The organism is Sphingobacterium puteale (assembly GCF_003627955.1).
Classification (GTDB): Bacteria; Bacteroidota; Bacteroidia; order Sphingobacteriales; family Sphingobacteriaceae; genus Sphingobacterium; species Sphingobacterium puteale.
This window is the reverse complement of record NZ_RBWS01000009.1, coordinates 1-57,671: the sequence shown is the minus strand read 5'-3', so window position 1 is coordinate 57,671 and position 57,671 is coordinate 1. Positions and strand designations below refer to the sequence as shown.

The following is a 57,671-nucleotide window of genomic DNA, read 5'->3' as shown; positions in this document are numbered from 1 at the left end:
TCATGATTCAATAAATATTAATGCCATTTTTTCCGAAACAACCCATAAAACCCGAATGGCATTTCAATTGTTATAAATGAATCACAGCAACAAAACTTTAATTAAGCGATACAGTATGAACTTTAACAATTACACAATCAAAGCCCAAGAGGCTATACAGAAAGCTTCGGAGATTGCCGCTGGAAATCAGCAACAGGCCATCGAGACAGCGCATATACTAAAAGCATTACTGACGGTGGACGAAAATGTTGTCAGCCACCTCTTAAAGAAATTGAACGTCAATGTCACTTACCTTGGCACCGAGCTTGACAAACAAATCGAAAGTTTCCCAAAGGTAAGCGGAAGCAATATCTATCTGAGCAGTGATGCTAACAATGCGCTACAAAAAGCGCAGGGATACCTGAAAGAATTCAACGATGAATTTGTCTCTGTTGAGCATTTGCTATTGGGCATATTGGCCACTTCGGACAAAACATCCACCCTATTGAAATCCCAGGGGGTGACCGAAAAAGATTTAAAGACAGCCATTAAAGGGCTACGTGGCAACAGCCGCGTGACCGATCAAAATGCGGAAGCTACCTATAATGCATTGGGTAAATACGCCCGTAATCTAAACGAATATGCTGAATCCGGTAAGCTTGACCCGGTCATCGGCCGGGATGAAGAAATCAGACGTGTGATGCAGATTCTTTCACGGCGTACCAAAAACAACCCCATACTCGTTGGCGAACCCGGAGTCGGTAAAACAGCTATCGCTGAAGGAATTGCCTACCGGATTATCAAAGGCGACGCACCGGAAAACCTCAAATCCAAAATTGTCTTTTCTTTGGATATGGGCGCCCTTGTGGCCGGAGCCAAATACAAAGGTGAATTTGAGGAACGTCTAAAAGCCGTTGTCAAGGAAGTTACCGATTCCAATGGGGAAATCATTCTATTCATAGATGAAATCCATACCTTGGTGGGTGCCGGTGGTGGTGAAGGTGCAATGGATGCTGCAAACATTTTGAAACCGGCCTTGGCCAGAGGTGAGCTACGTGCTATTGGAGCCACTACACTCAATGAATATCAGAAATACTTTGAAAAGGATAAAGCTTTGGAACGCAGATTCCAAAAAGTCATGGTGGAAGAACCGGATACCCAGGATGCCATATCCATTCTTCGAGGATTAAAAGAGCGTTATGAAACACACCATAAGGTGCGTATCCTTGATGAATCCATTATTGCTGCAGTGGAACTGTCACAACGCTATATTTCAGACCGCTTTTTACCGGACAAAGCAATTGATCTGATTGACGAAGCAGCTTCTAAATTGCGTCTGGAGATGGATTCTGTACCCGAAGCGGTCGATGAGCTGGAACGTCGTATCATGCAGCTGGAGATTGAACGCGAAGCATTGAAACGTGAAAATGACGACAAGAAAGTTCAGGAACTTTCAGAAAGCATTGCCAACCTATCCGCTGAACGCGATACGCTACGGGCTTCTTGGCAAGAGGAGAAAAGCTTGGTCGATAATGTAAACCAGGAAATTGAAAACATCGAAAACTATAAGCTTGAAGCTGAACAGGCTGAACGTTCCGGTGATTACGGCAAAGTTGCTGAACTGCGTTACGGACGAATCAAAGAAGCACAGGAAAAAGTAGAGAAACTGAAAGCTGAACTGGCTGAGAAACAGGAAAGCAAACGCATGCTCAAGGAAGAGGTGACATCGGAAGATATTGCTGATGTTGTTGCCAAATGGACAGGCATCCCCGTCAGCAAAATGATTCAGTCTGAACGTGAAAAACTCCTGAATCTGGAAGAAGAGCTCCACAAACGGGTAGCGGGGCAAAACGAAGCCATCGAAGCCATTTCAGATGCGATACGTCGCTCAAGAGCTGGACTGAACGATGCGAAGCGTCCGATAGGTTCTTTCATTTTCCTAGGTACAACAGGGGTCGGAAAAACCGAACTTGCTAAGGCGCTGGCCGAATTTCTCTTCGATGACGAACAGTCCATGGTGCGTATCGACATGTCCGAATATCAGGAACGACATGCCGTATCCCGTTTGATCGGTGCGCCTCCGGGATATGTAGGTTATGATGAAGGCGGTCAGCTCACAGAGGCTGTACGGAGACACCCTTACTCAGTCGTATTGCTGGATGAGATCGAAAAAGCACATCCAGATGTATTTAATATCTTATTGCAGGTACTGGATGATGGTCATCTGACGGACAACAAAGGCCGGACGGTCAACTTTAAAAACACGATCATTATCATGACCTCCAATACGGGTTCACACATTATCCAGGATAATTTTAGTCATTTGAATGATGACAATAAAGAGGAAATCATTGCAAAAACACGTACCGAGGTATTTGACCTGCTTAAACAGTCGATCCGTCCGGAGTTTCTGAACCGTATTGACGAGGTAATCATGTTCACTCCATTGAACAGAGATGAAATCGCTGATATTGTGAGACTTCAATTTGCGCATGTCCAAAAACAACTGGCCGAACAGAATATCTTTATCACGGCGTCTGACGAAGCGATGGACTGGTTGGCACAACTCGGTTACGATCCGATCTATGGTGCCAGACCGTTGAAACGCGTCATTCAGAAACGTATTCTGAATGAACTTTCCAAAGAAATCTTATCCGGCAAAGTCAGCCGCGATTCCATCATACGATTGGATGTGTTCGACGGAAAATTTGTTTTTATCAATAAACAGCAAGATTAACACCTGTTGTTCCGTAAGTAAAAGCCTCACTGACAAAGTGGGGCTTTTACTTTATGGAATAATGATCGTTTAATTCGAAACCCCTACTGCTTTGAGCAATTTTTTCACATCGTCTTCACCATCAAGATGCTGCAGCAATGTTCTGTTTTTTGCATCATAAATATAAAGGGAAGGGTAATTACTCGGGTTAAATTTTTCAATAAACTGCGTTCCGCCATCATACAAAAACTTCACGTTAGCCGCCCCCTTCAGTGCTTTGGCATGCATATTAATAAATCCATCCACATAGACCTTATCATTCATCGAAATAAAGTAAAAACTGGCGTTTTTGAGCTTCTGTAAATTCTGTGCGATGCCCGCCCCCATTTTCTGACAATGGCCACAGCCCGGATCATAAAAATCAAGGACGATATAGCCTGTTTTAGGTAACTTGTCCGAACTAAACCTACCCGTCTGATACACCTCTTCGAATGTAAATGCGGGTATCGTTTTTGGCGCCTGGGCAAACACAGGCTGAAATAGGAAAAATCCACAGGCAAGAAATAGGGAACAGAGTAACTTCATGTTAGAGAATTTTAAACAGACAATGAATATTCAATTAAATTTTAATCAATTATACTTAAAAACGCGGTTCTATTCGTCAATATTTTAGTTTTTTTACAAAAAATGCGTAAGTTTGGACTAATTTTTAAATCGATCAAATCTATTAATACTCATTAATCGTGAAAAAACGAATTGCCATTTTTGCTTCAGGTTCAGGATCCAATGCTCAAAAAATAATGGAACATTTCAAATACTCAGATGAAGCTGAGGTTGCGCTGATCCTATCCAACAGTCCTGATGCTTATGTTATTCAGCGTGCTGACAATTTTGAAATTCCAGCACATATATTCGATCGCAATGAATTTTACAACACAGACAATATCGTTAACATTCTTAAAAATTTAAATATCGATCTGATCGTTTTGGCCGGCTTCCTATGGCTTGTTCCAAACAATCTTTTAAAAGCCTATCCAAATCAGATCATTAACATCCATCCCGCTCTCCTGCCTAAATATGGCGGTAAGGGCATGTACGGAGACCATGTGCATAAGGCTGTTTTAGCCAACAAAGAAGAAGAACACGGTATCACGATTCACTTTGCCAATGAGCACTTTGATGAAGGTGAAATTATTTATCAAGCAAAATTTAAGGTAGATCCCAATGATACCCTGGATATCATTAAGTTTAAAGGTCAACAATTGGAACATCAACATTTTCCGAAAGTGATTGAGAATCTAATCAAAAAAATGTAAAAACATTGCTTTTTATTTAGAACTATTTTAAACAAATAGTAACTTTGTGCCATGAACGAAGTTATTGAATCCTTAATGGAACCGTGTGAGGGTGAGGGCAAAGCAAGCCCATTTCAATTCAGAAGAGTTGCAATGAATCCTTTTTCTGATTTTTCCTGCATCTGTTTCAAAAAATGCTGCAAAAAATACAAAGAAGGAAAACGTTGCAAAAAATGTCCCGGCCGAAAAAAATAACCTGTTTAGATCCAGCCCATTATTCCTCCAGATAGTTGAGATCCTTATCAAAGCTCTCCTCAAGCTGAGTGAGGGAATATATAGCAATACCTGAAAGCAGCAATACCATCGTAATTGCCGCAGGTACAATACCAAAAGAATTTACTAACAGCCCATATAACATGGTCGATGGGATCAAGGCACCTCTGACAAAATTAGGAGCTGTCGTGGCGACCGTCGCCCGCAGATTTGTACCGAATTGCTCTGCCGAGATCGTCACAAAGGTTGCCCAATACCCTACCCCAAGCCCCATAATAAACGCCAAAATCAAAAACTTATGGGCGTTAATTCCAGTACTTAGCAGATACCATAATGAGCTTGCAACAATAATCAATTGACAGATAAAAACAACTTTCTTCCGTGATTTTAAAACCTGTGCAAATACTCCTGCCAAAACATCTCCTAAAGAAATTCCGATATAGGCAAACATCACCCCTTTGCCGGCGCTTAAAGTCTCAGATGCACCCAACGCCTTTCCGATTTCCGGAGCCTGCGTCACCAACACCCCAACCACAAACCAGATTGGCAGACCGATGCAAAGACAATTAACATAACGTTTCAATCGGCTCTTATCTGTAAAAAGCATCCTAAAATCACCTTTAGGCACATCCTTTTTATCCTGTTCTTGAAATAAGCCCGATTCAAAGGAACCGACACGTAATAACAGTAATAATAGGCCCATTCCACCACCAACAAAATAAGCGGTGCGCCAATTGAATTCCTCGGAAACAAAGTAAGCAAGAATGGCACCCATTACCCCAATACTGGCCACCAACATTGTTCCATAACCGCGTTTCGACTTATGCATACTTTCCGAGACCAAGGTAATCCCCGCCCCCAGTTCACCGGCCAGTCCGATCCCGGCGATAAACCGGATAATGCCATATTGCATGACATCGTACACAAAACCATTGGCAATATTCGCTAATGAATACAGTAGAATAGAACCGAACAAGACCTTTAAACGCCCGAATTTATCTCCGATAATCCCCCAGATAACTCCACCCAAGAGCAAACCGCCCATTTGCATGTTAAGTACAAATTCGCCTTTTACTCGCATCTCCGCTACTGGAACCCCAATATCCGTAAAGGATTGAATGCGGACAATGGAAAAAATAATGAGATCGTATATATCGACAAAATATCCCAGCGAAGCTATTGTCACCAACAACCATACTTTCTTGCTTTCAGCCTGTTTATCTTTTAATGTTGACATTCTAGGTTTTTTGATGCCGTAAAAATACCATAGTGAACGAAGAAAACCAAGATTTCAGAAAATAATCCGCTACATTGTTTTATTTTTGCAAGATGAGATACAGTCCGCGTGCATTAACATGGCTCTTGCGCTTTTACCCTCCTTTTTTATTCCAGGGAATCTGGGTAAAAAAGATCAGTCCCGGCTTCAAAGGAGCCGAGGTAAAAATTTACAAGACACCATTCAATATCAATACCAATAGAACCTTGTTTGGCGGAACCATCTTTGCTGCTGCGGATCCTATATTTCCGATCCTGATTGATCAGTATCTTCAAAAAACTGGCTTCAAAAAAACGATTGCCTGGCTCAAATCATCAAAAATAGATTTTAAAAAACCGGGCAAGACCAGCGTAGGCTATTCGGTGCAGCTTTCGGACGAACTGCTGGCGGAATGTACGCAAACTATACGTACAAAAGGTAAAATCATAAAAAACCTGAGTTTGGAAATCAAAGATAAAAATAATGAGTTATGCGCTGTAGTCCATTGTGAAACCTACATTCGTGACTTGAATTTTACATTCCCGGATAGAAATCAAAAGCTCGGGCAATAAGAAATTGATATCTTTGTCCCATTACCAAAAAAATAGAAACATGAACAAAATCGCTTTCATGGCTATCGCATCCTTGGCAATAACGGCATGTGGAACCACTGGCACAAATAATGTAAAGGCTTTACAGGATTCAACAATTAAAATCCATGATGAAATCATGCCTCAGATTGCCCATTTTGACCGCGATGCAGTCAAAATTGACTCCATCTTAAACAACTTAAAGACGCTTAAAGCAGCTAAAGCAGATTTGGATACTACAGCTACAAGGAAAGATCTCGGCATATTAAAAGCGAATTTGGAAAGTGCGACCGACCATATGATGGACTGGATGAAAGATTATAACCCAGATAGCACCGACGTTAAATATTTTGAGGTCGAACTGCAAAAGGTCTCAGATATGAAGAAAATATTTGACGAAGTTTCCAAGGAAAGTCAGGAAAAATTAAAAAATTTCTAAAGCAGCTGCTCTGTGCGTCAACAGCTTGTAGCTGGAGAAAATCCCCAAGTGGGTGAATTGATAATAAAAGAATAAAAACAGATGAAATCTATAATTAAACTTTGTTGTGCCACAGGCCTATTGCTTGGTTTATTTTCCTGCAAAAACACGAGTCAGTCGAGTTTACCCATTTACGGCGAACGTGAAGCCGTCGAGAAAACCGTTGACGGAAAGCAAGTCGTAGATACTGTCTATCATACCATCCCGGCGTTTAAATTTTTAAATCAAGATAGTGTGATGATCTCAGACCGGAATTTTGAGGGCAAAGTATACATTGCCAACTTCTTTTTCACCCATTGTCCGAGTATATGCCCAACAATGAACCGTAATCTATTGAAGATCTACACGCAATATAAAGACAACGATGCCGTCCGCTTTTTGTCCCATAGCATAGATTTCAAATATGATCAACCCTATGTACTAAAAGATTACGCAAATAAGCTTGGTGTGAGCAATGACCACTGGCAATTTGTTTCAGGCACAAAAGCTGACATATATGGCATCGCCAACCAATACCTTGTGTATACGGCAGAAGATAAAAATGCCCCCGGGGGTTACGACCACCAAGGCTACCTGGTCTTAATTGACAAGGATAAACGCATCCGTGGTGCTTATGACGGGACAAATGACGAGCAGGTAAAAAAGCTGATGGATGACCTACCAAAGTTGTTGAACGAAGCTAAAAACTAATATGCGCGCGCTTTTTACGACCTGTTTTATCATTGGCGCTCTCCTATTGGTGCTCATCGGCTGTCAGAATGAAGTTGACATCAGAACAGCACAGTATAGCGTCAATGGTCAAAAAGTGTATATTACACATTGTCAGAATTGCCATGGCGAAAAGGGCGAAGGATTAGGAAACCTGTATCCCCCACTGACCGATGTCAAATTTCTGGAAAAAAATCGGCAAAAACTTGCCTGCATGATCAAGTACGGGGCTACCGGAGAATTGGAAGTCGCAGGAAAGAAATTCAATGCTACCATGCCGGCCTCAAATCTTTCGGCGATTGATATCGCCTACGTACTGACCTACATCAACACAAAAATCAATAAAGGCAAGGATATCTTTCCCTTGGCGGAAGTAGAAAAACAGTTAAAAAACTGCCAATAAAAAAGGAACTTTAAAAGTTCCTTTTTTTATGTCCTGCCTGCAGAATATACCTCAAGTTAAGCGACTAAAAAATAATTGCCCGAAGCCAAAACAATTTAAATCTTTTTTCCTTATTGTATTATTGATCCAAATTGTTTAGCTTTTATTGATTTATAACAATAATCTGACATTTTGCATTCAAATTAATTGTTAATTTTGCACCCGAATGAACGTTCGATTGATGCATACAAATGAAAAAATAGCAGCAGTCTTTGCTGCCACACTTAAACTGATCCATACCAACGGCTTCCATGGGACGCCCATGAGTAAAATTGCACAGGAGTCGGAAGTAGCGATAGGTACAATCTATCACTATTTTCCTTCTAAAGATGATCTGATCTTTGCGCTTTTCAAACATTGTCGGTCGTTACTGAATAATTACATTTTTGATGGCATCAAAGAGGACTTTGACTACAAAGCGTCATTTTTTCATGTGTGGCGCAATTTTGTCAAGTTCTATTTAGAAAATGCCCAGATCTTTAGCTTTTTTGAACAGTTTTTTTCTTCACCATATTATGAAAAGAATAAAGCTGAAATACAAGAACCTGTAGGTGGCCAAAATAAAGTCCTGGATTTTTTGCAGGAAGGCATTGATAAAAAGATTCTAAAACAAGTAAATGTCCACCTGTTGGTGGCTAGTTATATCGGGGTAGCTTTGTCTACGGTACACAGCATTAAATTCAAAGATCTCCCTTTCTCCGAACAAAATCTGAAGGAGCTGATGGAAATTATCTGGGATGGTGCTGTCAATAGAAATAATAATAATTAATTAGATATATGAAGTTCAATAAAATCGTTTATTCCTTAGCGACCCTGTCGCTTCTGAGTAATACAGGATTTGCACAACAGCAATCTGAAAACTTGCCGCCAAATGCGACGCTTCAGCAGCTGATAGATTATGCTTTGCGGAATAAGATTTCGGTCAAACAAGCAGAACTCGATGAGTCCATAGGTGAAAAAGATATAGATATTTCGCTTTCTGGCTGGTATCCGCAACTTGGTCTGACGGGCAATTTCAATCACAATGTGAAATTACCAACCATGTTTTTCAATGGTGCTAATATTCCAATGGGGACTAAAAATAGTAGCGCTTTAACGTTGCAGGCAGACCAACAGATTTTAAATCCTGCATTAATGCAAGCGAAAAAAGGTGCTGAACTGCTCCGTCTGAGTAACAAACAGAACACGGAGAGTCAAAAAATTGACGCAGTCGTCGATGTGAGCAAAGCTTACTATGATATTCTGACTTCTGAAGAACAGATTAAAATCGTACAGGAAAATATTGCGCGTCTGCAAAAGCAATACAATGATGCCCATTCGCGCTATGATGTCGGTGTAGTCGATAAGACCGACTACAAACGTGCTCAGATTGCCCTCGCAAATGCCAGAGCAGATGAAAAACGTACCGTTGAGCTCCGTAAGTATAAATATGACTATCTAAAACAGCTGCTTGCCTTGGATAAAGGGCAAAACCTGACACTTTCTTTCAATAATACGAATATGGAAGGACAGGTTTTATTGGATACGACTGCAGGCATCAATGTTACAAATCGTATTGAATTCCAACAATTGCAAACTTCCAAAAAAATTCAGGAATTAAATACCCAATATTATAAGTGGACGTATCTTCCCAACATCAGTGTTTTTTATAACTATGCATTTAATTATAGAAATAACAGCTTTGGCAAATTGTACAATGATAATATCCCGAGTTCTGTTGCAGGTCTGAACTTATCGTTACCTATTTTTCAAGGGTTCAAACGCAAGCACCAAATTAACAAGTCGAAATTGCAGGAAGAACGTATCGATTGGGACATCAAGAATTTGGAAAATACGGTCAATACACAATATTCGATGGCCAGAGCAACTTATAACGCTAATCTAAATGACTGGAAAACAGCGCAGGAAAATGTTGTCCTTTCCAAAGAAGTTTATGAAACCATCAAACTGCAGTATGATGAAGGTATTAAAACATACTTGGATCTCATGACTGCGGAGACAGATCTTAAAACAACACAATTAAACTATTTGAATGCCCTTTATGCGCTATTGTCAAGTAAACTGGATGTTCAAAAAGCAATTGGAGCGATCCAAACTAATTAATCAATTCAAACGGAAACTAATACAAATCATGAATAAAAGACAATTATTATTCGCTTTCTTCCTTGGGACGGCTTTAGTATGGACCTCTTGTGGAAATAAAGATGCAAAAAAGCAAGGTGCAGCACAGGCTCAGGCTGAGAAGGTTGTTCCTGTTACCTTTGGCGCAGCATCACATGAGATTGTTACGGGAACAATAAGTTATCCCGCAACAGTCAAACCGTTGAACGAAGCAGACCTATTTGCCGAAGTAAGCGGTTATATTACCAAAATATATGTTTCGGATGGTGCTGTGGTCTCTAAAGGACAAGCTTTGTATGAAATTGACGGAACACGTTATAATGCTGCTGTACAACAGGCCAAAGCAAGCCTGCAAGTAGCACAGACCGACCTTGACCGTCAAAAAAGAGATTTGGCACGTTACCAGACATTGGCTGACAAAGATGCGATCGCCAAACAAGTATTTGACAATGCAGTATCCGCTGTCGCTTCATCACAGGCGCAGGTAGAATCTGCCCGTGCAGCGTTGGTTACGGCGAGTACAAACTTGTCACGTTCTACGATACGCGCACCATTTTCAGGAACTGTAGGTATATCGCAAGTACGGTTAGGTGCTTTGGTCAACCCAGGAACTACCCTATTGAACACTTTATCTTCAACAAGTCCTATTGCCATTGAGTTTCAGGTCAATGAAAAAGATATCAGCAAATTTGTTCAAATGCAGAGCAGCCGCTCTTCATCGGACCTTTCACTTCTATTGCCAGACGGAAGCACGTATGAAGGAAAAGGCAATATAACAACAATTGACCGCGCTGTTGATCCAGCAACAGGAACAATTAAAGTCCGGGCTACCTTCCCCAACAATTCCAATGTGTTAAGAGCTGGTATGAACATTACGATGAATGTTTCTACGACTTCGGCAAACGAAGAAATCGTTGTGCCTTACAAGGCAGTTTTTGAGCAATTGGGGGTATTCAATTTATATGCCGTTAATGATAGCAGTAAAGCAGAAATCCGTCAGGTAAAATTAGGCATTAAAGCCGGTGACAAAGTCGTCATTAAAGAAGGTGTCAAAGATGGTGAAAAAATCATTGTTGATGGTGCCATGAACGTCCAAAATGGTGTTAAAGTTGTCGACGCTGCCATTGCCGCCCAACAAGCTGCAAAAGGCGCTCCACAAGGAAAATAACAACATTAATTTTTAAGAGAATCTAAAAAATATAGAATGATTTCAGAAGTATTTATTAAGAGGCCAGTTACCGCAATCGTTATTTCGATATTGATTTCAATTATCGGGATTATTGCTGTTTCTACGTTGCCAATTAGCCAGTATCCTTCTATTGCACCTCCAACTGTAACGGTAACAGCCAATTACACAGGAGCAGATGCACAGACGGTTGAACAGACCGTGACGACTCTGATCGAGAGTCAGATCAATGGTACCCCTGGTATGATTTATATGTCGTCAAATAGTACTTCAAATGGTCAAGCAACAATTACTGTCACATTTGAAGTAGGTACTGATATTGATATTGCAACCCTAGACGTACAAAACCGTGTCGGGATAGCCGAACCCGCCCTTCCAGAAGCTGTTAGACGTCTGGGAATCACAACCCGTAAAGCCAATAACGATATCTTGATGTTGGTAGCTTTGACGTCGCCCAAAGGAACTAGGGATGAAAATTTCCTGGCCAATTACAACAACTTGTATGTCAAAGATGCGTTACTACGTGTCAAAGGTGTCGGTGATGTAACGGCCTTCGGTCAACCCTTCTCCATGCGTGTATGGTTAGATGCTAACAAGCTAGCCAATTTGAGCATGACTCCTGCAGACGTCTCTACTGCGATTGCTGAGCAAAATTCCCGTATACCGGGTGGTAGCGTCGGTGGACGCCCACAAGAGTCTTCAACTGTATTTGAATATCCCGTTATTACGGATAGTGACCTATCAAACCCAGAGGACTTTGAAAATATCGTCGTTAAGACCAACAAAGATGGGTCTATCGTACTTTTAAAGGACGTTGCGCGTGTTGAATTAGGCCAATTCAGTTATGGTACATCATCTACTGTAAATGGCATGACCTCATCTGCGATGATGATCAACCAAACGCCAGGTGGAAATGCCGTAGAATCTGCAGAAGGTATTGTTGCAGCTTTGGAAAAACTAAAACAATCTTTCCCAACCGACGTCGATTACACCATTAGTTATGAGACCGTTTCTGTGGTAAATGCATCTATTTCCTCGGTTATCCATACCTTGGTTGAAGCATTGATCCTGGTAACTGTTGTGGTTTTCTTCTTCCTACAAAGCTGGAGAGCAACTTTGATCCCTGTTCTGGCGATTCCTGTATCGATTATTGGTACATTCATCTTCTTCCTGATGTTTGGTTTCTCTGTGAACAACTTGACCATGCTTGCCTTTGTACTGGCCATCGGTATTGTGGTGGATGATGCCATCGTTGTAGTGGAAGCCGTGCAGCACTATATCGACCATTATAAGCTGGACGCAAAAGAAGCAACACGCCGTGCCATGGGTGATATTACGGCACCGGTTATCGCAATTGCCTTAATCTTGGCGGCAGTATTCGTTCCTGTAGGTTTTATCCCGGGGATGGTCGGTAAATTGTATCAACAATTTGCGATCACCATTGCGGTATCGGTTATGTTATCCGCATTCATTGCCCTTTCGTTGACACCAGCTTTATGTTCGATTCTATTGAAACCAACAGCTGTTCATGAGGGTGCTAAAGGTTTGAACAAGTTCTTCTACAAATTCAACGTATGGTTTGAAAAAGTAACGATCAGCTATTCAAGAGGTGTGAAACAATCCATAAAAAAAGCACCACTTGTATTGATTATCCTTTTATGTATTTTCATCGGTACCGGCTGGATGTTTACAACCAAGCCAACAGGATTTATTCCTTCCGAGGATGGTGGCGCCTTTTTTGCAGGTATTACGCTGCCGGAAGGTTCTTCTGCCGCACGTACAAACGAGGTACTTAAAGAGATTGAGGCCGATCTACATAAGACTTTTCCTGAAATTAAATATGTGACCGCGATCTCTGGTATCAATATCCTAAACCGTGCCTTCAAATCCAATGGTGCGACAGTTTTCGTTTCGCTCAAACCTTGGGAAACACGGACACGTACGGCCAGCGATATTGCCGGTATGATCATGGGTAAATACATGGGTTATACCAAAGCAAGGGTGTTAGCGGTAACACCACCAGCTATTCCGGGCTTAGGTACATCCGGAGGTTTCTCCTTGCAGGTACAAGATTTACAAACTGTAAATATCAAGGATTTCGAAGCTACAGTGGGTAAATTCCTCATGGCTGCCAACCAACGTCCAGAAATTGGAATGGCTTATACGATGTTTAATACCAATTCTCCAAACTACAAATTGGAAGTCAATCGTGAACAGGCAAAACGTATGGGAGTTCCGATATCAAGTATTTATTCGACAATATCGTCCTATTTGGGTAGTAGCTATGTTAATGACTTTACCAAGTATGGCCGTAGCTATCGTGTCGTTACACAAGCCGATATCCCTTATCGTATGAATATCGAAGACATCAACAAACTGTATGTCAACAATACAATGGGCAACCCGGTACCAATGGGTACGCTCGTTAAATATGAGCTAATAACGATGCCGTCGATCATCAACCACTACAATATCTTTAGAAGTATCGAGATCAATGGTAGCTCGGCTCCGGGATACTCTTCCGGGGATGCATTGAAAGCCTTACAGGAAGTTGCGGCACAGACTTTACCGGAAGGGTTTGATTACCAATTCTCCGGACTTTCACTACAGGAAATGCAGTCAGGATCAAAAACCATTCAGATCTTCGCTTTATGTATCCTGTTTGTATTCTTGCTGTTGGCGGCCCTGTACGAAAGCTGGTCAGTACCATTCTCTATCCTTCTATCGGTTCCTTTAGGGGTATTTGGAGCGATTTTGACCCTAACGTTGATACCATCTTTAGATAATAATATTTATGCGCAGATCGGTTTGGTAACCATTATCGGTCTGGCGGCCAAAAACGCGATCCTGATCGTGGAATTTGCCAAAGAACGGGTTGACATCGGAATGAATCTCTATGAGGCAACATTGGATGCTGTAAAATTGCGTTTACGTCCGATCATCATGACTTCTTTCGCCTTCATCCTGGGTATTATTCCATTGATGTTGTCCCACGGTGCCGGTGCCATCTCCCGCCAAACAATCGGCTGGACGGTATTCGGTGGTATGACCGCAGCAACACTTTTGGCAATCTTTATCGTTCCCGTCCTGTTCGTTGTGATTACACGAATGGCTTACGGTAAGAAAAAATTAGCTGAATTAGAAGCTAATTTCGATGAAGAAAAAGCAAAGAACTTAAGTGCACATTAAGCAAACAATGGTTTGCGGCATGCGGTACTAATTGAAATAGTATGCTTAAGCGGCCTTTCTTTCCGACGAAAGAAAGGCCGTTTGTTTTTTGCGCTTCCAATTATAATTTTTAATTTTACCGCACACGAACAAAAGCATATGTCACCTGAATCACAACGCAAATTTGAACAATTAAATCTTCTTGCCGAATCCTATGATGCCCTACTATTTGATGTCGATGGCACATTGGCGGACAACATGGATGCCCATAAACAAGCTTATAAGGCTGCCGCCAAACAATATGGCGTTGAGCTTGATGTCAATCTCATTGATGAAACTGCCGGCTGGCCTACGGTAGCCGTTGCTGCGGAAATCAGCAAACGGTACGGTGTCGACTTTGACCACGAGGAATTTTCCACACTTAAGTCTACGATATTTAGAGATGAATATGTTTTTAAAACAAAACCCGTTGATTATGTCGTTGAACATTTAAAGTACCAAAAGGGTAAAAAACATATTGCTGCGGTCTCTGGCGGAACAAGAACAACGTTGTCCATGACGCTGAATACGATCGGTGTATGGGATGATCTTGAAACGTTAGTCTGTGCGGGAGATACTCCAGAAGGTAAACCATCCCCGCAACCTTTTCTGCTCGCAGCTTCGCAGTTGAACATCGCTCCAGAAAAATGCTTAGTCTACGAAGACGGGGTTCCCGGCGTTGAAGGTGCTAAAGCCGCTGGAATGGGCTGGGTCCGCATAGATGAACTATAACAGGTTCAATGATCTCCTCAGTTTTTTGCTGACTGCTCAACTTCGGGAAGATGCTTTTTTTACGTTTTCGACTACTTTTTACTAGAAGCTGGTAATAATTTTCACACCACCATTGCTGTAATTCAGATCAGACGACCGCAAACCTCCAACGGGTAGTTTGTAATACGGTTCCACAGAGATGGAAAGTTTGCCGACTTTCTGTTTTCGTCCGACCGAGAAATTCACAAATCCATTCACACCTTTATCATCTACGTTCTTATCTGTGGATGTTTGTTTATACTCTTTATTGTTGGTTTCATAAATCGTAGCCCGTTCCTGATCCAGTACACCTACATAGGAAACCCCTACTGAGGTATAGAAATTTTTACTGATCGCATAACGGACATCAACAGGAATATCCACGGTTAAGATTTTACCGGAAACGCGTTCGTTACTTTTAGCATCTTTAGCATCCGCTGTGCGCATCACCAAAGGATTATTCAAACTACTGGGCTGCGAAAGATAACTTGGGGCATCGGCAACAAACGAATTGGAAGCCATCGCCGGTGTGATGGGCGTATTTCCTGACATCGCTCCATAATGCTGGATAGAAGCACCGGACCGGATACTGATCTTACTCGAAACATTATAAGCCAGGGCAACCCCGCCCCCGAGGGTGATGCTCTCTGAAGTAGAAGCCGGCGAGACAAATGCCCCCAGCTCCCATTTGCTGTCAAGGTCATTCCCGTTTCTCAGAGCGACAGCACTCTTCCGATTTCCCTGCTGCCCGGCATATAGCGCAGCAAGACGTGCAGCTTCAAGCTGTGTCTGTGTATAAGATGGAGCTGTATTTGAATTTGTTGATGCCACAGTTGAATTGGATGGCGCACCAACCTTTGTTGCCCCAGGGGTAGCCGACGAAGCAGCAATTGTAGGGTCATCCAGATTGATCTGTGCGGACAGGGTACTGTTTCGCAATTGCATGTTCTGCCCCACACCCAAAGCGGCAAGACTATTTGATATACGAATATTATTTCCGCTCACTGCTTTTCCATCAAATAAGACAAACCGTTGTTCTTGACTATCATCAGCAGAAAGACTTTCCACTTTCGAATAGGTAAACGGTCGATCACGCATCAGTTCCTGTTCACTCAATCCCTGTGCCCCGGTCACATCGGACAACGAACGTTGAATGGATTCCTTTAAATCTTTGTTGTCCGCGAGCACCTCGCTATCTTTCTGTTGCTGGGTTACAACCGGCGAAGATGGAATGACTACAGAATTATTTTTCAACCCCCAATAGCCCCCACCAAAACATAAAAGTACTGCGGCAGCCGCACTCCAATATTTCCATGCGGAAGAAGGTGGTGTTGCTACCTCATGCATTGATGCAAATTTTTCCCAGGAACCTTCCCGATAAGGTAGTTCATGGTCTTTTAATTGCCCAACGATCTCTTCTATCAATTCTTTTTTCTTATTGCCTTCCATGGTAACAACACTATTTATCTTATTTCTTGCACTACACCTGTATAGTCCAAGTATAATTTTCTCAGTTTTTGCTTTGCCCTTGTCAAGTACGTACGTGACGTACTATCCGGTATATTTAGCATTTGGGCGATTTCATCATGCGAATACCCCTCTATTTCATAGAGGTTAAAAATAGTTTTCTGAATTTCGGGAAGCTGGTCCAATAAGCTCAAAATCTCGTTTACCTCCAGGCGACTATCCAATTGCACCGATGGCGTATGCATATCCCCTTCAGCCATATCTTCAACCGAATACAACTGTTTTTTACTCCGCAGAAAGTCAATCGAGATATTTGCAGCAATTCGACCGATCCATGCCCGAAACGATTTTTCGAGGTTCTCCGCATCAATATCCCTATTGAAGGACTCCAATTTTCGAAAAATCCGGACAAAGCTCTCATTCACAAGTTCCTCGGCATCGACATCCTGTTTGACATAACGGATGATGATTGCCATCAGGTAGCCATAATATTTTTTATAGACAAAAGCCTTGCCGTCCTCGCGATTTCGCAAGCAACGTTCCAAGGCATCATGTAAAGATGATAGCTTCTTGTTATAAAAATATGACTGAATAATTCCCACTTAAACTATTTAAATATTAAGCTTCAAATAACGAAATAAAATTATAAAACTTAAAATCAAATAGTCGAATGTCCCCGCTTAATATCACTATTTAACTATTTTTCTTCTTTTAACGGTCGCCATTTGTATTTCGCTACAGCGCTTTTCAAAAAAAATCAATAAAAAGAATTGAAAAAAATGGCTATTTTTGCATGATTTTCACATTTTAAATATTATTCAGACCGAATGAGTACTGTATTATCCGAACAGGAACAACTTAGAAGACAGGCGATGCAATCGTTGTTGGATATGGGAATCGAGCCTTTTCCAGCGAATGAATTTGTCGTCAATGCACATGCTGCCGATATTTTAGAAAACTACGATAGAGATAAATTGAATTATAAGAACATTACCATTGCCGGCCGCATTATGAGCCGTCGCGTGATGGGAAGTGCTTCATTTTTTGAAATCCAAGATTCTACCGGCCGTATTCAAGCTTATATTAAGCGTGATGACGTATGCCCTGATGAAAATAAGGATCTCTACAATGTTGTTTTCAAAAAACTATTGGATATCGGAGATATCGTAGGTGTCAAAGGATATGTTTTCACGACACAGACTGAAGCTATTGCAGTACACGTGGAGGAACTTACGGTACTATCTAAATCCTTACGTCCCCTTCCAGTGGTTAAATCCGCTGAAGGCAAAACATTCGATGCCTTTACCGATCCGGAGCAACGTTACAGAATGCGCTATGTTGACTTAATTGTAAACCCTGCCAATAAGGATATATTTGTCAAACGCACCAAACTTTTTAATGCCATGCGTCAATTTTTTAACGACGCAGGCTATATGGAAGTCGAGACCCCCGTGCTACAATCTATACCGGGCGGTGCAGCAGCACGTCCATTTATCACCCATCACAATGCCTTAGATATTCCATTATATCTCCGCATTGCGAATGAGCTGTATTTAAAAAGACTGATCGTAGGTGGTTTTGACGGGGTGTACGAATTTTCCAAAAACTTCCGTAACGAAGGAATGGACCGCACGCATAATCCCGAATTTACGGCCATGGAAATCTATGTGGCTTACAAAGACTACAACTGGATGATGGATTTCACAGAACGCCTACTGGAACACTGTGCACTCGCTGTAAACGGTACCACACAAGCAACTTTTGGCGAACATAAAATTGATTTCAGGGCGCCATATAAGCGTATTTCAATGACTGATTCCATCAAAGAATTTACAGGATTTGATATCACTGGCAAAACCGAAGAAGAAATCCGTGTGGCCGCAAAAGGTATGGGTATCGACGTAAACGAAACAATGGGTAAAGGCAAATTGATCGACGAGATCTTTGGTGCGAAATGTGAAGGTAATTACATCCAGCCAACATTTATCACCGACTATCCAAAAGAGATGTCACCATTGACCAAAAAACATCGCGATAATCCGGATTTAACTGAACGTTTCGAGCTAATGGTCTGTGGCAAAGAGATTGCCAATGCTTACTCCGAATTGAATGACCCAATTGATCAACGCGAACGTTTTGAAGATCAATTGAAACTTTCAGAGAAGGGTGATGATGAAGCCATGTTTATTGACCAGGATTTCTTGCGCTCTTTGGAGTATGGTATGCCGCCTACTTCCGGTTTAGGAATAGGTATGGATCGCCTGATTATGTTTCTGACCAATAATGCTTCTATTCAAGAAGTATTGTTCTTCCCGCAGATGCGTCCTGAAAAGGTAACCAAAGTTGCGGATGTGAAAGACTATGAAGAGCAAGGCATTCCTGCCGCTTGGGTACCGGCATTACAAAAAATGGGCTTTACAACCATCGAAGCCTTAAAAGAAGCCAACCCAAATAAGGTTTTTAATGATCTTGGCGGTATGCGTAAAAAACTAAAACTAGACATAACTATGCCGAGTAAAGACGAAGTGCTGGCTTGGTTTAACTAATACAATGACTCTAACAGCGACGGACTAACATCCGTCGCTGTTATTTAGGGTATCCCCTCATATACCTACAGGGTCGTACCTAAATATCCAGATCAATAATACCGAAAATCCCCGATTAAGAAACAGTGATCCATCTCATTTACCATCCAACGCAAACATGCGCCTGATCGTGATCGGCTATATTTTTATTACAAAAACCTTAGCCCCAAAAGGGCAATCTAAATTGTAAACATTTTCTATATTTACGTATCTTGAATTAAAATAGCGTTAGCGTATGAAGAGCATACTTGCCCTTGACGGAGGTGGTATTCGAGGGATTATCCCAGCTATGATACTCGTGGCATTGGAGGAAAAATTACAAAAAAAAACAATGGATCCCAATGCGCGGATCGCCTCTTATTTTGACTTTATTGCCGGCACGAGCAGTGGCGGAATTCTTACAAGCATCTTATTGTTCCCCGACGAAGGAGATCCTACGCACCCCAAGTTTTCAGCACGCGATGCTTTAAATCTATTTGTCAACCACGGGACAGAAATCTTCCACACCTCCAAATGGCGCCGTTTTCTGGGTGAATTCGGTCTGGTGAGCGAATTGTATTCTTCGGCCGCCCTGTCGAATGTGCTGGACAAATATTTTCAAAATGCGCGGTTAAGCCACCTGATCAAGCCCTGCATTATCACTGCCTATAACATCGAACTCCGTAAAAATCATTTTTTTAGACAACAGAAAGCAATCACCCATGGCGAAGCGCGGGACTTTTACCTAAAAGATGTCTGCAAAGCGACTTCGGCAGCCCCGACCTTCTTTCCCGTTGCCGAAATCTATTCCATATCCAATACCAGATATCCGCTCATAGATGGTGGAGTGTTTGCACAGAATCCCTCCATCTGTGGCTTGCTTGAGGTGTTAAAAGCCTTTAACAGTACACAGATCAACGATATGTTTATGGTTTCCTTGGGCACCGGGGTATCAAAGACAGCCTACAATTACGAACACTTCAAGAAAAAGCTTGCCATTCAGATCGGCCCCGCGCTTGTGGACATCATGACGAGCGCCTCTTCTGAAAGTACCGAATTTTTTATCAAGCAATTATTTAGAAGCAATGGGAAACAGCAGAATTACGTTCGTCTGGAGCCAGCAAATCTATCCAGTATCAATGCTTCCCTTGATGCGGCCTCACCAAACAATATCCAAAAACTCATCTCCTTATCGGATAAACTGATCAGTGAACATGAGGATACACTGGATTATATCATTGAACACCTCATCAAAGAAAAGAATCAGAATAAGAAGAAAAATCCTTGGAGCCAGTTGATGGATAAATTCTAAAAGGTTACTTTTACGCATATTTAAATCTATTATGGCATTAAACTACGTATGGGTTGCATTTTTTTTAATCACATTTGCCGTAGCCCTGGTAAAACTTATCTTTTTCGGAGATACCGAAATCTTCCAACAAATTGTCAATTCCATCTTTGACAGCGCTAAAACCGGAGCTGAAATATCCTTGGGCCTAGTCGGGATGATGACTTTCGCACTAGGAATCATGAAAATTGGTGAGAAAGGCGGCATGATCAATATCTTCGCAAAAATCGTAGGCCCTTTTTTCCATAAATTATTTCCCGAAATCCCTAAGAACCACCCCGCTCTTGGATCTATTCTAATGAATTTTTCTGCCAATGCGCTGGGGCTGGATAATGCAGCAACACCTTTGGGGCTTAAGGCGATGAAGGAACTCCAGGAACTGAATCCCAATAAGGAAACGGCGACAAATGCACAGATTATGTTCATCGTGCTCAATGCATCCAGCCTTACCTTATTACCGATTTCAATTATGGCTTACCGCAAGGAAGCAGGTGCGCCGGATCCTTCCGACGTCTTCCTTCCGATTTTGATCGCAACCTTCTTTTCGACTTTAGTGGCTTTGATCCTTGTAGCCCTTTATCAGAAAATAAACCTATTCAACCGTGTTGTTTTAGGCTATTTAGGTGCCATGGGTTTATTTATCGGTGGATTATTATATTATTTCTCGGGACTACAACAAGCCGAAATAGAGATCTTCAGCAAAGTATTTGGCAATGTGATCCTGTTTAGCCTCTTCACTTCTTTTATAGGTTTGGCACTTTTTCGCAAAGTCAATGTCTACGATTCTTTTATTGAAGGTGCTAAAGAAGGATTTGAAGTTTCTGTCAAAATTATTCCTTATCTGGTGGCCATGCTGGTGGGCATTGCTGTTTTTAGAGCTTCAGGAACAATGGATTATATGGTTGCCGGAATATCCAAAGGTATAGCCTTATGTGGTTTAGATACTTCCTTTGTTGATGCCCTGCCGGTTGCCTTTATGAAACCGCTCAGTGGGTCCGGTGCGCGCGGCCTGATGGTTGACTTAATGAATGCCAAAGGGCCTATGGACTTTGCAGCACGTGTCGCCTGTGTCATTCAAGGTTCCACAGAAACAACTTTTTACGTACTGGCAGTCTACTTTGGCGCCGTGGGTATAAAACGGACAAGACATGCGCTGCCTTGTGCCTTATTAGCTGAATTGGCGGGCGTGATTGCGGCTATTATTATATCCTATATTTTTTTTAAATAGCATTTTACAAGCATTGCTTAAGTTTAGAAGATATAGATAAACATTTTAAAAGAACAAAACTAACTGTGCCATATCGTGTTACCTGCCGATAGACACATAAATCTGTTGAAGGTGGCTTTTTAGCCATTGGACGCAAATGCAAATGAATAAATAATTAGATAGGGATGAAAAAAACAATCGCACTGATAGCCCATGATGGCAAGAAGCCAGAAATGGTTGCTTTTGTCAAAGACCACCAGGATTTACTGGAGCATGCTCATATTATCGCTACGGGAACGACGGGTTCTTATGTGCGGCAGACAGGACTTCCAGTGGAGTTAAAATTAAGCGGCCCGATGGGAGGCGACGCGCAGATTGCCGCACTGGCCGCTGAAGGTAAAGTAGATGGCATTATCTTCTTTCGTGATCCACTTGGCAAGCACGCCCACGAACCTGATATTCAAATGTTGATGCGTGTGTGCGACCTTTACAATGTTCCCTTGGCCACCAATCCTGCCACCGGAAGCTTAATTATTGAAGGATTATTGGAAGATCTTGTCGACTAACAAACCATTTTATTCAAGATGATGGAAAATGAAGTTATTGTCACCATAGGTGAAACACCTTATACCACGACCGTACAATATGGTAAACACCAGATTATTGCCGATGAGCCCGAGGACTTGGGTGGACAGGATCAGGGAATAAATCCCACACCGCTGCTGCTCTCTTCGCTAGGCGCCTGCAAAGCGATCACCGTAAAAATGTATGCCGACCGAAAAAAATGGCCTCTGGAAGAAGTTATTATCCGCCTTTCGCATGAAGTGCAGACCAGTGAACAGCAACAGGCGACCTACATACAATGTCATATTAGCTTTAAGGGTAATCTGGATGACGAACAAAAGACGAGACTGTTTAAGATTGCCGAAAAATGTCCTGTACATAAAATCTTAACTAATCCTATTGTAATAACTTCAAATCATTTGTAATTGTTTCTTGGGATAACGGGCGACACTAATTATATTTGTCCGCACAAAAAATCTTCGCACAACAATACCTGCCAATTGCAGTAAAAGATAATGAAGGTTCTTGTATGCCGCTGAATAGTTGAAAAGTGCGCTGTAACAGCAAAAAATAAGCAGGACATCAACAACATTTAAACGTTCAATAAAAATAGCAATTCGATGCAATTGGATCCACAAATAGCAATTGACTCTCCTTTTAGATCAATTAAACGGGAAGACTGGAAAAATCTAAATGGAAAGGTATTGCACAACTTCAGTTCCGAAGATCTTGAGAGCCTGCATGCGCTCAACGAGCCATTGACAAACCAAGAAATCGAAGAAGTCTATTTTCCTCTGAGCCATTTGCTGGAAATTCACATTGACCGTTTCCAAAGCCTGCATCAGCGGACAAATCGTTTTTTTGGAAAAGAAGAAAGCAAATTACCTTATATCATCGGTATTGCGGGCTCCGTCGCTGTAGGAAAAAGTACCACGGCCAGGGTGTTGCAACGGGTACTGAGTATGCTGCCTTCAAAACCAAAGGTGGATCTGGTGACCACGGATGGTTTTCTCCATCCCAATCAACAACTGATCGAAAAAGGAATTCTAAACCGCAAAGGATTTCCGGAAAGCTATGATGCCAAACGCCTGATCCATTTCCTTTCTGCGGTTAAATCCGGAGCACCTAAAATCATGGTTCCGGTTTACAGCCATTTGGTTTACGATGTATTACCCGATGATCAGCACCAGATCATTGAACAACCGGACATCTTAATCGTCGAAGGAATCAACGTGTTACAGGTCAATTCACAACGACCCCGCAAAGGACATAGTGTCTTCGTTTCCGACTTTTTCGATTATTCGATCTATGTACATGCCAGTGAGAAAAACCTCATCGAGTGGTATACCAACAGGTTTGAATCCCTACGGGCGACAGCCTTTCAGAATCCGGCTTCATTTTTCCATAAATATGCAGATATGTCACCCGAAGAAAGTAATGCGATGGCCGTCAATATCTGGAATGAGATTAATAAGCCAAACCTGATCAAGAATATCTTACCGACCCGCTATCGCGCCGATCTTATCCTGGAAAAAGGCAGCCACCATTTTGTCAAGAATGTGAAAGTCAGAAAGATCTAACTGACCGCTCCCTTAAATTGAAGAACCTCATTCAGAATCTTGCTCTGCACCTGCTGGTGGATCCGGTTACTTGAGGATATCGTGCTGACCTCTACTTTATATTTTACATAGTCTTTGGCTAAGTCAGCTATTTTCACCGTAAATCCTTGACCATGATCCAGATTGGAATTATGCTGAAATAAGGGATTAAAGTATTCTTCTAGCACTTCTACAGGCACGGCACGATCTATCGGCAATTCAAATTTTACGACAATTTTATTGGATTTCTGCGATGTTTTATTGACCAGAGTGGCCGTAAACACCAAGTTGTTAGGGATCATGACCGCATCATCATCCTCGTCCCGGACAACGAGATTGGCCAGCGTAATGTCGACGATTTTACCTTGGTATTCCCCTATTTTAATGCGATCACCCACGGAAAATTGATCCGAAAACATAATGATCAGGCCCGATATCATATTGGTAATATATTCCCTGAAGATAACTGCAATGGCCATCGCCACAATCGTCATGCTGGTTATAAAATCTTTCGGGTTGATACCGACCGCAATCATCAAACTAACAATGATAAAAAACACATTTCCCACAGTTGCCACACGTGTGATCCCCAGTACGAAGTTACCGCGGACAACCTGGTGTTCATTGCGGCTGTTGTAAAGCTTGACAAGAATAAAATGACCGATCGAAATCAGTACACTGGCCGTCAGAAAAGTATTCAGGCCGTAAGCCATGTTCAGAATGACCTCCCGCTGCCTGTAAAAAGACTCGAATTGTACAAATGAAGCCGTCAATGCAACGAGTAGAATAATCCGTATGATAAAGGAAATAGATTTTGTCATTTTTAAACATTGATGATTTGCAAATAAAAACAAATTTATCGTTTTCTCCACGGTGCTGAAGATTTTTTTTCCTGTACAGTAGAGCTAAAGCAGTCATGAAACTAAACAATTTTACTTTACGTAAAGAGCATTATCAGGAAATACCTATCTTTGCCTAAAGACATTACATGCTATTAAATGAAGGAATCCAACGTGCAAACTGAACTCAACGTAACCGGAATGCACTGCACAAATTGTGCTATTTCAATCCATAAATACCTAGAAGACAAGGGCGCTAAGGAGATCTACGTTGATTTCGCTTCAGATGAAGTAAAGTTCTCCGCTATCCCCCAGGATCAGGTTCCGCAGCTTGTTAAAGGTATCGAGTCATTGGGCTATAAAGTCATTCAGGATAAAGACAGCAAAGTAAGCTTTTGGAAGTCAGTTGAATTCAAATTTTTGATCTGCCTACTTTTTACCATTCCGCTATGGAGCCATATGTTTGTGACTCTCCCCTTGCTCCACGATCCCTATATACAGTTGGCTTTTTGTACACCGGTTTATCTTGTCGGTTGTCTCTACTTTGGTAATAGCGCCCTGCGTTCGCTATGGAATAAAATGCCCAACATGGATGTGCTTATTTTTGTCGGATCTACTGCGGCGTTTGTCTACAGTGCTATTGGTAGTTATTATCAGCTGGGGCACGATTATCAGTTTTACGAAACCTGTGCGACGATTATTACCTTAGTCTTTATGGGTAATGTACTTGAAAAACGAGCTGTTACCAAAACCACATCTGCCATCAAAGATCTGGTTAAATACCAAGATATTAAAGCGATTAAAATTGAAGGTGATAACGAAATTGAAATTAGGGCAAAAGAGATCAGATCCGGGGATATTCTGAAAGTGAACACGGGAAGCCTGATTCCTGTGGACGGAGATATTCTGGATGGCCATGCCTGGATCGACGAATCCATGCTGACGGGCGAGAGTCTCCCGGTCGAAAAAACAAAATATGATGCCGTGATCGGCGGCACATTGCTGAGCGCCGGCAATATCCGGATTTCGGCCACTAAAGTGGGGTCTAAAAGCGTTTTATATCAGATCATTCAATTAATTAAAGACGCGCAGAGCAAAAAGCCGCCCATTCAAAAATTTGGAGATAAAGTGGCGGCCTATTTTGTACCTATTGTTGTCATGATCGCATTTTTCACTTTTTTTATCGCCTACTTTATTGCCCAGTTGCCGCTACAGCAGGCATTGATGAATGCCATTGCGACACTTGTGGTCTCCTGTCCCTGTGCGATGGGCCTGGCCACACCCACGGCAGTGATGGTCGGTCTGGGGCGGGCAGCTAAACAGGGCATCCTTATCAAGGGCGGCAGCACAATCGAAGAACTGTCAGAAATCAAACAGATGGTTTTTGATAAAACGGGAACGCTAACAACCGGCGATTTTAATATCAAAGCCATTCAGACCTTTGGTATAGCGCAATCGCAGGTGGAGTCGATCATTGCGCAGCTGGAAAGTTATTCCAGTCACCCGATTGCCCAATCTATCCGCAAGCATCTCAAGGAGATCAAGTCATACCGCATTATATTCAAAGAAGTCAACGAAATAAAAGGACAGGGAATATTTGCCACGGACACCAATGGAAACAGCTATTCCATTTGTAATGCAAAAATTGGCAGGAAAGATTATTCCAACAGGTACGACCTGACGCTGACCATCAATGAAGTCGTCATTGCAGGTATCGTGCTGGAAGATCAGATCAAGCCCTATGCAAAGGAACTTGTACAGTACCTAAAAGATAAAGGGATCCGGCCTATCCTATTGAGCGGTGATCGACAAAGTAAATGTGAACGGGTGGCCCAAAAACTTGGTATAGCGGATGTTTACTGGGAAAAATCACCCAGCGAAAAATTGGCAATTCTTTCGGATCTCAAAAAAACGGCCGCTACAGCAATGGTAGGCGACGGCATTAACGATGCTCCTGCCCTTACGGCAGCTGATGTCGGTATTTCACTCGGCGACGCAACACATATTGCCATTCAGTCTGCAAAAGTCATTCTGCTGAATAGTGATCTGAAATCTATCGAAAAGCTGCTGCAGATAGGCCATCACACCTTACTGACTATCAAGCAGAATCTTTTTTGGGCATTTGCCTATAATATTATCGCGATCCCATTGGCAGCAGCAGGATTCTTAGGCCCGATGCTGGCGGCTTTAAGTATGGCCTTCTCCGATCTCATTGTCATCAGTAATTCGATCCGCCTGCGCTTTAAAAAATTGAAATAAAAACGATACGGCATAGGTACCAAGACAATCCATAAAAGATTATCTTTTTTGTGTATATTAGGGTTCAATTCATTCGCTTTTGAGGTTAAATTTTTGTAACTTCGCATGCGTAGCAAGCCAATTAAAAGGGCTTGCTTACTAGTTTTATTGAAACCAAATTCATATGGCTGAAGAAACAGAAAACGACAACAATCTTGTTCCGGCAAACGACCGGATTATCCCAATCAATATCGAGGATCAGATGAAGTCTGCTTACATTGACTACTCCATGTCTGTCATTGTATCCCGGGCTCTTCCTGATGCACGTGACGGCATGAAGCCTGTACACAGACGTGTTCTTTATGGTATGTTGGACTTAGGGGTTACCAGTGGTAAACCTTATAAAAAGTCTGCCCGTATCGTTGGTGACGTATTAGGTAAATATCACCCACATGGTGATTCCTCCGTTTACGACACCATGGTTCGTATGGCTCAAGATTGGAGTTTGCGCTACCCGCTGGTGGATGGCCAAGGTAACTACGGTTCCATTGACGGTGACCCTCCTGCGGCAATGCGTTATACAGAGGCGAGATTAAAGAAGATCGCCGAAGAAATGCTATCCGATATCAACAAAGACACTGTTGATTTCCAAAATAACTTTGACGACTCTTTGCAAGAGCCTACCGTATTGCCAACACGTATCCCTAACCTCCTGGTCAATGGAGCGTCGGGTATCGCCGTAGGTATGGCAACCAATATGGCCCCGCACAACCTCTCGGAAGTAATCGACGGTACAATAGCTTTCATCGACAACCGTGATATCGAAGTCCCCGAGTTGATGCAACATATCAAAGGCCCTGACTTCCCTACGGGAGCATTGATCTACGGGTATGCAGGAGTTCAGGATGCTTGTAATACGGGCCGTGGCCGTATTGTCATGCGTGCTAAAGCCGAAATTGAAACCACCAAGTCCGGAAAAGAACAGATTATTGTGACCGAAATCCCTTACCAGGTGAATAAGGCTAATATGATCGAACGTACTGCAGATTTGGTCAATGAAAAGAAATTGGAAGGTATTTCGGCAATCCGCGATGAGTCTGACCGTACTGGTATGCGTGTCGTTTATGACATTAAACGTGATGCCAACGCCAATGTTGTTTTAAACAATCTATTCAAATATACAGCGCTACAAACTTCTTTTTCAGTCAATAATATCGCCTTAGTTAAAGGAAGACCTGTACTGATGAATCTAAAAGATATGATTCGTGAGTTTGTTGAACATAGACACGATGTTATTGTCAGACGTACACGTTACGAATTGGCGGAAGCTGAAAAACGTGCGCATATCTTAGAAGGATACTTGATCGCCTTGGATCATTTGGATGAAGTCATCAAATTAATCCGTAACTCCGATACGCCTGAAGATGCACGTGTTGGATTGATGGAGCAATTCGGTCTATCCGATCTGCAGGCCCGTGCTATTTTGGATATGACTTTGCGTCGTCTGACAGGACTGGAACGTGATAAGATCAAAGAAGAATATGCTGAATTGATGAAAACAATTGACTATTTGAAATCTGTATTGGCAGACGAAGAGCTCCGCATGAAGATCATCAAAGATGAGTTAATTGAGATCAAAGAAAAATATGGTGACGAACGTAGGTCGCAGATTGTTCATTCTGCCGAAGACATGCGTATGGAAGACTTTATTGATGACGAAGAAATCGTGATCACAATCTCCCATAACAGCTATGTAAAACGTACGCCGTTATCCGAATATAAACGTCAAGGTCGTGGTGGCCGAGGATCAATCGGAACAAACACACGTGAAGAGGATTTCACTGAGCACATCATTACAGCCTCGGCGCACAACTACATGCTCCTATTTACAGAAGCAGGTCGCTGTTTCTGGTTGCGTGCATTTGAGATTCCTGAAGGAAGCCGTACTTCGCGTGGCCGTGCACTTCAAAACATCATTAATGTACCGAAAGAAGAGAAAATTAAGGCCTTTATCTTAGTGAAGAACCTGAAAGACCAGGAATACCTGGAAAACAACTTCATTATCATGTGTACTAAAAAAGGTACCATCAAGAAAACGTCTTTGGAAGCCTATTCCCGCCCGAGAGCAAATGGTATCAATGCAATCAACATCAACGACGGTGATCAATTGATCGAAGCTTGTTTGACGACAGGAAGTAGCGAAATTGTGATGGCACTGCGCTCAGGAAGAGCAATTCGCTTTAATGAGTCTACCGTCCGCCCAATGGGCCGTACAGCAACAGGTGTTCGTGGTATTACCCTATCTTCCGATAGTGATGAGGTGATTGGCATGATTAGTGTCAATGATTCAGAAACAACGGTGTTGGTGGTCTCGGAGAAAGGCTACGGAAAACGTACGGATATCGAAGATTACCGGGTCACAAATCGTGGTGGTAAGGGTGTCAAAACAATCAATGTCACTGATAAAACAGGTGAATTGGTTGCTATAAAAGGCGTTACAGACGCAGAAGACCTTATGATCATCAATAAATCAGGTATTGTTATCCGGATAGCTGTAGAAGAATTGCGTGTAATGGGCCGTGCAACACAAGGAGTAAGACTCATTAACCTGAAAGACAACGACGAGATCGCTTCGATCACAAAAGTAGATCGCGAAGAAGAATCGGATGAAGAGTCTGGCGATGAAAATTCAACAGAAGCGGATAATGAAGGATTAACTTCTGGAGAAAATATAGATTCAAACGAAGAATAAACTGAATGAAAAACTTACTGATATCATTGTTCATATCTGCAAGTAGTTTAACTGTTGCTGCCCAATCAAATTTAAAAGAGGGCAGCAACAGTTTTGCTTTATATACCAAAACTGGCGATTTTAAAAATCTTGAAAACGCCAGAAAGTTTGCAGATGCTGCGTTCCAATCCAAAAAAGATTCGGCATCTGTCAACAACAACCTTCTGAGGGCGTTGGTGTATAGCTCACTGGCAGTTGCGGATTCAACTCGAAAACAGCAGTATAAACTTGACCCTATCGACATATCCATCAAATCATTAAAATTGCTGGATGCGAAAAAAGCACGTCGAAATTTTCCGGCTGAGATGGATTATATCCGTCAAAATCTTGCTGGTGCCATCTCCTATCAAGGCGGTGCTGCTTTAAAGGACGGAAAGTTTGATAAAGCATACCAGGCTTACCTCCGCATAGACTCGCTCGGTTTTAAAAATAGCGACCTAAAATATAATCTTGCGGTACTCGCCGGAAAAAACAAAGATTATATGAATTCCATCAAATATTATGATGAACTCATTAAAGGTGAAAACCCTAAGCCGGGCTACTTTCTGGAATTAGCACAAATTTATAGTCTGGGAGGTACTAAACAGGATGTCTTAAACGTTTTAGAGAAAGGACATGCTGTATTCCCTGAGAATAAGCAGATACTTTTTAGATTGATCGATGTATATTCAGCCAACAGTTCGTATGATGCCATATTGAATGTGATTGCTGATGCCATTCGTCTGGAGCCTGAAAATGTTGAATTAAATTACATTGCCGGCTATTCTTACGAAAATGCAAATGATCTAAAAAAAGCAAAAGAGTATTATAATAATGTATTGCGGTTAGATCCAAACAACTATGAATCTAATTTGGCATTAGGCTTAATTAATCTTGAAACGCTATTAAAAGATCCGACGAATCAAGATATTCAGGATTTAACGGTCGAATATCTATTAAAAGCAAACGAGATCAAACCCTATGATGTGAATGCCTTGAAGGCACTGGCAAAATATTATACACTTATGGATGATGCTTCACAACTGGACAGGGTAAATTTATTATTGAATCAATTAACAGTTAAATAGATATGAATTTAAAATCTCTATTATTATTAGCGGCAATAGGTACTGTATCTACATCAGTTTCTTTCGCCCAAACGGGTAACGTAAAAAAGGCAAAAACTGGTCTTGCAAAATTTCAGGAATTAAAAGAAGCCGGTACTGCTCAATTAGGCCTGCCTAATCTTAAATCAGCAAAAGAAGCCATCGACGCTGCTGTTATCAACGAAAAAACAAAAGATAATGCAGAGGCTTGGACAGTTTATGCTCTCGTTAACGCAAATCTATCAACTATAGATAAATCCAGTGAACTGGCAAAATTAGCAGAAGATGGTATTGCCAAAGCAAAACAATTGGATACTGATGGCGCCAACAAAGCGAACATCACTGTGGCTGAGCAAATTCTTGGACAATATAACTTCAATATCGGTGCCGAAGAGTATCAGGCACAGAAATATGCCGATTCTTATAATTCATTCACCAAAGCATTGACTTACCTTCCCGGAGACACATTGGTGACTTACTACAGCGGTGTAGCAGCATTGTCCAACAAGGATTATAAAAATGCAATCGAGCGTTACAAAGAACTGATCCCTAGAAAAGACTTTTCTTCACATAAAACAATTATGGTCGATCTACCTAAATTGTATTTAAATGTGAAAGACACCACTTCTGCTTTGGAGTACGCGAAGAAAGCTGCTGAAGCTTATCCCGATGACAATGCGGCAATGACGCAAAATATCGAATTGAATCTGATTACAGGTCACGAAAAAGAAACTATTGATGCTATCACTGCTCAATTGGCGAAAGATCCTTCAAACAAAAGTTTGAACTATTATTTAGGAATTGCACAGTCATCCGCAAAAAATGACGAAGCGGCAATTGCGGCTTATAAGAAAGCATTGGAAATCGATCCGAACTTCTTTGAAGCCAATACAAATTTAGCGATCACGTTGATGAACAAAACACGTGAAAAGCTTAATGTCGTAAACAACAACAGAAAATTGACGCAGGCGCAATATAACGCCGAAGTAGATAAGATCAAGGCAGAATTGAAATCTGTATTGCCTTATTTGGAAAAAGCGGTTGCCCTACAGCCGAAAAATGCAGACGCTTTAACAAATCTTAAAAACTATTATGTTTTCATGCAGGACGAAGCTAAGACAACTGAGATCAATGCGAAAATCAAAGAATTGCAATAATAACTGGAGTAAATTCTTCTAAAATAGATAAAATCCTCGGTTTTTCCGGGGATTTTTTTTTGATTTTCCCCGAAGGAACCGCAACATTTCCCTGAGGGAATTCCAAATACACTAAGGAGAATTTACTTTTCCCAGTGGGGAGCGCTCCCTCCCCTTAGGGGAATCCAAAAACTCCTTAAGGGAATTTACTTTTCCCAGGGGGAAATGCTCCGCCCCCTTAGGAGAATCCAAAAACTCCTTAAGGGAATTTACTTTTCCCAGTGGGGAACGCTCCCTCCCCTTAGGGAATTCCAAATACACTAAGGAGAATTTACTTTTCCCAGTGGGGAACGCTCCGTCCCCTTAGGGGAATCCAAAATACACTAAGGAGAATTTACTTTTCCCAGGGGGGAATGCTCCATCCCCTTAGGGGAATCCAAAAACTTCCTAAGGGAATTTACTTTTCCCAGGGGGGAATGCTCCGTCCTCTTAGGGAAATCCAAAAACTCCTTAAGGGAATTTACTTTTCCCAGGGGGGAATGCTCCGTCCTCTTAGGCAAATCCAAAAACTCCTTAAGGGAATTTACTTTTCCCTTAAGATTAACCTAGAAAATAAACGTGATTAAAATCCGCCTTGAGGATATCTAAAATAGCGATTTTAGCAAATATTTTATCACAAATCAATAAATTTTAGGGGTAAAATTGTGCCAAACCGAATTTTGTGCTTTTTGCATTTTGGTACAATTTTACCCCTTTTATCTTCATATTTTTTTGTACGAAGCAGTTCCTATCATAAAAATTCGGGCAGGCTCAAAATTCGGTGCTAAGCTACGCATTTAGCTCATAGTCATCTTTTCAATAAATCCTCACAGAATCGCAATTAGCTCAATCTGAAAAACCAAGGTACACTCTCCGCCTTTTCGTGGCAACAGCTCTTCCTTGCCGTAAGCCAAATGCGGTGGAAGATACACTTGCCATATCGATCCCACAGGCATCATGCACATTGCTTCTTGCCAGCCACGGATAAGTTCGTTGATATAAAATGTTTCCGGACGTTTACGTTTATAGGAGCTATCAAATACCGTTCCGTCCAACAGTTCACCCTTGTAATGACAAATGATCTTGGAAGCCTTCGTCGGAATCTTGCCCGCACCTTCTGTCAATATTTTATACTGTAAACCCGACTGGCAGGCGATCACACCGTCTTTAGTCGCATTCTCGGCGAGAAATACGAGACCTTCCGTCCTATTCTTTTCAAGTAACGCCGTAGTATTTAGCTTACTTTTCTTTTTTTGTACCAAAATAATTTCGTTTAACTTTCCCTTACCGCGATCAGCTGGGTTTATACATACCCGCGAAGTTTACCGGTATACGGTATACAATAGACTGATCAGAGACCAAAGTAACGGCTTTTTATTTTTTTAACAAAAAAATGCAGTGATGTTTTAGGATTTCCTAAAACATCACTGCATTGCTATGGTCGTTAAACCATCTTTATTCTGGCGTCTTTATACCAAAGCAGCCTGTAACGTTTTTTCGAAGCTAAATGCTTTGCTTACGGGACAATTCTCTTTTGCTTTTTGAGCGAGTGACTGAAATTCCGATTCATCAATGGATGGCACTTTCGCCGTCAGTTCCAATTCAGAACGGACAATTGCGCCATTTTCAAAAACAATGGTCGATACGGTTTTGAGTTCATCGGGAGAAAACCCGGCTTCGGTTAAAAATGCGCTAAGCTGCATGGTAAAACATCCGGCATGCGCAGCGGCCAACAACTCTTCCGGATTGGTACCCACACCATCCTCAAATCGTGTTGAAAATGAATATTGGGTATGGTCCAATACGGTGCTGTCTGTTGTTAAATTCCCTTTACCTTCTTTTAGGTTCCCGTTCCATAGGGCTGTTGCTTTTCTTCTCATGATTACTCTTTTGTTGTTATATGATTATTAATGAATACTATTCTGATCTTCAAAACTTCGCGATAAAATCTTATCATCCATCCTCCGACTCCCTCCTTTTTATTGAACAAACAACAGTATAAAAAGTTGTGTTTTATTCCGCAAAATCATGTCGCAAATCCGAATAAAGTCTCGTTATTCAATATAATAAAACTAAACTCATGAATAAATTAGCGTATCTCCTCATCCTAACAGCAGCATTTACCTCTTGCAAAACCCCTCAGCGCAGCCAGCAGGCACTTATCCGGGAATGTCCTGAAGAGAAAATTGTCAACAAAATCCCAGGACCGCCGGTAAAAGGAGAATCCGAAAAAATCTATTATATCTATCAGGGTAAAAAGGTCTCACCGAAACAATTCGATCAGGAATGGCTCGATAAAAATTGTGAGATTAAAGAGACAGTCGTGTACTAACTATATTTTCAAAAGCAAGGATAAACAAGTATTTTTGCCTAAAATTTTTTAAAATGACAATTTCTCTTCTCGAGGTCAATAAAAAGATTTTAGGCTATGTATCTTTAACTTTCCTTGGTTATTTCACGATTGGCTTATCACTTGCGACCTTACCTATTTTTATCCATCAAATTCTAGGGTTTAATACAATTGTCGCCGGACTGGTTATCAGTGTACAATACATTGCCACCTTTTTACTTCGGGGTTATGCCGGCAAAATCGTGGACACCAAAGGTCCAAAAGTGTCCGTCCTGCGCAGTATGCTCTTTTTTGCGCTCTCGGGAATTTTACTCTTACTGGTCTTTTTATTCCGGTCGCAACCCTTGATTAGTTTAGGTGTATTGCTGGTCACCCGGCTATTCACCGGTATTGGCGAGGGACTGGTCGGAGCCAGTCCCATCAACTGGGCTTTATTGGAACTCGGAGATGAACACGCAGCCAAGGCTATATCGTTTAATGGGATTGCGAGCTATGGCGCACTTGCCCTCGGAGCACCATTGGGCGTACTTATGGTTGACCATATAAATTATGAATCGCTGGGAATACTCACCTGTTTAATAGGGATCCTGGGCTATCTTTACAGCAGATCAAAAACGCCTTATCAGGTAATCAGCAAAAAAACAGTCGCTGTCAGTTTCAGGCGAGTGCTTCTTACTGTGGCTCCATTCGGAATTTGCCTGGCCTTAGGCGGCCTTGGTTTTGGGAGTATTTCCACCTTTATGACGTTATATTATGAGCACTTCAATTGGCAGAATGGTGCGGCTTGTTTGACGGTCTTTGGTATTTTCTTTATTCTGACGAGACTTGTATTCAATAAAGTAATTGATCACTATGGCGGTCTAAAAGTGGCCTTAATTAGTCTTTTTGTCGAAACATTTGGTCTAATGGTCATCGCCCTGGCCCTCCACCCCTTTTGGACACTTGTTGGAGCCGCACTGACGGGACTGGGATTTTCACTTGTTTTTCCGGCTCTCGGTGTGGAGGCAATCAAAAGGGTTCACCAGAATCAACAGGGTTCAGCATTAGCTGCCTACGGACTATTTATCGATATTTCCCTGGGCATTACTGGCCCGCTGATCGGTTTCATTGCCAACAATGTCGGTATGACGGGTATCTACCCTTTCAGTGCCATCATGGTATCCATCGGTTTTGCAGTCGTAGGAAATTTATTATACAATCGAAGGACAAAGCTTGCCTGATGATGACCGGCACCGACAAAAAAGGCTAACCCAATTGGGTTAGCCTTTTTTATAACATATATCTTGGATTAGCTTTCGATACTTGGTACAGCAACGACCTCATTGGTATCTGCGTTGTAATCTATACCATCGAAGTTAAAACCAAATAAATTGAAAAATTCATTCCGGTAACCTTCAATATCGGAGATTTCTTCCAAATTTTCTGTAGTTGCTTTCTTCCATAATGCAGCAACTTCCGCCTGAACATCTGCACGCATCTCCAGGTCGTCAACACGGATTCGGCCTTTATCATCAAGCAATACATTGCCATCAGCAGTATAAAGGCGCTCTGCAAACAAACGTTGCATCTGTTCGATTGTACCTTCGTGGATTCCTTTTTCTTTCATCACCTTATACAATAGGGAAATGTACAAAGGCACTACTGGGATCGCGGAACTGGACTGTGTCACCAATGCTTTGTTAACCGAAACGTAAGCCACACCGTGCAGATCACTTAAGATCGCATTGATAGCAGGCACAGTACCTTCCAAATCGTCCTTCGCGCGGCCAATTGTTCCGTTACGGTAGATCGGATAAGTCAGTTCTGGCCCGATATAAGAGTAAGCAACTGTTTTTGCACCATCAGCCAAAACGCCGGCAGCTTTCAGATCTTCGATCCAAAATTTCCAGTCTTCCCCACCCATTACAGCAACCGTATTCGCGATATCCTCATTATTTTCTATAGGTTGGATCGTGATATCCGACACAACGCCTGTGTGAAAGTCTACCGTTTTATTGGTAAAAGGCTCCTGAATAGGTTTTAAAACTGAAGCATGTGCAACACCTGTTTTTGGATGCGTACGACGTGGAGATGCTAAACTATAAACCACTAAATCCACCTGTCCCAGATCCTTTTTGATCAATTCAATGGTCTGTTTTTTTATGTCATCTGAAAATGCATCACCATTGATACTTTTGGCGTATAGTCCAGCTTCATGGGCTTCTTTTTCAAAAGCTGCAGAATTGTACCAACCAGCGGTCCCCGGTTTACCTTCTGCCGCAGGTTTTTCAAAAAATACACCGATCGTAGCAGCTCCAGAACCAAATGCTGCAGAAATCCGAGACGCAATACCAAATCCTGTTGAAGCACCTATGACGAGAACTTTCTTTGGACCATTCGCGATCTCACCCTTTGATTTCACGTATTCAATTTGATTTTTAATGTTTTGCGCAGCCCCTTGTGGATGCGAGGTTAAACAAATAAAACCTCTAGTTCTTGGTTGTATAATCATCTTGATTAATTTTCTTACTACTTGTTTTATTGATTAGGCAAAATAAGGAATTTTAAATGAGAAAATTGCCATAAAAATCAATTACTTTTTGTTTCATTTCCGATTAAACGGCCATTTGCGTACTTTCACCATACGAATTCACCATACGAAATAGACACCGCATTCATTTTATTTATGTCCTTCCAATTTACAATAAAAAACAATAAAAATACGGCACTTTTTTTAGGAATATTAGCCGCATTATTTTTCGCAAGTACTTTTGTTCTCAACCGTATCATGGCTGTTTCGGGAGGAAGCTGGCAATGGACAGCAGCCTTACGATTCCTATGGATGCTTCCTATCCTGTTGGTTATCGTATATGTACGGGGCAACTTAGCACCGCTCTTCCATGCGATCAAATCCAATCTGCTGCAATGGCTGCTGTGGAGCACCACAGGTTTTGGTGTATTTTATGCCACGCTGACATTTGGTGCGAGCTTCGGTCCCTCCTGGTTAGTTGCCAGCACCTTTGAATTCACCATTATCGCCGGGATGTTTATAGGCCCTTTACTGGAGAAAAAAGGGCATCGAAAAGGAATATCCAAAGCTTCACTCCTCTTCTCGATCATTATTTTTCTGGGAATTGTACTGATGCAAATCTCCGAAGCACAGGCTACTTCCTTCAAATCCATGTTATTGGGCACGATTCCAGTACTGATCGGAGCAATTGCCTATCCTTTGGGCAACCGTAAAATGATGCAAATCGCGGGGAACAAATTGGATGCTTTCCAACGAACGCTGGGCATGACCTTATGTAGCATGCCTTTTTGGATCCTGCTCAGCATCTTTGGTTATATAGATAATGGCCTTCCAACGGAAAGTCAGCTGTTACAGACCTTGCTGGTTGCCATCTTTTCGGGTGTAATTGCCACGCTTCTGTTCTTTAGCGCGACGGATATCGTACGCACCGACCCCAAGGCACTCGCGGCAATAGAAGCGACGCAAGCGATGGAAGTCATCTTTACGCTACTGGGTGAAATCATTTTATTACATGCCGCGCTTCCAAATAGCTATTCCTGCATGGGGATTGGTCTGGTCGTCATTGGAATGATCTTGCATAGTCGCTCGAATTAAAAGGCGAGAACAGCGCTATTAATTTTCATCTGCCTGTAAAGTCTTACTGATCTTGCTTAAATTAAGACTATTGGCCATGGCCGAAAAAATCTCATGGTAGGTACCTTTCGCCATGTAGAGGTCTTCATGTTGCCCCTGCTCGACAACGTGACCTTTCTCCATGACAACAATCGCATTGGAGTCTATTATCTGAGAAATGCTGTGTGACACGATAATCACTGTACGATCTTTCTTAATCGCATCCAGGCTATTTTTAATCTGCTCCGTAGCAATCGCATCCAGATTTGCAGTAGGCTCATCCAGAAAAATAATGGGTGGATTTTTCAGAAACAGCCGTGCGATGGCAATGCGCTGTTGCTGTCCACCAGAAAGCGATTGTGCATCCGTCTCATATCCTTTTGGCAATTCCATGATCTGCTGATGGATATAGGCTTTCTTTGCGGCTTCCACGATCTCCTCAGGCGAACTTCCCATCTTGCCATATTCAATATTTTCAAAAATTGTTCCTTTAAATATATGATTGCGCTGCAGCACCATGCCGATATGCTGCCTGAGGAATGCGGTATCGTAATCCGCAAGATCAACACCATCCAGTAAAATCTGGCCCCGTGTCGGCTCATAAAATTTATCCAACAAATTGATAATCGTACTTTTACCGGCACCGCTTAATCCGACAAGGGCCGTAATTTCATTGGGTTTAATGGCAAAGCTAACGTCTCTTAAAGCCTGTGTCCCGTTGGGGTACGCAAAGAAGACATTCCGCAATTCCAAATGTCCTCGGATTTGTTCCGGTCGATAAGTCCCTTTTGATTCAATCTGATCATTGGACTCGAGAATCTCAAAAAAGGATTCTGAATAGATTAGGGCATCATTGACCTCATCATAAATACGGTGCAACTGCCGGATCGGTGCCGAAACATTGTTAAATAGCATAATGTGAAACATAATCGCTCCAATCGTAATCTGACCGGATAGCACGAGATAGGCAGTCAGGACGATAATAATTACAACCGCGATCTGCTCCACAAAATTTTTTATGCTATCGTAAAAAAAGCTCGTTTTACGGGTTTCCATCTGGTTTTCAGTCATTTCGTATTGAATCTTTTCGTGCCGTTTCGCTTCTTCGGGTTCTCGGACAAAAGATTTAATAACGAGAATGGAGTCAATCAGACCGATGATCCGATTATTTTTTGATTCGCGGTATTTGCGCATCTGCCGCCTAAAACCTGTTAATTTATAGGCCTGCGTCTGACTGATATAAAGGTACAACGGGATAACCGCCAGCCCCACCAGTCCAACGTATACGTTAGCATAGAACATGCAGCTCAGTGCAATGATGGCATTGGCAAACAAGGGAAGAATATCGATAAAGAAATTCTGTACCAAACGTGTTAGTGAGCTGATGCCTGCGTCGATACGTGTTGCCAGCTTTCCGCTTTCATTATCCGTGGAGGTGTAAAAAGCAAGCTTATAGGTCAAAATCCGGCTAACAATAGCCTGCGAAAAATCACGTGCAATATAAATCCGAAGTTTCTCGCCATAAAATTTTTGTCCGAACTGCACCAATGCGTAAACAATTTCCTTAAGCAACAAAACCGCACTGATGATCCCGACAATATACATTCCCTTAGAAAGCGGCTCTTTGGCCACCATCAAAGCGTTGATGGTATCTACCGTATACCGCAAAATAAAAGCATTGATCTGCGCAGCGAATGATCCAACTACAGTCAAAAGCAAGGTATAAACAATCAATTTACGGTAAGGACGGGCAAAGGGAATAATTTTTTTAAAGAGCTGTGGAATGGTCATGAAGAAAGATTTACAATGAGCAAATAACAAATAAGCATCGTGATTTGTTTAAAAATAAACGGAATCCTGTCACAAAAAAAGTCGTACCATGGTTCATGGCACGACTTAGGCAGCATATTTATCTTGGACTATCCAAAAATACGGTTCAGCACCTTAGCTAAGCGTAAACCACCTTTTAATAAACATTGTTCCATCGTATCTTTATTTTGATAAACATACGAATACGACAAATTCGCATTGTTTGCTACGTCGGCATAAATTTTCTCAGCAAGCTGATTTGATTCGTATAGCCAATTAGACAACTCCCCGGCGGCCAATTGTTCATTTTCCTTTTTTCCGTTGACATCCAATACAGTTGCATATTCAGTATAGCTATATTTTTCATTGTCTACCAAATCACTATCCCATACACGGTGAATATTGGATTTTTTTCCAAACCAGCTTACCTCAATCTTATTTCCCCCTTGGTCTTCGGCACGACTGACATGCATGGGCTGATGGGCATCCCCCAGAATATGGATTAAGAAATAGAGATTCTGTTTCTGCTGATCCAGCGAAATGTTTTTATCTGCAAAAGATTGCTCGATACGGATGGCCGTTTTGTATAAATTCTCATCAGCCGAACGTTCAAGTCCCTGTTGAAACTCTGCCCATGGCAGATTTGAATTTAGATTTATAAAATGTGAATTTCCCAATTTCTTAAATTCAGGATTGGGATCCGACTTGATAAAATCTCCCCAATTCGCCCAATATGCCAGCTTTTGCTGTCCAATGATTTTTCCGATATTCTTCTTTGCTTTTTTGTTCAAATGACGCTCCGCAATTTCTGCGACAACACGATGCCCAATGGTCCCCCAGGCATATACCGATGAAAGTTGAAGGCATAAAGCTACAGCCAACAGACCCTTAATCACTTTTTTCATTGCTATATTTATTTTATTGTAATTATTTAAAGATATCGAACGCATATTTTGCCGAAGACCAGAACTCATCCAGCGCAATCATCCGTGGTTTAAAGAAAGCAATCAGTTCTCCCCATTCCTCTTCCTTAAAAATACTATGGCCTTCCAGTGTCCTGTAGATCTGACAGATCGGTTTTCCATATTCATCACAACTGTCCATATCCCATTCCCATTCTTCGCCCAAAATATCATGAAGCAGATTTTTGTACTGCAGAAATTGCTCGGCCATCAATGCACGGATTCCGGCATCGGTATGTGACCAGATAATTGCTATTTTCGCAGTATTATTATCAGCATCCATCTTAAAATACAAATGCTTAACACCGGTTTTATAGTTCATCCAACTGACCTTTTCGCCGTCTGCAGCTGAATGTAGGGACATGTATTGTCCAAATTTGGTCCAGAATAGCTGTTTTAATTGCTTTACCTCTTCTCTAGAATACACAAATACAATTTTTAAGTCAACAAAATTAAGAAAATAGCGCGGTATGCCTAAACCATATTGGTATTAAAATTGTTGTTTTATCAACAAACAACTCCAAAAGATGAATATAGACAAAAAAAAATCGCTCTTATTGCTGACCGCTGTGGCATTGGGGACGGTGGCATATAATGCGTTAAAGCCCGTCATCTCCCGTCCGGATGTAGTAGACCCTTTTGATTTAGATAAATACCTCGGAAAATGGTTTGAAATTGCCCGGCTGGACTTTCGCTGGGAAAAAGGGCTCAGTCAGGTTTCGGCAGAGTACACCAAGAATAAAGATGGAACAATCCGCGTCAATAATCAAGGTTACTCGGAAGAAAAAGAACGCTGGAAGCAGTCTATCGGAAAAGCTAAATTTGTCAACGGTCCTCACGAAGGCGCATTGAAAGTATCCTTTTTTGGCCCATTCTACAGTGGCTATCATATTGTAAAAATAACGCCCGACTACAGCTATGCCCTTGTATTTGGAGACAACCTCGATTACATGTGGATTCTGGGCAGAAATACCGAGATTCCGGATAAGATCAGAAATGAATTTCTTACTTATGCCTTACAATGCGGCTACGAAACCGGCAATCTGGTCTGGACAAAGCATTAATCAAAAATTGGCGCGAGCACCTGATAATTGAGCGTTGGATCCTGGGCTAAAACATCTGCGATCTCCTGAAGGTCCTGCTGATTGATTACATTATTGATTCCTGTATTATACAAGCTTGCGAGAAATAGTGCTGCTTCACGCTTTTCAGCTAACCCTAAGATGGAGCTTCCAACATAGAAATTGAGTACTGACGCAGCATAGTCACCAAATATATGGAAACCAAAATCACCATTTTTTTGTAATGCATGACGCATCATTTTCTCAAAATCCGAACGTAAGGTTTCTTTTGTTGTATCTTTCATAACAAAAACTAAAATAGTGCAGCATATCCGCTCTGTTGGGCAAAGGTGCAAAAAAAATCCCAAACAATGCCTTGTGAAAAGCATTGTTTGGGATGATTAAACGATTTTGACCGTAACAATTAAAGTGCCTCAGCGTGCTGAGAAACGTCCAAACCAAGTTCCTCGTCTGTCTCTTCTACACGTAAAGGAGAAATCAGATCCGTTACTTTTAATAATACCAAAGAGCCTACGAAAGCAAAGAATGATACTGCAAACAAGGCTACCGTATGTACAAAGAATAATTTCGTTTCACCAAAAAACAAGCCATTGTCAACAACCAATGGATTTACATTATGGTGTGCAAATACTCCGGTGAGCACCATTCCTACCATACCACCTACACCATGACAAGGAAATACATCCAACGTATCGTCGATGCTGGTTTTGCTTCTTAAGTAGACAACTAGATTACTAATCAATGCAGCGACTAATCCAATGACCATGGCGTGAGGAATGCTCACAAATCCTGCTGCTGGCGTAATTGCTACCAGTCCTACAACTGCACCGATACATGCCCCCATTGCGGATGGTTTTTTACCGCGGATAATATCCACAAATATCCACGCCATTGCCGCCATAGCCGATGCTGTAGTTGTGGTTGCAAAGGCATAAGCTGCTAGCGAGTTTGCACCGCCGGCCGAACCCGCATTAAATCCGAACCAACCGAACCACAACAAGGCAGTTCCTAAGATTACATAACTTATACGCGCTGGATTATGTGTCTGTGATTTACGGCCTTTTAAATAAATTGCAGCAGCCAATGCCGCCCAGCCTGCTGACATATGCACGACAGTGCCGCCGGCAAAATCAAGTACGCCGAATTTTGCTAAAATTCCTTCCGGATGCCAAGTAGCATGCGCCAATGGCATATAAATAAAGACACCGAACAAGATAATAAACAACATATAGGAGTTAAACCGGATACGCTCAGCAAATGCACCGGTAATGAGTGCAGGCGTAATGATCGCAAACTTCAGCTGAAACATGGCGAATAAGACCAATGGTATGGTCGGTAATGCACCCCAAGCGACATTCCCTAAGGTACCTTTCATCATAAAGAAGGTGCGTGGATCACCTATAATTCCGCCGATATCATCGCCAAAGGCTAAACTGAATCCAACAATAACCCATAGGATCGTCATAAGACACATACAGATAAAACTCTGCATCATCGTCGAGATCACATTCTTTTTACTGACCATTCCCCCGTAAAAAAATGCCAAGCCGGGCGTCATAATCAACACCAATGCTGAAGAAGTCAATAACCAGGCAGTATCCCCCGTGTCAAACTCTGCTTTATCCAATGCAGATAAATCTATCGAAGGAAATACAAGTCCTAATACGCCCAAAAGTACCAGAACAAAGAGTGGAATAATTTTTTTCATTTTTTTAAACTGATTAGTGTTTATTAATACGTCAATAAATTTTAAATAAAATACAAAAACAAAACAAAAACCCTTTCTTACTTATTGTTTTGACAAATATAAACTCTTTTTGTTGAAAAATTACTATCAAATATTATTTTTTATGATATTTTTTACATAATTTCACAGAAAACAAAAACAAAACCACAAAAACCTATAAAAAAACAAAGAAAAAATCAACCAAAATTCAAACAAATCAAACTTAAAACCTTATCAACATGAAAAAAATCTTAACAATCATCATTTTTTCAATAATTTTCATACAAAAATCAAAATCACAAGAAGAAAACAAAGAAAAACCTATTGAAATATCCGGATCTGTGGATACTTACTGGAAATATGATTTCCAAAACAAACCCAATATCAACACCTATTTTACGGAGGATAATAATTCAGTCTCCATCGGAATGGTTGACCTCGCAGTTAAGAAACATTTTAAAAAGGCTTCTTTTGTAGGGGAACTCTCTTTTGGCCCACGTGGACAATATCGTTCTATTATTAATGGAGACGGCCAGCCGGGTGATGATAAGAACAGCTTTCACATTCAGAATTTATATGTGGGCTATGATCTTACCGACAAACTGAATCTTACTGCCGGATTCATGGGCACATTCGTTGGATTTGAAGTCATCTCTCCCACTTACAATTTTCATTATTCCACTTCTTATTTATTCGGAGCTGGCCCTTTTCAGGATGCAGGTCTGAAAGCAACTTATAGTTTTTCTGACAAATTTGCGTTAATGGTCGGTATATTTAATGACTGGAACGTTTATCAAGATCTGAACGGGGTCTCACATATTGGCTCACAACTAGCGTATAGACCTAACGAGAAGGGCAGTTTCTATCTAAATTTCCTAAGCGGATCTTCTGTTGGGGGCAAAGAGAACTACAGCTCGGGCACGCTTGTGGATTTTGTGGGAAATTACGACTTCACGCCTAAATTTTACCTTGGTGTAAACGCCACACATTATAAGAGAAGAGCGGAAGGCGGATACACAGGAGTAGCGCTTTACCCGAGAGTTCACCTGTCAGAACATTTCGGAATTGGATTACGGGAAGAGTTCTTCCAAACGCACAAAGAAGAAGCCAATGGTATTCCAAGTTCCAATATGTTAGCCACCACATTGACCGCTGAATACAATTACCATGGTTTCAAATTTATTCCTGAAATAAGAATTGATAAAAGCAATACTGAAAAGTTTGTTAAGAATGACCTATCTCCGACAAAATCTGCCGGCCAGTTTTTATTAGCCTGTGTATATAGTTTCTAGATCAGCGATGCAACACTATATTCTCCACTAAAATACCCATAAAATGGGTTCAAATTATTCGAAATTGATATAATTCCATAAAATACCAACAATTAAACGGAAAAAGCGGATTCTTTAGGATCCGCTTTTCTATCTTATATTTTTTACTCCAAACTTATATTGCTAAGCTCAGCTCCATTTTCAATGCACATCACCTGACACTGACAGAGACATGCCGATCTAAAATCCGGTCAGTTTCCGGAGCATCAGCTGTGTATTTCGCAAATTGTGATCCATACCCCTCCGCTCCGACTACCTGTTTAGAGAGTCCCGCCTTAACCAGATAATCTTTCACAGCATTTGCCCGATCCAATGATAATTTTTTGTTGTAATCTTTACTTCCGGTTTTATCGGTATAACCACCAATTTTCACGTTTGCCGCCGGAAAAGCCTTGAGTATTTCCGCCAGGTTACTGAGCTGTACCTGACTTTCGGGTAAAACCTTTGCCGTACCGGTTTCAAAATTAAGATTATCAAAATCAAACCAGGTATTTTTCAAGGAATCTTCGTCCAAGGATTTATAATCGGATTTTAAGAACTGAACCAATTGGTCTTCTATTCCGCTCTTAAATGCGGCTAATTTTTCTCCATTCGGCAACATCACATCTAAATGCTCACGATCAATCTGTCCGGCAGCTCCGCTAACCATTGCACCTCCGGAATCAACCTGTCCCCGATTGACACTCGTGTCCGTAGCGCCTTCTTTTTTACCACTGCTACAACCCTTGCCAAACAAAAACCAAAGCAGCACAATAACAATCAACGCAATTAAGATTTTCCACCAGCCGCCACCCGAAGAATCCGTCGAAGTAGCCGCAGACCTGGCAGCATCCGCCCGAGGTAATGCCAATGGCTCTTTATGTGCTTCAAGTTCAGTCGCAGGATTAATAACCGTACCTATATGGTGGGGCATGTTTTTCACAGTCTCTTCTACCGGAGTTTCAGGTAAAGCTTCCTCGGGCGCAGAAAAATGTCCGCCATCAAATAATTTCCCAAAAGCACCTAAACTTAATCCCGCAGGGATAGCAGCCGCAAATGCAGTTTTATTCTCTTTTAGCTTCTGGCTCACCCCTTCCACATCCCAATTTTGCCCTTTATTAGTTAAACTGGAAAAGATGGCCGGCAGAGAAAAGGCCATCAATTTCTTCACCGAATCAGCATTAAAACCCAGATACGCAGCAACAGTAGTTAATACGGTATCCAAGCCGTCACCGAATATTGAAGTCAGTATATTGCCATACCCAGCATTTCCTTCGTCCAGCTGCTGCCCTTCAAGACCCCCAGCATCCATCTGCCTACCCAGTATCTGACCGGGATCAAAACTTGAAAAATGCTGTTTCGCCTGTTCCAAAATCGTACCGATCCCGCCACTATTTTCTGACTGTTGACTCAAACCCAGAAACAAAGCCGGGACGACAGCATTTAAGTTCTGCTTCACCTGCTCATTATCCTGGTTTAAACTTTGTCCGACCCTGGCAAGCAACTGCTGATCAAAAAAGTCTTTTGCTGATTTTACAAGCTGATTTTCCATAACCTTTGTCTATTAATTATTAATTGATAAAGCACTAACAAACAAAGCCTTAATTTGTTCACATCAAGCTACGCTACTTTAAAAATCCCCAGAGAGCCACTTGGGCACGACAAACTCTGCCGCAAGATGTGCCAGCTGATAATTTTGCCAGTTATCTTTTTTGACCCATTGCACTTCTTCCAATTCCGCCTGTGGCAGAAAAGTAAATTGAGCGTCGAGTTTTATCAGATAGATATGCCCTTCCACAAGGGTGTCTATCTCATTCACGGCCTGTGTACGATGTTGACCAATAAACTGTAAGGACGTACCGCTTGCGTCAAATTGCAGTTCCTCCCGGAGTTCCCGGACCAATGCCGTTACATCATCTTCACCGACGGCAATCTTCCCACCGGGTAATTGAAAATAATAAGATCCTTTTTTTCTAACCATCAGCAGATCGCCATACGGACCGATCATCATTGCTGAACAAATTACAATCTTATGCATATTTTTTATTTGAAACTACAAAACTAACTTTTTGTCAATCATTTAAAAAATGTGTTTTATTCTTATATTTAAAGAATAAAACAATAATTTATATAGCCCATATATGAATAAAGGATTAACGTATCTCGTATTTAGCCTATTATTTCTGGCATTAGCTTGCCAACAGGAAAAGAAAAGCACAGTACAAAAAGAACAGCCAATTAAGCATCAGGAAGCTGCCCCCGACAAAAAACAGGAGGAGAAGCCGAAGATGGTCACTGCAGAAGATATTGTTATCAAAAAAGATCTGCTCTACAAAAAGTACACGTTGGAGGACACCTATCCTTATAAAGATACCACACGCGGTTTTCAGTGGGATAAAATAAAGGAAAGGCTGGCTTTCATTGAAAATTTCCAACAGACTCCTTCGCGCTATGCCGTTCTTCAGAATTATCAGAATGAACAAGGAGAAGCTCCTACGATTAAAGATTTCAAACGAGATGCATACAAACGCGTTGCTGACAGCTTCAATGTGGCTCGCTATCAAGCCGCCCCATTATACGACCCGGCTACGGATAAGCCGGTTCGTTATGGACGTGACGGATGGCTGGTCCGCGTCAAAGGAGCAGATACCCTTGCCCACATACCTATCGCCGGTCTGTCATTTGAAGGGGAATATACTGTCCCCAAACGCTATCTACGCCTGATAAGCGATAGTGTGCAGTTTAACATCATTAACGTTGTCGATGTCAAGAATCAAAACATCTGCACACTGGAAAAAGTGGGCAAAGAATGGCTTATCCGCAGCATGAACCCAGTCACCAGCGGCCGCCACAAACCCCCACACGCACAGGAGACACCGACAGGACTCTTTGTTGTACAGGAGCACAAATCAAAAATGTTCTATTTCGAAGACGGCACACGTACCTATGCGGGCTTTGCCCCTTACGCGACCCGATTCACCGCCGGAGCTTATATCCATGGGGTACCGGTCAATAACCCCAAAGGCAGCATCGTCGAATATAGCGAAAGTTTAGGCACCACACCCAAGTCACACATGTGTGTCAGAAATGCGTCATCTCACGCCCAATTTGTCTATAAACGGTCAAAAGACCTTTCCTCACTGGTCGTCGTTATTGATTAACAATATTTAACATTCTGTAAATCAAATATGTATTAACTTTAATAATTATTTTTGTAAACATCTACACAGAAAAGGAGGAGAATGGGAAATACGTTTATGTTTCTTTTGATGGCACTAAATACAGCACTGTCGTCAAAAGAAGATTTAAAAACAACAGTTCAACAGACCAATACCCATCATATAAATGTAGAACGTCAACGGACGGAAGTTGATTCTTTATATGATGAAATGAATTTAAGCCCTGTATTAAAATACGAGGCGTTTCGACAAGCGATGGAAGGCAGAAAAAAGCTACCCATTCACAACAAAGCTATTATGACAGTCATTGACTTTTCCTTGGCATCCACGGAGAAAAGACTTGTTGTACTTGATCTGGAGAACAAAAAGGTGCTTTTTAACACCTTGGTGTCACACGGTAAAAATAGTGGCGAAAACTATGCTACAGATTTTTCAAATCAACAGGAGTCTTTAAAAAGCTCGCTGGGATTTTTTATGACCGAAAACACCTATAATGGAGAAAATGGCTACTCATTAGTATTAAATGGTCTTGAGGAAGGAATAAATGACAATGCCAAAGCACGGTACGTGGTTATGCATGGTGCAGATTATTGCAGCACAGGAACAATATCCAGCCTGGGAAGATTGGGTAAGAGCTATGGCTGTCCTGCTGTACCCCGTGAATATGCAGGCCCGATTATCAATACCATTAAGGACGGCACCCTGCTCTTTATTTATGCCGATAATTCCGATTATCTGGCTAAAACGCATTTAATCCATCACCCGAATGTATTAATGGCGCAATTCAGCCGGAAACAACGGCTTGAAAATTCAGATGAGGGTTAAAATAACAAAAAGGCTGATGAACATCAGCCTTTTTAGTTTGTAATATCATTTGTAAACCTTAGGATTTATGCTTTTTCTTAAATTTTAACATCCAGTCATAAATCGCATCATCGTGAAATAAACGTTCGACACTGCCGTGCGTTCCACCTTTGATCACATTTAAACTCACATCAGCATCGGGATCGGCCTTTTTTATGGCATTCATAATTTTTTTGGACTCTGAGATTGGCACAGCACGATCAGCCGTTCCGTGATGCAACCAAATTGGCACCTGGCTCAGATTGGAAGCATATTGGCTCGATCCACCCCCACAAATCGCCACGGCGGCCGCAATACGTTCCGGATATTTTCCTGCAACATCCATGGTGCCATAGCCCCCCATGCTCATTCCACATACATAAATACGATCAGGATCAGCATGATAATGTGCGATAACATAATCTACAATTTCGATCACTTTATCCGGATCCCAACCGCCGCGGGATTGGGGAGCGACAATAATTCCGGGCACCTCCTGCCCCTTATTGATTGCATATAACACCCCATAGCGTTTGACGCGATCTAAATTTGTACCCGATAAGCTCCGTCCATGCAAAAAAACAAAAACAGGCTGCTTTTCAGAGTCCGCAGTATCACGGTCGGCATCTTTCAATAAAAAAGGATAAGCGGTTTCCCCTTTGATTGCTTGTATTTCCTGTGCGTTTAACTTTGTAAAAAACAGAAAGAAAACACATAAACATAGGTAAATTTTATGCATAAATTTATTTTATCAACGATTACTTAGTTTAATTTTGGAAGACTAAAAATACAATTAAATGATTTTTACCGACCGCATTTAACAACTTTTAACATTTCAGTGGCATCCGGAGACACCTTTTAAACTCATACCAGCATAAATTTAGACGGATATGCAATTATAATTGCATATCCGTCTAAATTTATCTTAGTTTGTACTATCTGGTAAAAAATTAAGGGCTCATCATGAAAATACTTCATACTGCCGATTGGCATTTAGGAAAGCGATTGGACAGCTTTTCCCGCATGGATGAACAACACCTGGTCATGGAAGAGATTATCCGAATAGCTGACCAGCAAGAGGTGGATCTGGTGCTTATTGCAGGCGACCTTTTTGACAGCTTCAATCCCGGTGTAGAAGCCATCGAGCTCTTTTACAAAACCATCAAGCGGCTGGCAAAAAATGGTGTGCGCCCTGTAATCGCTATTGCCGGGAACCACGATTCACCGAATCTGATCGACGCGCCGGATCCCTTAGCCCGGGCATCGGGCATTATCCTTATCGGTCATCCCAATGCACTTGTTACACCATTTACTACTGAAGGTTTCACTGTCACCCACACGGACAAGGGTTTTATCGAGCTTCGTATTGACCGCCACGACTATCCTATCCGAATACTCCACACAGCTTATGCCAACGAGATCCGGCTCAAACAATACCTCGGTGAAGAGAAAGAAGTCCAATTAAATAGAGCACTCGCAAAAAATTGGCAGGAGCTGGCTGAAGCCTATTGTGACGACAGGGGTGTCAATATTCTGATGGCACATCTCTATATGAATAAAATTGGCACCCCGCTGATCGAAGAGCCTGATGGAGAAAAACCCATTAAAATCGGAAATGCTGACCTGATTTATTCCGAGTCTATCCCCGATCAGATTCAGTATACAGCTTTGGGCCATATCCATGGATTCAAAAATATCGGCTCCGCGCAAAAGCCTGTTGTATACGCCTCATCACCGCTTTGCTATAGTTTTGCCGAAGCGGGACAGACAAAGTATGTGAACATCGTCAATGCTGTACCGGGCGAAGACGTCACATACAAACAAATTGCACTCCGTCAGGGAAAACCACTGGTCCGAAAATCATTTGCGGATATTGGCCAATGTATCGCATGGCTGTCCGAAAATCCAGAAACATTCGTGGAGTTAACTCTAAAGTCGCAAACATTCCTGAAAGCTGAAGACCGTAAACTGATTTATCAGACGCATTCAGGAATCGTCTATTTAATCCCTGTTGTTCAACAGGATCAACAAAATTTACTGGATAAAAAAGAAATTAATCTGACCCAAGATATCGCCACGCTGTTTACCGATTATTTCAAATCCAAAAATGCCAACCAGGCGCCTAATGAAGATATTCTTAACCTCTTTCGCGAAATACTAAATTCTTAAGCCCATGATCCCTTTAAAGTTAATTGTAGAAGGTATATACTCATATCAGGAACGTCAGACAATAGATTTCTCGGCATTGACAGAAGCTGGCCTTTTTGGGATCTTTGGCGCTGTCGGTTCCGGAAAATCTTCAATTTTGGAAGCAATTACCTATGCCTTATATGGCGAAACGGAACGATTAAATGCTCGGGATAAACGTGCTTATAATATGATGAACCTCAAATCAAACCGTTCATATATCGAATTGGATTTCATTAATTTCGAAAACCGCACGTTCAAGGTCACCCGGGAATTTAAACGAAATTCCAAAAATTTTGAGGATGTCAAATCGCCAACCGTAGTATTATACGAAAACATTCATGAAAAATGGATTCCGCTGGAAAGCAGTAACGCACAACCTATCATAGGATTAAGCTACGAGAATTTCAAGAGAACGATCATTATCCCCCAAGGACAGTTTAAGGAATTTATTGAACTGGGTGCAAAAGAACGCACCGATATGATGAAGGAAATCTTTCAGCTTCATCGCTTCGATCTGCAGGACAAAGTCGCTACGTTATATAAACGTAATCAATCCGAGCTGGATCAGCTCAACGGTCAATTGATCGGTTTCGAAGATATCAATGGCGACCGCATCCGGGCAATGCAGGAAAAGTTGATTGAAGAACGTCAATCTTTCATGCAGGTGCAAGATAGTAGCACAGTCCTTCTGGAGAAATTCCAGGCACTTAAAAATCTGAAAGAAGATTTTCTTGAATTGCATAAAATGAAGGCGAAATTTCAACAGCTGACGAACCAGCAGACAGAAAAAGAACATTTACGCCAGCGCATGATACGCTTTGAAGAGGCATGGACAAATTTCTACCATATCCTCCAGGCGCAGGAGAAATTGAGGCAGGAAAAAACTCACGAAGAGGGCAGGCTGCAGCACGAAGAAACGAAAACCAATGAAATCCAACAGCTTACCCAACAGTTGTCGCTGCAACTCCAACAGATTAAACCCCAGTACGACCGCTTAGCAGAACGGCGAATAAGTGAACTGGATCTGGAGCTCATTCTGCAGCTGATCCATTTTTCAGCAGAAATAAAAGTTTTAAAAGAAAGTGCTGAGAAAGGGCGAAACTTTGTCTTGGAAACCAAAGAGCAGCAGAAGCAATGCAAAATCAGTATCCAAGATGCTGAAGCCTTGCTCCTTGATCTAAAACAATCGCGACCATCGGCCAATGAGCTGATGGAGCTGGGGCAGTGGTATACTCAGCAACAGTCTATCCTTCAGCGGGAGGTTGAGCTTCATCAGCAACTTCTTGAACTAGGGACCGCAGTAACTGACCTGAAAAACAACTTGCAGAGCCAAGGATTTGATCCCCTCGACTTTGAATCCAAGTATAATAGTGAATTACTAACACTTGAAAGCAGGCTTAGCCAACTAAACGACGAGAAAGCACATCTTTTGTTACAGCAGAAACTGACACAATTTGCTGAGAATCTAAGTCCGGGTTCCCCCTGCCCTTTATGTGGAGCGCTGGAACACCCTGCCATCGCTGAGCGTATGGACATTAGCCAAGAGCTCGCCGATAATCAAAAGGCGATCACAGAAGTTAACGCAGGTATAAAATCCAAGACTGATCAAAAATTCGAGTTCGAAAAACTCCTGCTCCGACTGCATTCGCTAGAAGCTCAGCAAAATGACCTTAATGTAAAAAGTCAGGTAAACGAATCCCTTAAATCCAGCCACCTGCTTCAATTTACCTGGACAGATTACAGCAGTTCAGATGCGTCAATTTATATACAAAAAAAACAAGAACTTGCCAAGATTGAAACCCAGATCGTAACGACCGAACAAATGCTGACCAACCACCAGCTGGTCTTGGTCGATATCGAGAAGAAGCTTGAAAGAGCTAACAAAAGACTAAATGAGCTGGAAGTTGATGAAGTACGAAAACAAACCCAAATCAACCAGAATATAGGCCATTTAAAACATTTGAAATGGTCAGATTACAAATCTTTGGAACAGACCTCCATCGAAAATGAGTACAAGACGCTGAAAGCAGAAAATCTGCAGATAGAACAGCATTTTAATACACTAACGGAACAATTAAATGGATTAAACAGCCAATTTGCTGCGCAAAATAGCTTGGTACAATCCATTCTTGAAAGGATTGATAAAATAAAAGCTGAGGCCCTTCAAACCGAGACTACGCTCGGGAAATTGCTACAGACTTCTACATTTGACACAATAGATCAAGTCAAAGAAACTTTAGCGGAGAACCTTCCTGTGCAACAGATCCGGGCAGAACTGGAACAGTTTCAGATCCAGTTTGAAACCCTTAGGGCCCAAATCGCGCAGCTGGACAAAAAGCTTACAGATAAAGTTTACGATGAAGAAACTTTCATCGCGCAGGAGAATGCTTTGAAAGAAAGCTCCCATCAGCTAAAAGTGCTCACGGAGAACGTCGCCAAGTACGAGCAAGAGCTGCATCAGCTGGAAACTGCTTATGAGAAAAAGGAGGTTTTACTTCAAGAACAAGCAAAGTTAAACTTGCGCAATGACAATCTAAAACAGCTCTTTAACCTTTTCAAGGGTGCAGGCTTCGTGCAATATGTATCTTCGATTTATTTACGTCAGCTCTGCGATCATGCGAATATCCGCTTTCACCGCATGACGCGCAACCAACTGAGTCTACAGATCAATGAAAACAATGAATTTGAAATCATAGACTATCTGAATGAAGGAAAAAGCCGGAGTGTTAAGACACTCTCTGGGGGGCAAGCTTTTCAGGTGTCATTGAGTCTGGCCCTGGCCCTGGCCGAAAGTGTACAATCCAATGCCAAAGCCACAAAAAATTTCTTTTTTATTGACGAAGGTTTTGGCACCCAAGACATCGCCTCCGTCAACATCGTATTTGAGACGTTACTTGATCTTCAAAAAGAAAATCGGATCGTAGGTATTATCTCCCACGTGGAAGAGTTGAAAGAACGGATTCCACGATCACTTTCCATAGAAAAGGACGAAGAACGGGGCAGTCAAATTTTCATCAATTAATTGCAAATCTTAAAGAAATTTTGTAAATTGGTTAGAGCACCGGTAGCCAAAAGACTGGTGCCATAACCAAAAACGAAAGATTATGGGCTTATTTTCAAATAACAGAAAAGGGAAAGGGTCGCATCCTTTTTTTCATAAATCAGCTAAATCAACCGTTCATCCAGCTGCAGCAAATACCAATCCATCCATTGTGCAACGGACAACACGAACCGTGCTATTAGTTAAGCAATATGATATTATGACCATATTAAAAGAAATTTTAATGCCACAGAATCAGAATTAACAATACTAAAAATCCAACTTATTTAAGCGGAATTATCGTTATTCCCTTCTCGTTTATTTATATCGCTGCCTGTTAGATGACATTTTTGTTTATCTACGTAGTGTTCGCCACCTTTTTACTGGATCCGCCCACCTGAAAAAGAAATAAAAAAAGTCATTGAAATTCTAAAAAGGAAATTTAATTTAACAATATAAAACATTTACAGAAAAATATTGTCATACGATACATACAAATTTAGAGCGATACTTATTACAGACACATGAAATACAAACAGATAAACAACAATTCCATCAACCAAATCATGCTTATCGTCATTATTTTGCTGATATGCATCTTGATATTTAAAAGTTTATTCTATTATCTTCCCGGCTTTTTGGGCGCAATAACATTATATATCCTGTTCCGAAAAATCAATTTTAAATTGACCGAAGAAAGAAAATGGAAAAAATCCCTCGCAAGTCTTTTATTAATTCTGCTCACAATTGTATTTCTGGTCGGCCCGCTTTACCTGCTGATCAATTATATGGTCCCTCAGGTAACTGATGCAATCAGCAATAAAGATGAGATTATGGAAAAATTTGATTCCATTAAAAACTATTTCAAGAATAGTCCATACCTCAGCAGCATTGATCTATCGGATACCGCTTTGATGGGCGGACTACAGCGGGCGGCAAAGTTTATTCCGAATATTCTGAATTCCGTTGCCGAAGTTGGTGTTAATGTTTTGGTCGCCTTATTTGTACTTTATTTTATGTTGGTAAGTAGCAAGGAGTTAGAACGGTTCATCTATAATGCCATCCCATTTTCCACTGGCAGTAAAGCCGAACTATGGAAAGAATTCGACATGATGGTCAAATCAAATGCTATCGGTATTCCGATCCTTGCCATGTGCCAAGGTGTTGTTGCCGGTGTAGGCTATTGGATTTTCGGGCTTGAAAGCCCCATTTTTTTGGGCATCTTAACTGCGGTATCGACCATTATTCCCATATTAGGCACAATGGTGGTCTATCTTCCAGCAGCTGTATTTCTATTGGCAAATGGACAATCCGGCAATGCCATCGGACTTGCACTATACGGTATCATTATCATCGGGAGTATTGACAACGTCCTCCGTTTTACGATTTTAAAAAAACTTGGCGACGTCCATCCATTAATTACTGTTTTTGGTGTATTACTGGGATTAAATCTATTCGGCATGCTTGGATTGATATTTGGGCCTCTAATTCTTTCTTGCGTGGGCGTACTCCTTAAAGTCTATAGCAATGAATTTGGCCGAGGTACACCAGAAATCATCCAATCCACTTCGCTGATAGATCCAAACAGTCCACCCGACATCAGAGACAGGTCAGAGTAAGATGAATCCCGGGATTAATGGCGGTGGCCAGTGATATTAATGTTTAACCAGTAAACTGTCATAACTTAAGATTAGACACTGCATAATCCCATTTTTTTTATAGTTTTGATGCTTCATTGATATCGTTGAGGCACGGCTGGCATGCAGCTAAAGTTGAGGTAAAAAACAATCCTATCGACGAATCTAAAAAAATAAAAAATCACGGAAACTGATTTAAAATCAAAGGTAGTCTATGAACAAAAAAATAATCTTAGGAGCAACCGCTGTATTCGCGGCAACCATGCTTTATTCATGTGACAATAAAGGCAGTCAAAAGGCAACCGGTACGGAAAGTAACACACCGGAAAATACCGCAGATAGTCACGATCATGCAGGTCACGATCATGCTGGCCATGACCATGCACAAGCGGCTCCCGCACAGTCGTCCGAGCCGGCAGCAATTCTCCCTAATTTCACCTTTTACCAACTTCGATCAGGTATACGTGTCAGCAATGAAAACCTTGCGAAAGATAAGAATACCGTTTTTATTTTATTTGATCCGGGATGCAGCCACTGCCAGCATGAAGCAACTGAACTTGAAAAAAATATCGATCGTCTAAAAGATGTAAACATCTATTACATCTCCATGAATGATCCGGCATTAGTTTTAGGCTTCTTCGACAGCTTTGCCCCAAAATTATCCAAATCCTCCAATGTCGAGGTGTTGATAGACAAAGATCAAACCTTTATCCAAAGCATACATGTCCCTTCGCAATTCCCGGCAAACTATGTCTACGGTGCTGATGGCAAACTAAAAGCACATTGGGAAGGTGAAAAAAATATTAATGAGGCGATAAGCCAATTTCATAAATAAGCTGAAATGCTGAATATAGCAATAAACGGATTCGGACGTATCGGAAGAAACACTTTGCGCAATATTTTTCTGCGTGATGTTTTTGACCAGCTGCAGGTAGTCGCCATCAATGATTTGGCAGATCCCCAGACTTTGGCACATTTGTTCAAATATGATTCAGTACATGGCCCCTTCCGCGGCACGGTAACACACGATGAAGATCATATTATCGTGAATGGTCATCCCATTTTGGTGACCAATGAAAGAGATCCTGCCTCACTGCCCTGGAAATCCTTGCATATTGATGTTGTTGTTGAATCTACAGGCCATTTCACAAGTCGCGATAAAGCGACACTACATTTAACTGCTGGTGCGAAAAAGGTGATCATCTCTGCTCCGCCGACAGACAAAGATATTCCAACTGTTGTATTGGGTATCAACGACAATGCGGTGGATCTCTCCGACTCCATTCTCTCGAATGCCTCCTGCACGACAAACAACGTTGCACCCCTGGTCAAAATATTAGACGACAATTGGGGAATAAAAGACGGATATATTACGACAGTACACTCCATGACGGGAGATCAAAATCTGCATGATGCACCGCATAAAGATTTGAGACGCGCACGGGCAGCCTCTTCGGCGATCATACCAACGACGACAGGTGCTGCCAAGGCGATCACCAACGTCTTTCCGCATTTACAGCATAAACTGGGCGGTGCAGGAATACGTGTTCCTGTTTTGAACGGATCATTGACAGATTTTACCTGTACTTTGGAAAAAGAAACGACGGTTGAAGAAATCAACAGCACATTCAAATCGGCAGCAGAAAATGAATTAAAGAATGTATTGTTTTATACGGAAGATCCTATTGTATCTGTCGATATCATAAACAATCCCTATTCGTGTGTTTTCGATGCACAGTTGACCTCGGTTGTGGGGGGGCTGGTAAAAGTCGTGGGTTGGTATGACAATGAATTTGGTTATTCCAATCGTCTGGTTGACCTTTTGATCAAGATCGACCAGCTCGTTTAATTCTGCTGAGCCTAAATTAGGTTGACAGAATTTAAAAATCAATATTGTCCTTGTCAGGTATACTGGCAAGGACTTTTATTTAGGGATATTCAGAAAAACCCCAACTATTTGATAAATAAATAGTTGGGGTTTTATTATCTTCGTGTATTCCCCCGAATAATAAGGTTAGCGGCCAAAATCGGGGTAACGGTCATCA

50 protein-coding genes are annotated in these 57,671 nt (G+C 41.6%); 34 read left to right on the top strand and 16 right to left on the bottom strand.

What is annotated here, in order from left to right:
* The first annotated feature begins 115 nt into the window (after positions 1 to 115).
* On the top strand, positions 116 to 2,716 hold the full coding sequence (gene clpB, locus D7322_RS12830) for an ATP-dependent chaperone ClpB (protein WP_121124596.1): 2,601 nt from the start codon (positions 116 to 118) through the stop codon (positions 2,714 to 2,716).
* A 69-nt stretch (positions 2,717 to 2,785) separates the two neighbouring features.
* Here the strand turns inward: clpB and D7322_RS12825 are convergent, their stop codons facing one another.
* Positions 2,786 to 3,280 carry a TlpA family protein disulfide reductase gene (locus D7322_RS12825; RefSeq protein WP_121124595.1) on the bottom strand — a complete coding sequence of 165 codons (495 nt, stop codon included), beginning with the start codon at positions 3,278 to 3,280 and terminating at the stop codon, positions 2,786 to 2,788.
* Between the two features lie 158 nt (positions 3,281 to 3,438).
* Here D7322_RS12825 and purN point away from each other — a divergent pair, with 158 nt between their 5' ends.
* On the top strand, positions 3,439 to 4,011 hold the full coding sequence (gene purN, locus D7322_RS12820) for a phosphoribosylglycinamide formyltransferase (protein WP_121124594.1): 573 nt from the start codon (positions 3,439 to 3,441) through the stop codon (positions 4,009 to 4,011).
* Positions 4,012 to 4,264: 253 nt separating this feature from the next.
* On the opposite strand, the gene D7322_RS12810 is transcribed toward purN, so the two are convergent.
* Positions 4,265 to 5,500 (bottom strand): MFS transporter, encoded by a 1,236-nt coding sequence (locus D7322_RS12810; RefSeq protein ID WP_121124592.1) that lies wholly within the window; start codon positions 5,498 to 5,500, stop codon positions 4,265 to 4,267.
* Positions 5,501 to 5,592: 92 nt separating this feature from the next.
* Here D7322_RS12810 and D7322_RS12805 point away from each other — a divergent pair, with 92 nt between their 5' ends.
* From D7322_RS12805 to D7322_RS12765, 9 genes are all read left to right on the top strand, one after another.
* A complete protein-coding gene (locus D7322_RS12805; protein ID WP_121124591.1) occupies positions 5,593 to 6,090 on the top strand; it encodes a PaaI family thioesterase in 498 nt (165 codons plus the stop codon).
* Positions 6,091 to 6,130: 40 nt separating this feature from the next.
* Positions 6,131 to 6,547, top strand: coding sequence for a transposase (locus D7322_RS12800; protein ID WP_121124590.1), 417 nt, complete (start codon positions 6,131 to 6,133; stop codon positions 6,545 to 6,547).
* A gap of 81 nt (positions 6,548 to 6,628) precedes the next feature.
* Positions 6,629 to 7,276, top strand: a complete 648-nt coding sequence (locus D7322_RS12795; RefSeq protein WP_121124589.1) for an SCO family protein — start codon at positions 6,629 to 6,631, stop codon at positions 7,274 to 7,276.
* Position 7,277: 1 nt separating this feature from the next.
* Entirely contained in the window at positions 7,278 to 7,697 is a 420-nt protein-coding gene (locus D7322_RS12790; RefSeq protein ID WP_121124588.1) for a c-type cytochrome, read from the top strand.
* A gap of 220 nt (positions 7,698 to 7,917) precedes the next feature.
* A complete protein-coding gene (locus tag D7322_RS12785; RefSeq protein ID WP_183078690.1) occupies positions 7,918 to 8,505 on the top strand; it encodes a TetR/AcrR family transcriptional regulator in 588 nt (195 codons plus the stop codon).
* An 8-nt stretch (positions 8,506 to 8,513) separates the two neighbouring features.
* On the top strand, positions 8,514 to 9,839 hold the full coding sequence (locus D7322_RS12780; RefSeq protein ID WP_121124586.1) for a TolC family protein: 1,326 nt from the start codon (positions 8,514 to 8,516) through the stop codon (positions 9,837 to 9,839).
* A gap of 28 nt (positions 9,840 to 9,867) precedes the next feature.
* Positions 9,868 to 11,025, top strand: a complete 1,158-nt coding sequence (locus D7322_RS12775) for an efflux RND transporter periplasmic adaptor subunit (RefSeq protein WP_121124873.1) — start codon at positions 9,868 to 9,870, stop codon at positions 11,023 to 11,025.
* Positions 11,026 to 11,061: 36 nt separating this feature from the next.
* Positions 11,062 to 14,232 (top strand): efflux RND transporter permease subunit, encoded by a 3,171-nt coding sequence (locus D7322_RS12770; protein ID WP_121124585.1) that lies wholly within the window; start codon positions 11,062 to 11,064, stop codon positions 14,230 to 14,232.
* Between the two features lie 138 nt (positions 14,233 to 14,370).
* On the top strand, positions 14,371 to 14,982 hold the full coding sequence (locus D7322_RS12765) for an HAD family hydrolase (protein ID WP_121124584.1): 612 nt from the start codon (positions 14,371 to 14,373) through the stop codon (positions 14,980 to 14,982).
* Between the two features lie 81 nt (positions 14,983 to 15,063).
* Here the strand turns inward: D7322_RS12765 and D7322_RS12760 are convergent, their stop codons facing one another.
* Positions 15,064 to 16,449, bottom strand: coding sequence for a hypothetical protein (locus tag D7322_RS12760; RefSeq protein WP_121124583.1), 1,386 nt, complete (start codon positions 16,447 to 16,449; stop codon positions 15,064 to 15,066).
* A 14-nt stretch (positions 16,450 to 16,463) separates the two neighbouring features.
* Positions 16,464 to 17,069 (bottom strand): RNA polymerase sigma factor, encoded by a 606-nt coding sequence (locus D7322_RS12755; protein WP_104382096.1) that lies wholly within the window; start codon positions 17,067 to 17,069, stop codon positions 16,464 to 16,466.
* Between the two features lie 225 nt (positions 17,070 to 17,294).
* On the opposite strand from D7322_RS12755, the gene lysS reads away from it, so the two are divergent.
* The 6 genes from lysS to coaA all read left to right on the top strand — a co-directional run bounded on the left by lysS (position 17,295) and on the right by coaA (position 23,730).
* Positions 17,295 to 19,013, top strand: coding sequence for a lysine--tRNA ligase (gene lysS, locus D7322_RS12750; protein ID WP_108631896.1), 1,719 nt, complete (start codon positions 17,295 to 17,297; stop codon positions 19,011 to 19,013).
* A gap of 274 nt (positions 19,014 to 19,287) precedes the next feature.
* Positions 19,288 to 20,343, top strand: a complete 1,056-nt coding sequence (locus D7322_RS12745; protein WP_121124582.1) for a patatin-like phospholipase family protein — start codon at positions 19,288 to 19,290, stop codon at positions 20,341 to 20,343.
* A gap of 31 nt (positions 20,344 to 20,374) precedes the next feature.
* On the top strand, positions 20,375 to 21,607 hold the full coding sequence (locus D7322_RS12740) for a nucleoside recognition domain-containing protein (protein WP_108631898.1): 1,233 nt from the start codon (positions 20,375 to 20,377) through the stop codon (positions 21,605 to 21,607).
* Between the two features lie 164 nt (positions 21,608 to 21,771).
* On the top strand, positions 21,772 to 22,152 hold the full coding sequence (locus D7322_RS12735) for a methylglyoxal synthase (RefSeq protein ID WP_108631899.1): 381 nt from the start codon (positions 21,772 to 21,774) through the stop codon (positions 22,150 to 22,152).
* 18 nt (positions 22,153 to 22,170) lie between these two features.
* A complete protein-coding gene (locus D7322_RS12730) occupies positions 22,171 to 22,575 on the top strand; it encodes an OsmC family protein (protein ID WP_245971337.1) in 405 nt (134 codons plus the stop codon).
* A gap of 195 nt (positions 22,576 to 22,770) precedes the next feature.
* Complete coding sequence (gene coaA, locus D7322_RS12720; protein WP_121124580.1) at positions 22,771 to 23,730, top strand: type I pantothenate kinase; 960 nt, start codon at positions 22,771 to 22,773, stop codon at positions 23,728 to 23,730.
* On the opposite strand, the gene D7322_RS12715 is transcribed toward coaA, so the two are convergent.
* The gene (locus D7322_RS12715) at positions 23,727 to 24,569 is read right to left on the bottom strand and encodes a mechanosensitive ion channel family protein (RefSeq protein ID WP_121124579.1); all 843 of its coding nucleotides are present in this window, start codon (positions 24,567 to 24,569) and stop codon (positions 23,727 to 23,729) included. The genes coaA and D7322_RS12715 overlap by 4 nt on opposite strands.
* Before the next feature lie 177 nt (positions 24,570 to 24,746).
* Between D7322_RS12715 and D7322_RS12710 the strand changes: the two genes are divergently transcribed.
* The 4 genes from D7322_RS12710 (at position 24,747) to D7322_RS12695 (ending at position 31,858) form a co-directional block, all read left to right on the top strand.
* Positions 24,747 to 26,846 carry a heavy metal translocating P-type ATPase gene (locus D7322_RS12710; protein ID WP_121124578.1) on the top strand — a complete coding sequence of 700 codons (2,100 nt, stop codon included), beginning with the start codon at positions 24,747 to 24,749 and terminating at the stop codon, positions 26,844 to 26,846.
* A gap of 163 nt (positions 26,847 to 27,009) precedes the next feature.
* Complete coding sequence (gyrA, locus tag D7322_RS12705; protein ID WP_121124577.1) at positions 27,010 to 29,577, top strand: DNA gyrase subunit A; 2,568 nt, start codon at positions 27,010 to 27,012, stop codon at positions 29,575 to 29,577.
* Between the two features lie 5 nt (positions 29,578 to 29,582).
* Positions 29,583 to 30,683 (top strand): tetratricopeptide repeat protein, encoded by a 1,101-nt coding sequence (locus tag D7322_RS12700; protein ID WP_121124576.1) that lies wholly within the window; start codon positions 29,583 to 29,585, stop codon positions 30,681 to 30,683.
* 2 nt (positions 30,684 to 30,685) lie between these two features.
* Entirely contained in the window at positions 30,686 to 31,858 is a 1,173-nt protein-coding gene (locus tag D7322_RS12695; protein WP_121124575.1) for a tetratricopeptide repeat protein, read from the top strand.
* Between the two features lie 845 nt (positions 31,859 to 32,703).
* Here the strand turns inward: D7322_RS12695 and D7322_RS12685 are convergent.
* Positions 32,704 to 33,138, bottom strand: a complete 435-nt coding sequence (locus D7322_RS12685) for an FKBP-type peptidyl-prolyl cis-trans isomerase (RefSeq protein WP_220700071.1) — start codon at positions 33,136 to 33,138, stop codon at positions 32,704 to 32,706.
* A gap of 207 nt (positions 33,139 to 33,345) precedes the next feature.
* Entirely contained in the window at positions 33,346 to 33,756 is a 411-nt protein-coding gene (locus D7322_RS12680) for an OsmC family protein (protein WP_121124572.1), read from the bottom strand.
* A 200-nt stretch (positions 33,757 to 33,956) separates the two neighbouring features.
* Between D7322_RS12680 and D7322_RS12675 the strand changes: the two genes are divergently transcribed.
* Together D7322_RS12675 and D7322_RS12670 are read left to right on the top strand one after the other, a co-directional pair.
* Positions 33,957 to 34,208 carry a hypothetical protein gene (locus D7322_RS12675; RefSeq protein ID WP_108631910.1) on the top strand — a complete coding sequence of 84 codons (252 nt, stop codon included), beginning with the start codon at positions 33,957 to 33,959 and terminating at the stop codon, positions 34,206 to 34,208.
* A gap of 53 nt (positions 34,209 to 34,261) precedes the next feature.
* Positions 34,262 to 35,446 (top strand): MFS transporter, encoded by a 1,185-nt coding sequence (locus D7322_RS12670; RefSeq protein WP_121124571.1) that lies wholly within the window; start codon positions 34,262 to 34,264, stop codon positions 35,444 to 35,446.
* Positions 35,447 to 35,514: 68 nt separating this feature from the next.
* Here the strand turns inward: D7322_RS12670 and fabV are convergent, their stop codons facing one another.
* A complete protein-coding gene (fabV, locus tag D7322_RS12665; RefSeq protein WP_121124570.1) occupies positions 35,515 to 36,717 on the bottom strand; it encodes an enoyl-ACP reductase FabV in 1,203 nt (400 codons plus the stop codon).
* Between the two features lie 174 nt (positions 36,718 to 36,891).
* Here fabV and D7322_RS12660 point away from each other — a divergent pair, with 174 nt between their 5' ends.
* A complete protein-coding gene (locus D7322_RS12660; RefSeq protein WP_121124569.1) occupies positions 36,892 to 37,830 on the top strand; it encodes a DMT family transporter in 939 nt (312 codons plus the stop codon).
* An 18-nt stretch (positions 37,831 to 37,848) separates the two neighbouring features.
* Here the strand turns inward: D7322_RS12660 and D7322_RS12655 are convergent, their stop codons facing one another.
* The 3 genes from D7322_RS12655 to D7322_RS12645 form a co-directional block, all read right to left on the bottom strand.
* Positions 37,849 to 39,639, bottom strand: a complete 1,791-nt coding sequence (locus D7322_RS12655) for an ABC transporter ATP-binding protein (RefSeq protein ID WP_121124568.1) — start codon at positions 39,637 to 39,639, stop codon at positions 37,849 to 37,851.
* Between the two features lie 128 nt (positions 39,640 to 39,767).
* The gene (locus D7322_RS12650) at positions 39,768 to 40,562 is read right to left on the bottom strand and encodes a S1/P1 nuclease (RefSeq protein WP_121124869.1); all 795 of its coding nucleotides are present in this window, start codon (positions 40,560 to 40,562) and stop codon (positions 39,768 to 39,770) included.
* A gap of 22 nt (positions 40,563 to 40,584) precedes the next feature.
* Complete coding sequence (locus tag D7322_RS12645; protein ID WP_121124567.1) at positions 40,585 to 41,046, bottom strand: DUF4268 domain-containing protein; 462 nt, start codon at positions 41,044 to 41,046, stop codon at positions 40,585 to 40,587.
* A gap of 100 nt (positions 41,047 to 41,146) precedes the next feature.
* Between D7322_RS12645 and D7322_RS12640 the strand changes: the two genes are divergently transcribed.
* Complete coding sequence (locus D7322_RS12640) at positions 41,147 to 41,683, top strand: lipocalin family protein (RefSeq protein ID WP_245971336.1); 537 nt, start codon at positions 41,147 to 41,149, stop codon at positions 41,681 to 41,683.
* Here D7322_RS12640 and D7322_RS12635 read toward each other — a convergent pair.
* Positions 41,680 to 41,985: a hypothetical protein gene (locus tag D7322_RS12635; protein ID WP_121124566.1), complete on the bottom strand. Its 306-nt coding sequence runs from the start codon at positions 41,983 to 41,985 to the stop codon at positions 41,680 to 41,682. The genes D7322_RS12640 and D7322_RS12635 overlap by 4 nt on opposite strands.
* 119 nt (positions 41,986 to 42,104) lie before the next feature.
* Positions 42,105 to 43,409, bottom strand: coding sequence for an ammonium transporter (locus D7322_RS12630; RefSeq protein ID WP_121124565.1), 1,305 nt, complete (start codon positions 43,407 to 43,409; stop codon positions 42,105 to 42,107).
* 257 nt (positions 43,410 to 43,666) lie between these two features.
* On the opposite strand from D7322_RS12630, the gene D7322_RS12625 reads away from it, so the two are divergent.
* Positions 43,667 to 44,719, top strand: coding sequence for an outer membrane beta-barrel protein (locus tag D7322_RS12625; RefSeq protein ID WP_108631918.1), 1,053 nt, complete (start codon positions 43,667 to 43,669; stop codon positions 44,717 to 44,719).
* A gap of 190 nt (positions 44,720 to 44,909) precedes the next feature.
* Here D7322_RS12625 and D7322_RS12620 read toward each other — a convergent pair whose 3' ends face one another.
* Positions 44,910 to 46,289, bottom strand: coding sequence for an OmpA family protein (locus D7322_RS12620; protein WP_121124564.1), 1,380 nt, complete (start codon positions 46,287 to 46,289; stop codon positions 44,910 to 44,912).
* 78 nt (positions 46,290 to 46,367) lie between these two features.
* Positions 46,368 to 46,775 (bottom strand): NUDIX hydrolase, encoded by a 408-nt coding sequence (locus tag D7322_RS12615; protein WP_245971335.1) that lies wholly within the window; start codon positions 46,773 to 46,775, stop codon positions 46,368 to 46,370.
* A gap of 103 nt (positions 46,776 to 46,878) precedes the next feature.
* Here D7322_RS12615 and D7322_RS12610 point away from each other — a divergent pair, with 103 nt between their 5' ends.
* The gene (locus D7322_RS12610) at positions 46,879 to 47,898 is read left to right on the top strand and encodes a L,D-transpeptidase (RefSeq protein WP_121124563.1); all 1,020 of its coding nucleotides are present in this window, start codon (positions 46,879 to 46,881) and stop codon (positions 47,896 to 47,898) included.
* 81 nt (positions 47,899 to 47,979) lie between these two features.
* The gene (locus tag D7322_RS12605) at positions 47,980 to 48,741 is read left to right on the top strand and encodes a murein L,D-transpeptidase catalytic domain family protein (RefSeq protein ID WP_245971334.1); all 762 of its coding nucleotides are present in this window, start codon (positions 47,980 to 47,982) and stop codon (positions 48,739 to 48,741) included.
* Positions 48,742 to 48,799: 58 nt separating this feature from the next.
* Here the strand turns inward: D7322_RS12605 and D7322_RS12600 are convergent, their stop codons facing one another.
* On the bottom strand, positions 48,800 to 49,498 hold the full coding sequence (locus D7322_RS12600) for a carboxylesterase family protein (protein ID WP_121124562.1): 699 nt from the start codon (positions 49,496 to 49,498) through the stop codon (positions 48,800 to 48,802).
* Between the two features lie 224 nt (positions 49,499 to 49,722).
* Between D7322_RS12600 and D7322_RS12595 the strand changes: the two genes are divergently transcribed.
* The 6 genes from D7322_RS12595 (at position 49,723) to gap (ending at position 57,475) form a co-directional block, all read left to right on the top strand.
* Positions 49,723 to 50,928 carry a metallophosphoesterase family protein gene (locus D7322_RS12595; RefSeq protein WP_121124561.1) on the top strand — a complete coding sequence of 402 codons (1,206 nt, stop codon included), beginning with the start codon at positions 49,723 to 49,725 and terminating at the stop codon, positions 50,926 to 50,928.
* 4 nt (positions 50,929 to 50,932) lie between these two features.
* On the top strand, positions 50,933 to 53,971 hold the full coding sequence (locus D7322_RS12590) for an AAA family ATPase (RefSeq protein WP_121124560.1): 3,039 nt from the start codon (positions 50,933 to 50,935) through the stop codon (positions 53,969 to 53,971).
* An 82-nt stretch (positions 53,972 to 54,053) separates the two neighbouring features.
* A complete protein-coding gene (locus D7322_RS28310; RefSeq protein ID WP_147430397.1) occupies positions 54,054 to 54,254 on the top strand; it encodes a hypothetical protein in 201 nt (66 codons plus the stop codon).
* Positions 54,255 to 54,513: 259 nt separating this feature from the next.
* A complete protein-coding gene (locus D7322_RS12585) occupies positions 54,514 to 55,608 on the top strand; it encodes an AI-2E family transporter (protein ID WP_121124559.1) in 1,095 nt (364 codons plus the stop codon).
* Between the two features lie 232 nt (positions 55,609 to 55,840).
* Positions 55,841 to 56,461, top strand: coding sequence for a TlpA family protein disulfide reductase (locus D7322_RS12580; RefSeq protein ID WP_121124558.1), 621 nt, complete (start codon positions 55,841 to 55,843; stop codon positions 56,459 to 56,461).
* 6 nt (positions 56,462 to 56,467) lie between these two features.
* Positions 56,468 to 57,475 carry a type I glyceraldehyde-3-phosphate dehydrogenase gene (gap, locus tag D7322_RS12575; protein ID WP_121124557.1) on the top strand — a complete coding sequence of 336 codons (1,008 nt, stop codon included), beginning with the start codon at positions 56,468 to 56,470 and terminating at the stop codon, positions 57,473 to 57,475.
* The last annotated feature ends 196 nt before the right edge of the window (positions 57,476 to 57,671 follow it).

Coding starts and splice junctions, on each gene's coding strand:
- clpB (WP_121124596.1), top strand. CDS start 116: ATGAACTTTAACAATTACACAATCAAAGCCCAAGAGGCTATACAGAAA.
- D7322_RS12825 (WP_121124595.1), bottom strand. CDS start 3,280: ATGAAGTTACTCTGTTCCCTATTTCTTGCCTGTGGATTTTTCCTATTT.
- D7322_RS12810 (WP_121124592.1), bottom strand. CDS start 5,500: ATGTCAACATTAAAAGATAAACAGGCTGAAAGCAAGAAAGTATGGTTG.
- D7322_RS12805 (WP_121124591.1), top strand. CDS start 5,593: ATGAGATACAGTCCGCGTGCATTAACATGGCTCTTGCGCTTTTACCCT.
- D7322_RS12800 (WP_121124590.1), top strand. CDS start 6,131: ATGAACAAAATCGCTTTCATGGCTATCGCATCCTTGGCAATAACGGCA.
- D7322_RS12795 (WP_121124589.1), top strand. CDS start 6,629: ATGAAATCTATAATTAAACTTTGTTGTGCCACAGGCCTATTGCTTGGT.
- D7322_RS12790 (WP_121124588.1), top strand. CDS start 7,278: ATGCGCGCGCTTTTTACGACCTGTTTTATCATTGGCGCTCTCCTATTG.
- D7322_RS12785 (WP_183078690.1), top strand. CDS start 7,918: ATGCATACAAATGAAAAAATAGCAGCAGTCTTTGCTGCCACACTTAAA.
- D7322_RS12780 (WP_121124586.1), top strand. CDS start 8,514: ATGAAGTTCAATAAAATCGTTTATTCCTTAGCGACCCTGTCGCTTCTG.
- D7322_RS12775 (WP_121124873.1), top strand. CDS start 9,868: ATGAATAAAAGACAATTATTATTCGCTTTCTTCCTTGGGACGGCTTTA.
- D7322_RS12770 (WP_121124585.1), top strand. CDS start 11,062: ATGATTTCAGAAGTATTTATTAAGAGGCCAGTTACCGCAATCGTTATT.
- D7322_RS12765 (WP_121124584.1), top strand. CDS start 14,371: ATGTCACCTGAATCACAACGCAAATTTGAACAATTAAATCTTCTTGCC.
- D7322_RS12760 (WP_121124583.1), bottom strand. CDS start 16,449: ATGGAAGGCAATAAGAAAAAAGAATTGATAGAAGAGATCGTTGGGCAA.
- lysS (WP_108631896.1), top strand. CDS start 17,295: ATGAGTACTGTATTATCCGAACAGGAACAACTTAGAAGACAGGCGATG.
- D7322_RS12745 (WP_121124582.1), top strand. CDS start 19,288: ATGAAGAGCATACTTGCCCTTGACGGAGGTGGTATTCGAGGGATTATC.
- D7322_RS12740 (WP_108631898.1), top strand. CDS start 20,375: ATGGCATTAAACTACGTATGGGTTGCATTTTTTTTAATCACATTTGCC.
- D7322_RS12735 (WP_108631899.1), top strand. CDS start 21,772: ATGAAAAAAACAATCGCACTGATAGCCCATGATGGCAAGAAGCCAGAA.
- D7322_RS12730 (WP_245971337.1), top strand. CDS start 22,171: ATGATGGAAAATGAAGTTATTGTCACCATAGGTGAAACACCTTATACC.
- coaA (WP_121124580.1), top strand. CDS start 22,771: ATGCAATTGGATCCACAAATAGCAATTGACTCTCCTTTTAGATCAATT.
- D7322_RS12715 (WP_121124579.1), bottom strand. CDS start 24,569: ATGACAAAATCTATTTCCTTTATCATACGGATTATTCTACTCGTTGCA.
- D7322_RS12710 (WP_121124578.1), top strand. CDS start 24,747: ATGAAGGAATCCAACGTGCAAACTGAACTCAACGTAACCGGAATGCAC.
- gyrA (WP_121124577.1), top strand. CDS start 27,010: ATGGCTGAAGAAACAGAAAACGACAACAATCTTGTTCCGGCAAACGAC.
- D7322_RS12700 (WP_121124576.1), top strand. CDS start 29,583: ATGAAAAACTTACTGATATCATTGTTCATATCTGCAAGTAGTTTAACT.
- D7322_RS12695 (WP_121124575.1), top strand. CDS start 30,686: ATGAATTTAAAATCTCTATTATTATTAGCGGCAATAGGTACTGTATCT.
- D7322_RS12680 (WP_121124572.1), bottom strand. CDS start 33,756: ATGAGAAGAAAAGCAACAGCCCTATGGAACGGGAACCTAAAAGAAGGT.
- D7322_RS12675 (WP_108631910.1), top strand. CDS start 33,957: ATGAATAAATTAGCGTATCTCCTCATCCTAACAGCAGCATTTACCTCT.
- D7322_RS12670 (WP_121124571.1), top strand. CDS start 34,262: ATGACAATTTCTCTTCTCGAGGTCAATAAAAAGATTTTAGGCTATGTA.
- fabV (WP_121124570.1), bottom strand. CDS start 36,717: ATGATTATACAACCAAGAACTAGAGGTTTTATTTGTTTAACCTCGCAT.
- D7322_RS12660 (WP_121124569.1), top strand. CDS start 36,892: ATGTCCTTCCAATTTACAATAAAAAACAATAAAAATACGGCACTTTTT.
- D7322_RS12655 (WP_121124568.1), bottom strand. CDS start 39,639: ATGACCATTCCACAGCTCTTTAAAAAAATTATTCCCTTTGCCCGTCCT.
- D7322_RS12650 (WP_121124869.1), bottom strand. CDS start 40,562: ATGAAAAAAGTGATTAAGGGTCTGTTGGCTGTAGCTTTATGCCTTCAA.
- D7322_RS12640 (WP_245971336.1), top strand. CDS start 41,147: ATGAATATAGACAAAAAAAAATCGCTCTTATTGCTGACCGCTGTGGCA.
- D7322_RS12635 (WP_121124566.1), bottom strand. CDS start 41,985: ATGAAAGATACAACAAAAGAAACCTTACGTTCGGATTTTGAGAAAATG.
- D7322_RS12630 (WP_121124565.1), bottom strand. CDS start 43,409: ATGAAAAAAATTATTCCACTCTTTGTTCTGGTACTTTTGGGCGTATTA.
- D7322_RS12625 (WP_108631918.1), top strand. CDS start 43,667: ATGAAAAAAATCTTAACAATCATCATTTTTTCAATAATTTTCATACAA.
- D7322_RS12620 (WP_121124564.1), bottom strand. CDS start 46,289: ATGGAAAATCAGCTTGTAAAATCAGCAAAAGACTTTTTTGATCAGCAG.
- D7322_RS12615 (WP_245971335.1), bottom strand. CDS start 46,775: ATGCATAAGATTGTAATTTGTTCAGCAATGATGATCGGTCCGTATGGC.
- D7322_RS12610 (WP_121124563.1), top strand. CDS start 46,879: ATGAATAAAGGATTAACGTATCTCGTATTTAGCCTATTATTTCTGGCA.
- D7322_RS12605 (WP_245971334.1), top strand. CDS start 47,980: ATGGGAAATACGTTTATGTTTCTTTTGATGGCACTAAATACAGCACTG.
- D7322_RS12600 (WP_121124562.1), bottom strand. CDS start 49,498: ATGCATAAAATTTACCTATGTTTATGTGTTTTCTTTCTGTTTTTTACA.
- D7322_RS12595 (WP_121124561.1), top strand. CDS start 49,723: ATGAAAATACTTCATACTGCCGATTGGCATTTAGGAAAGCGATTGGAC.
- D7322_RS12590 (WP_121124560.1), top strand. CDS start 50,933: ATGATCCCTTTAAAGTTAATTGTAGAAGGTATATACTCATATCAGGAA.
- D7322_RS28310 (WP_147430397.1), top strand. CDS start 54,054: ATGGGCTTATTTTCAAATAACAGAAAAGGGAAAGGGTCGCATCCTTTT.
- D7322_RS12585 (WP_121124559.1), top strand. CDS start 54,514: ATGAAATACAAACAGATAAACAACAATTCCATCAACCAAATCATGCTT.
- D7322_RS12580 (WP_121124558.1), top strand. CDS start 55,841: ATGAACAAAAAAATAATCTTAGGAGCAACCGCTGTATTCGCGGCAACC.
- gap (WP_121124557.1), top strand. CDS start 56,468: ATGCTGAATATAGCAATAAACGGATTCGGACGTATCGGAAGAAACACT.